Below are 57,671 nucleotides of genomic sequence, written 5' to 3' on the forward strand. Positions count from 1 at the left end.
ACCAATTCATGTTTTCCAGCCTGTAGCAGATAGCGGTAAACGCGGGCCAGATCATCCACAAAGCGTTCAGCTTTTGTGGTATCTTCGCTAATGAGCGTTGATAACGAATTCAGGCTGTTAAACAAAAAATGGGGATTCAGATCACTCTTTAACGTATCGAACTTATGCTGCAGAGCCATCCGTTTCAGCCGATCGTTCTCAACCTGGTTCCGCTCCCACTGCGAATACGTATAATAGACGCTGATGCCAGTGCATAGAAAGACATCAGCAATGTAGCTAATTACCCAGATGGGCTGTACTATCTGCCAGGAGAACGTAACACCTGTTGCTGGAAGTAGGCTATATAACCAAACGTATAGTACAGCCAGAACCGTAGTGATTACGGCCGACAATCCCAGCATAGTTACTGTTCTGAACGTGGCCTGCCGTATTTGCGGGAAATAACCGATCACTTCCAGAGCGATCCCCCGCAGTATAGCCACCAAAACGCCATAAAATACAACGGAAATAAGTGTTCCTATACTAAACAGCGGCCACTCCCGAACGTAACGCAGGCCCATTAAATAGCAATTGCCTGCAAGCAGAAAAACGGGTATTCCAGCCAGATAATAGCGTCTTTCTGGAGCAGGGTCAACAAAAGGGCCGATCAGATAAGCCCTGACCAACGGCATTAAATTCATCTATTTATCGCCAAATCAATTGGCAATTTACTAAATCCCGATCGCACCCTATTACAATTATTGTGTTAAAGGATACTCATTTTCTTCCTCCCCGTCTTTGATTATCTGTATTCGGCCCCGTAACTATGTACCCCTGTTAACACGGTAAGGCTTATTTTTTATCGTAACTTGCGACCTAGTCAGTTTCTACGTGTAATGTTTTATCCAGTTCATCAGTACCTTTCTTCTGTTAGATAGGTTGCTATTGACTAATTTTACGGGCCTATGCAACCTACTTATACGTCAGATCGCTTTTCGTCGCGTCCACCAACCCTGGGCGGTCTGATTATGCTGATCGGCTTTATTCTTCTCGGTGGTGTATTCAGCTCGTTATTGCTATTTGGGCTGCTTATGCTCCTTAAAGGCATGGGCCGGGTTGAAGCACAGGCTTATCTGGTCGAATTGGCATCTCAGCCGCAAGCCATTGCTAATGGATGGAATGAGCTGATGATTTTGCAGGCAGTCAATCACCTCGGTACGTTTCTACTACCATCTCTGGTATACTGGTACATTATTGAACGTCAGTCCTGGAGCCGATTTAACACCCGCCCTATTACGGCCGTAGCAGGCCTTAGTCTCGTAGCCTTGATCGTCATTTCGTTTATGCCATTTGATAGCCTCATTATCGAATGGAATCAGAACCTCCACTTGCCGCAAACGTTGGGACCTTTGGAGGAATGGATACGTAGCAAAGAGAAGCAGGCTGAAGGCGTAACGAAATTCCTGACCACGTTTCATACTCCTTTTCAACTGCTGACAGCGCTTATCGTTATCGCCGTTATACCGGCCTTTGGTGAAGAAGTACTGTTTCGTGGTATTATCCAACGCAGCCTGACGTACTGGACCGCTAATACGCACGTAGCGATCTGGATAGCAGCGGCCCTGTTTAGCGCTATTCATGTTCAGTTCCTGGGCTTTTTCCCACGCATGCTGCTCGGCGCCCTATTTGGGTATCTCTACGTATGGTCGGGTAGTTTGTGGGTGCCCATTCTTGCCCATTTTGTCAACAATGGCTTTACGGTGTTGATGGTTTATCTCCACCAGCAAAAACTGGTGTCTATGGATATTGAAAGTACAGAGTCCGTTCCGATTCTTGGCGCGTTAATTTCGGGGGCTATAACGGCCGGGTTACTATACTATTTCAGGCAACTAAACAGTAACCGGGTCTCAAACTAGCACTATTTACAAACTATACTTTTCCTGATCAATCGATAAACAATGGCTGAGAATTGGGAGTCCATTTACTCAACACCACTACCCCATCGTGCGGAGCTTGCCAAGGCTTTGTTAAGCGAGCATGATATTCCGGCAGTAGTCGTTAACAAACAAAGTAGTAGCTATCCGACCATCGGGTGGGGCAAAAGTGAAGTACACGTATTGGCTAAAGACGCCGTTCTGGCTAAAGTAATCCTGGAGAATGAAGCAACGTTTAGCTAGTATGACCAACCTCCAGCAACGCGTAATTGCTGCCATTGTTGGAGTTCCTTTTATTTTGTTCATGATTTGGTACGAAGCATGGACCTTTGCGCTCCTCTTCTGTATTATCAGCGCCCTTACGCAACGGGAATTTTACCGGTTACTCGGCCTCGATGGGTTTGAACCCTTAACCGCCTACGGAACCGTCGTCGGCACGATGGTGTGCGTACTGGCTTACTTCATCGAAACCGATCAAATCGGTACTGGCAATTACTTTCTGATCTGTCCGGCTTCGTCGATGATCTTTTTGATTAAGCTATATAAAAAGCGGGATATGAAGCCATTCACCAATATTGGCTTTACCTTTCTGGGAATCATATACGTAGCCATGCCGTTCGCCTTACTGATCATTTTGGCGCTACGAGATGGCGGCTTCCACCCCATGATCATTACGGGTTGTCTGCTGCTGCTATGGGCCAGCGACATAGGCGCTTATTTTGCCGGTACGTACTTTGGCCGACGCAAATTATTTGAACGAGTTTCCCCAAAAAAATCCTGGGAAGGGGCTATTGGCGGAGCGGTTGCCGCTGCAACAGTGGCTTTCTTTCTAGCTCTATTTGCGGAAGAATTGCAGCCCTGGCAATGGTATTGCGTCGGGGCCATTATTGTCGTAACAGGTACCTACGGCGACCTCGTCGAATCCTTATTTAAACGTAGCATTGCTATCAAGGATTCAGGGAGCAGCATTCCGGGCCACGGTGGCTTTCTAGATCGCTTCGATGGGCTTCTTTTAGCAGCCCCTTTCATTATTACGTTCCTCAAGCTTTTTGCCTGACCAACTCACTTATTTTTACGCAAGGTTATCCATATGGGTAGCCTTTTTTTGTTACGTCTGCTTACTGGTCACCTGTTTTTTGCTAGGAAACAAAAAAGCCACCCTGAAAATCAGGGAGGCTTTCCGCTATATCCACACCATTTTCAAGATTGACGATCAGGCGACCGCCAATTCATGAGAACTATCCTTAACAGGATTGTCGGTGCAAATTTCGTATTAATTCAATTTCCAGTCAAAGAAATATTTCTATAGACTTTATTCTTCTCTAAAATTTTCGTCGATCTGCGTGTATTGTCCCACAAAAAAGCCCGGCGAAATGACCGGGCTATCAACGAATATGTATATTTTATTGAGTTAACAGGCCTTATGCCAACGTTTACCATTTCTATCGACTGCTTTTTTCGCCGACTCCAGTGACAGCTTTATGCCATAGATAAGGTTAGAAGCCGAATCGATGATTTTATAAGTCTTGCGTGTGCCTAGTGCAATAAATCCATTCATGTTACCATCCCATCGGTATTGAGAGATCTGTTCCGATTTGATCAAAAAACCTCTATAACTCATAACTCACTACTTTGTCTTTATGTATCTGTAACGAAAAAATTACCCAATATGATTTACTAACGTGAATACGGGATAATTTTTCGTCATTTTCTGTCGTTCCTAGCAGCGTTTATAAACAGATGACTGGCGAACGATTCCCATTCGCCAGTCATCTGAGGATTTGCCAACACGTGCAGCCTTTTATCCTACTGCACGTGTGACGAATTAGCGGGGGGTACCGATACGTTGTGGACGTTTGATTTGCTTAATCACAAACGGAATACAAGCATCTGCTGGACAACCACAAACGGTTGTTATCAGGATCACCGTCTGATCAACGTAGCAGCCTGAACGATTATACACGCGTACCGTATACATCTGGGGCGTTGCAGGGTTTCCTAAGGTCGATACTAACACACCATCAGCCGGAATCACTTTCGGAGCCCCCGACAAGGAAGCTGCTGGATTGAACGTACCTCCTGCCGAATACTGATACTGAAGTCCCGGTTTGAAGTTACTCAGTATAATCTGACCGTTGGCCTGCACATTGGTACCCAGACAGGTAGCCGGAATCACACGGGTCTGGAAGGCCGGTAGGCTATCCATCTCCACAATGAATGGGCAACAGCTAAAGTCAGCGCATTGTCCACTCGTATTATCGGGTGCCAAGCTATAGGAACCAGCTTCAGTAATTGTCAGCACATTGGTTGTTTGATCTGTAATCAACACCCCATTGCGATACCAATTGTAACTGGTTCGTCCTGCAGTTGCTGTCAGCACATACTCCTGTCCCATACAAATAGTCACAGATACAGAAGTACATACCTTCGCTGTATCGCCTGGAATAGTAGACGAATTGTAAATAATTCCCGTACTATCTATCCGAACCTGATAGGTCATGCTCAGGCTTTGACCAGCAGAGATGACTGGTATGTTCCACAAGCTCACAGGATTGCCCACCGTAAAGCTGGTACTAGCTGGGAAACTCGCGGAGTTCGCTACGTATGAAGCCCCCGTACCGAGTGAATCGCGGACTGTGGCATTAGCCGATGTAGATCCCGTATTAGAGACAACCAACGTATACGTTAGCAGATCGCCCAGGTTTGCTTTAGAGAGACTCACCAGTTTCTGGAGCGATAGCACTGGAGCGACAACTGTGGTAGACACGAAGCCAGCGTCCAGGTTCGTATTGTTTTCTCCCGGCGCTAACGTAACAGACTGAGTATGACCCGTCATGGGGTTAACATCACTATCTTTAGTGTCATCTCCACCAACGTTGGCTATCGTTGCCGTGTAACCTGTTGGCGCCACAAAGCTCACCGAGTAGGGTACCCCCGGCGTCAGGCCTGTGAAGCTGTAGAGGCCACTGGCGTTAGTCGTCGTGCTGGCAATCGGCGTGTTAGTGCCATCCAACAATACTACCACAACTCCCGGCAGACCCGGTTCGCCGACATCCTGCTGACCGTTCTGGTTCACATCCACCCACACAAAGTCACCCAGACTCGCCGGCCGGTAGTAGCCCATGTCGACGGTGCGATTGAACTCATCGGCCGTCAGACTGTACACCCCCGTTAGGCCCGTCACCGGATTACCATCCGAGTCGGTCAGATCACTGCCCACATTCTGTAGCGTGGCCGAGTAACCCGCTGGCGCCGTGAAGCTCACTGAATACGGTACACCCGGCGTCAAGCCTGTGAACGAATACAACCCACTGGCATTAGTAGTGGTGGTCGCCACCAGCGTGCCCGAAGAGAGTAAGCTCACCGTGACATTGGGGATGCCCGGTTCGCCGACGTCCTGCTGACCGTTGCGGTTGGCATCTTCGAAGACAAAGTCGCCCAGGCTAGCCACCCGCAGAAGGAAGCCCGCATCCAGACTGGTGTTATTCTCACCCGAAGTTAGCGTTACCGGGGCGGTTACTCCACCCACCGGATCCGAGTCGGTCAGATCATTGCCTACATTGGCTAGCGTAGCCGTGTAGTTAGTCGGCGTGGCGAAGCTCACCGAGTAGGGCACCCCCGGTGTCAAGCCGGTGAAGCTGTAAAGACCACTAGCGTTGGTGGTGGTGCTGGCGATCGGCGTGTTGGTGCCATCCAGCAGGGTGACCACGACGCCGGGTAGACCCGGTTCGCCCGCATCCTGCTGACCGTTCTGGTTCACATCCACCCACACAAAGTCACCCAGCGAGGCCGGCCGGTAGTAACCCATATCGACGGTGCGATTGAACTCATTGGCCGTCAGGCTGTATACACCCGTCAAGCCCGTCACCGGATTGCCATCCGAGTCGGTCAGATCACTGCCGATGTTTTGTAGCGTGGCCGAGTAGCCCGCTGGCGCCGTGAAGCTCACCGAATACGGTACCCCCGGTGTTAAGCCGGTGAAACTGTATAACCCGCTGGCATTAGTAGTGGTGGTGGCCACCAGCGTGCCCGAAGAGAGTAAGCTCACCGTGACATTGGGGATGCCCGGTTCGCCGACGTCCTGCTGACCGTTGCGGTTGGCATCTTCGAAGACAAAGTCGCCCAGGCTAGCCACCCGCAGAAGGAAGCCCGCATCCAGACTGGTGTTATTCTCACCCGAAGTTAGCGTTACCGGGGCGGTTACTCCACCCACCGGATCCGAGTCGGTCAGATCATTGCCTACATTGGCTAGCGTAGCCGTGTAGTTAGTCGGCGTGGTGAAGCTCACCGAGTACGGTACCCCAGGCGTCAAGCCGGTAAAGCTGTAGAGACCGCTGGCATTGGTGGTGGTGCTGGCAATCGGCGTGTTGGTGCCATCCAGCAGGGTGACCACCACGCCGGGCAGACCCGGTTCACCCGCATCCTGCTGACCGTTCTGGTTCACATCCACCCACACAAAGTCACCCAGACTCGCTGGCCGGTAGTAACCCATGTCCACCGTCGGATTGAACTCATTGGCCGTCAGGCTGTATACACCCGTCAAGCCCGTCACCGGATTACCATCCGAGTCGGTTAGATCATTGCCGATGTTTTGCAAGGTGGCCGAGTAGCCCGCTGGCGCCGTGAAGCTCACCGAATACGGTACCCCCGGTGTTAAGCCGGTGAAACTGTATAACCCGCTGGCATTAGTAGTGGTGGTGGCCACCAGCGTGCCCGAAGAGAGTAAGCTCACCGTGACCCCTGGGATGCCCAGTTCACCGACGTCCTGCTGGCCGTTGCGGTTGGCGTCCTCCCACACAAAGTCGCCTAAGCTAGCCACCCGCAGAAGGAAGCCCGCATCCAGACTGGTGTTATTCTCCCCTGAAGTCAAGGTCACCGGAGCCGTTACTCCGCCCACCGGATCCGAATCAGTCAGATCATTGCCTACGTTCGATAACGTAGCCGTGTAGTTAGCCGGCGTGGTGAAGCTCACCGAGTACGGTACCCCTGGTGTCAAGCCGGTGAAACTGTAAAGACCGCTCGCATTGGTGGTGGTGCTGGCAATCAGTGTGTTGGTGCCATCCAGCAGGGTGACCACCACGCCGGGCAGACCCGGTTCGCCTATATCCTGCTGACCGTTCTGGTTCACATCCACCCACACAAAGTCACCCAGACTCGCTGGCCGGTAGTAGCCCATGTCCACCGTTGGATTAAACTCATTGGCCGTCAGGCTGTATACACCCGTCAAGCCCGTCACCGGATTACCATCCGAGTCGGTCAGATCACTGCCGATGTTTTGTAGGGTGGCCGAGTAGCCCGCTGGGGCTGTGAAGCTCACCGAATACGGTACACCAGGCGTTAAGCCCGTGAAGCTGTACAACCCGCTGGCATTGGTGGTCGTGGTGGCCACCAGCGTACCCGAGGAGAGTAACGTAACGGTCACCCCGGGAATACCCGGCTCACCGACATCCTGCTGACCATTCCGATTGGCATCTTCGAAGACAAAGTCGCCTAAGCTAGCCACTCGCAGAATGAAGCCCGCATCCACATTAGTGTTGTTCTCACCCGAAGTTAGCGTTACCGGGGCCGTTACCCCACCCACCGGATCAGAGTCGGTCAGATCATTGCCCACATTGGCCAGCGTGGCTGTGTAGTTAGTTGGCGTGGTGAAGCTCACCGAATACGGTACCCCCGGCGTTAAGCCCGTGAAGCTATAGAGACCGCTCGCGTTGGTGGTGGTGCTGGCAATCGGTGTGTTGGTGCCATCCAGCAGGGTGACCACCACCCCGGGCAGACCCGGTTCGCCTATATCCTGCTGACCGTTCTGGTTCACATCCACCCACACAAAGTCACCCAGACTCGCTGGCCGGTAGTAGCCCATGTCCACCGTTGGATTAAACTCATTGGCCGTCAGGCTGTACACCCCCGTCAAGCCCGTCACCGGATTACCATCCGAGTCGGTTACATCACTACCGATGTTTTGTAAGGTAGCCGAGTAACCCGCTGGCGCTGTGAAGCTCACCGAGTACGGCACCCCCGGTGTTAAGCCGGTGAAGCTGTACAACCCACTGGCATTGGTGGTCGTCGTCGCTACTACGGTGCCCGAAGACAGCAAGCTCACCGTGACATTTGAGATGCCCGGTTCACCCGCGTCCTGCTGACCGTTGCGGTTGGCATCTTCCCACACAAAGTCGCCCAGATTACCTCCGGGTATGACAAAACCGAAATCATAGGTATGATTCACACTGCCTGGAGGCCCTGTTGTTAATTGAATGGTAGGCCGACCACCGACAGAGAGTGCATCATTGTTAGTGGTCGTCGAACCTGAGTTAGCGGAGGTAGCTTCGCCGGGCGTCATTGGAGAAACGCTGGATAACGAGAGACCATTGACTACAGTGCTCGTGCCCAGACTAGTGACAACCAGGGCATAATTGGTATTGGGTACCAGAGCAGAGGTAGCTACCGATGACGTTGAGGTGCCCGTCGTCAACGTTGTGGAGGAGAAATAGTACTCGCCAGCCGCATTGGTAGTAACCGAAGCAATGGCTGTCGTTCCTGTTGCATCATATAGCGTAACAACAGCGCCGGGAATAGCTGGCTCGCCAGGGTCCTGAATACCATTACGGTTGTTATCACGCCAGACTCGGTTACCAATCTGGATTGGCGCGGGATCGCATAATGCTTCAATATCTCCTAATCCAGCCGCTTTACCAAAAGTACCTAAATCGTTTCTGGAATATACCCGAAAACTTCGTTGCTTACTACCATTCGTATTGCTGAGGAAAATGACCCCACCCGACGAAAACTGATCTGTTCCTCCTTCATTGACAGGGTCCATACTCGTAACGGCTACTTCTCCCCGACCAGGTATGAGTGCCAGACCTCCTAAGCTGGTTTCTTCATGTGGTACATTAACGACATTACTGAAATTGTCGCCCTGATAAAACTCACCGCCACCAGGCCCTTGATTATTGGTCGTGTTACCAGTTAGCGTACCAGCCACTCCACCGTTTTCCAGCACAAAGTTCCCATTTACCAGGGCAGCCCTCAGAACATCACCCGCATTGACGTGGAAATAAAGCGTATTTCCAGTAGGTCCATAATTTCGCCAACCGCCCTGATGTGCATTCCGGTCGATAAAACCCAAAATCATTGCTCCATCTGTATCAAATTCTATATCGGATAAAATAGGCTGTGGGTAAGAAATAGCGTTATCTTCACAAGGAGCTGGCAACGTAGCTACCCAAGGATACCAACCCGTTTGATTGGGACAGGATGAGATAATAGGTATGCCCTTGGGATAAGTTAGCGGAAAGGTTAGCACACTGGTAAATGAACTTCCATTAAATCTGTAAACGGTGGCCGATAAATTATTTTTCAACTGAGAGGTAGCGGCATCACACACAACCCCTACATATACAGCGCCCCGATAATATTTTACGCCAAAAGGGCGGGGTGATCCACCCGTGCAGCCAGGATTGGGAATAGTATATTTGCCGAGTAAGGCTTTGGTGGCTATGTCAATAACAACGAGTTCCTGCTGATTAAGGCTGACTACATACATTGTCGTATTATCGTCTGACAAATCAATATCACCTAAGCCAACCTGGCCAACCAGCGAGTATGAGGTAGGATCATTGTTGGGAGCACCTGTATTGCTTAAACCACGAGCAGCATCGTTGCCGATGCTACCAACATTAACGCCCAACGTTGTTAGGTCTAACCAAAGGTTATTGACGCTCGTAGCCGGATCGATCTGGTAAATAGCCCCCAAATCACCAAACCCATCTGCGTTGTTATCTAAGAGTCCTGCGTGCCTCTTCAGGAAGGCAGCAGCATAAATTTTTTTCTGATTTCGATCGAAAGCTAGCCCCCAGGTCTGGCCAGATTGGTTTTTAGTGGAAATAGTCGATTTACCCGTTGTTGACGTACCTGAATTGGAATAGGGCCATTTTACGATAACATCATCAATACCCGTTCCCGCTGTTGCCCCGTTAACGTAGCAAGCGGTGATTAGGTCCGGATTAGCCTGGCAGTAGTCACTGGGCTGGTTAACGGCGTAGTTGGCAGTTGTCGTGCCAGCCCCTGCCGTTACAAACTGAACAGAACTTCGATTTGAGCCGGAGGCTGTTGTTGTCACAGGCCCACTATATTCATTGGCAATATTACTACGAAACTCCAGCCGCACCGCCGTACCCGAAGGAATAGTGGCAGCATTAAAGCTATAGGCGCCTGTTGTAGTACTAACAGTCGTCGCTATTGTTCCACTGAAGGTAGCGGTTACGGTTACACTAGCGACTCCTACTTCGAGTGTCTCTCTAGTACCGTTGGCATTAAAGTCTCGAAACACGACACCAGACACCTGTGCCGAAGCCGAAAATGAGCTAACAAACCCCAGGATAAGATAAACTAAAAGTAACCGGGCGACGAGGTAGAGGAAGCGTTGGAGTTGCGTAGATGATGTAGCCATATGTCCTGCTCTGCGCGAATATCACACGCAGGTACATACACAAGAATCAATTTTGTTGCCAAAAATTTTAAAAGAATATAATTATATAACGGCACATCGGTTTTTAGGCCAAAAACGAAACATTTAGTCACAATTATCTTATTTACATATATATTATATTGAACAATCAACATATATCCAAGACTTACCTCAAGGTTTGGCATCTTAATTGTTGATTAATTTTAAACAACCTTTTACTATATTTATTAGTAAACTAATTATAAATGAAAAATTACACTATCTACTTCTAACAATAGTAATCCAGTAGGTTGATCGGACTATATACATACTGGTTATGCGGTAAACTTTTTACCAATCGAATCCTTTGTCATTGTCGAATTTCATAGCGAAAACTTCGTCGCCCCACACTGATAGGCTAAGCAACAATAGCCTAATTCCATCTCCCTCCCCTGCGGCTAAGTCTGTTATTTTACGAGATGGTGAAAACCGTCAGGATGAGGTTTTAGCTCTATCGTTTTAATATGGCAGTATTTTCGAGAATCAGATGTAAATGGGTTTCAAATGGGCCTTTTTCTCCCCCAAGCCCCTAAAGTCGAGTTCAGCTACATGATCCAAAACCCAAATAGGCTTGTCTTTGGCTCATGTATTGTTTAGTATAGATTCATTTAGCGGCCTGTGCGAATTTGGGCCACTAAGAGATCGTATTCGATCCTGCATGGGCCTACACGTAGCGCCTGATTAAGGAAAGAACCACAAATTGATCTACGGACAAAACGGATAAATTGCTAGCGCGAAAACGTAGCCGGGCCAGAATCAGGTAAGCTTGGTTTTTAAGGCAATTACGATCGTCAAACCGTTGCCGTTTAGGGAAACAGGGCGAAAATGTCGTAGATTTGTGCTAGAAGATGAGCAGGAAAAGCCCGATTATGTAAACCAGGTACCTTTACGCACTCAATCGAGCGTCAGTTTCCAACCAGGAAAACCTAACTTTTCTTAAATTATTTGCATAAATAACCACGGCTGGCAAATCATTCGTTATTTTGTATAGTTTACTTTAAAAAGACACTGGCTATTGGTCGTTAACTTCTATTTTGTTCATTAACTTCTAAAAGTCAGCGTTCCTGTGAAGCATGAGGCAATCGCTAATACATCTTGTTCTGGGAGTAAGCCTGATTCTCTTGTCGGGCCTTTTTACATCTACATTTGCTCAGGGGCAAGACCGGCAGGTGACATTTACCGGATTCCTGACTGGCGGGAAAACGAATGAACCGCTACCTGGTGCCTACATTTACATCCCGAAAGCAGGTCGGGGCGTATTGTCGGCTCCTAATGGCTATTTTGCATTACCCGTCTTTCCCGGCGACAGTATCATCTTTAGTTACGTCGGTTACAAAACGCAATATCACATTATTCCAACCCGGCTGGCCGACCTCACGTACTCGGCGGTAGTTGCGCTTCAGGAGGATGTAAAAACACTGGCCGAAGTTAAAGTCTATCCCTATGCCACAGAGGAATTGTTTAAAGAAGCCTTTGTCAATCTAAAGTTACCAGACGAAAAAGAGCGGGAAAACCTGGCCCGAAATACCAGCCCCGAAGCCATTATGCGTCAGGCGGCCACAATGCCAATGGGCGCGCTGGCCAATCACCAGAATTTTGTAAATCAGCAGTTTTTCGGCCGCGAATCGGTCGTGGGCCGCAGTCAGGCCACCACGTTCTCGTTCACGAATCCGTTCGCCTGGGCTAACTTTATCCGATCAGTCAAACGGGGAGAGCTAAGTAATAAAGAATGGCGTAGCGAGGTTAACAAAGCTCCGCGCGAAAACGTATCAAGGAAAGATCTTCTTCAATCGAACGATTAGATGACTGCTACGTTCCAGCTAGCTGGAACGTAGCAGCTTACCCATCTATTGGCCATTTTTTCAGCTGGGTCGTTTCTCCGTCAAATACAGCATACGTTTTTGCCGATACCCATTCGCCTAAATTGATATACCGGCTATTCCTGGAAACAGCCAAATCTAAAGGCAGATGACGGTGGCCAAAAATGTAGAAATCGTGATGTACACGCGCTTCTACTTCACGGCAATATTGCATTAACCACTCCCGATCCTCGCCCAGGAAATTCTCCTCTCCTTTTTCCTGATTGCTAATCCGACTCCGGCGCGACCAGGCCTGCGCTATACCAATACCGAGGTCAGGATGTACAAACCGGAACAGACGCATAGCCAGTTTGCTTTCAAAAACACGCTTTAACTTTTTATAGGTATAATCGCCCGGCCCCAGCCCATCGCCATGACCGATCAAAAAGCGCTTATCACCAATATCGTAAGCGCGCGGGTTTCGATAAACCGGAATTCCCATTTCCTGCGTGAAATACGAATCCATCCACATGTCATGGTTGCCGGTAAACAATACAATGGGCAGACCAGCATCTGTTAATTCAGCTAGTTTTCCCTGCAACCGGATAAACCCTTTTGGAATACTACGTTTGTATTCGAACCAAAAGTCGAAAACATCACCTACCAGAAAAATAATACTGGCATCGTGCCGAACGGTATCGAGCCAATCGACAACGGCCCGTTCGCGCAGACGACTCTGTTCTGGAGAAGGAGTACCTAGATGGAAGTCAGAAGCAAAATAAGCCTTACGGCCAGGAGTAAGCGGAATAATCTCGATATCAGGCATGCATACGTCAATTCGCCCGTAAAACTACATAATCCATACCGTTTGCTCACTCATCAGTTACCGTTCACTCAGTGAACAACGACCAATGTGTTCAAAAAAAGCATCTTTGTTTATAGTGAACCTTAATCTCTACTCGTATGAAAATGCGTTTAATGACCATTGGCCTGTGCTGCAGTAGCGCGTTAAACGTTCAGGCGCAGGTAACCATATCCAATCCCGGCAGAGTTGTGGAACGTAACGTCGAGTATCGGGCCAACAGCAAAATTGATCAGGGAATCAATAAAGGGCTGGATAAGATTGAAGATGGCGTAATGGGTATTTTCAAGAAAAAAGACAAATCCAAAGCGCCCCAAACACCCCAGTCCACTAATCCTCCGACCGACACTCCCAATGATAGTCAAGCCGATAATTCCGGAAATCCAACCGACACGCCAAACCGGGCAGGCGGCAGCACCGATAATCGATCCGACAACGCCAACGCGGCTGTCAGCAAAACACCGGCCTCGCTAAAATCGTACAGCAAATTCGACTTCGTACCGGGCGAAAAAGTGATCGCTATAGAAGACTTTATGCAGGATGCAATAGGCGATTTCCCGGCAAAATGGAATTCCAGCGGCTCCGGCGAGGTAGTTACTATCGACGGCAAACCCGGACATTGGCTGATGCTATCAAAGCAGGGTGAATACCTGCCAGAGTTCATTAACAGCCTTCCAGAAAATTTTACGTTACAATTCGACTTAGCCGCCAACGAAAAGTTCAGCTTCTATTCCACCTATCTTTTTGTAAATATGGTTGCTATGACTAATCCGGCCAAAGAGTTTACGAAATGGGGGCGTTTTCCGCAACCTACCGACGGGGTGCGGGTTGGTCTGCATCCGCAGAATGCCGGAAGTTCTGGTCAGACTGGCATAACGCAATTTATTACGTATACCAAGGGCGATGAACTGATGAAAAACGAAACCGATCAGCGGGCGTTCAATACAACCAATCATAACGTAGTGAAAGTATCGATGTGGCGACAAAAACAGCGACTGCGGGTATATGTCGATGAAAGCAAAATCTGGGACATTCCGCGCGCTTTTCAGCCGGGTGTTACGTACAATGGTGTGGTGCTTTCAACCGCCGATATGCACAACGATCTGGATCGATACTACGTTGGCAATCTCCGGCTGGCCATTGGTGCGCCCGATACCCGTAACAAACTCCTGACAGAAGGCAAATTTGTTACTCACGGCATTTTATTTGACACCAATTCCGACAAAATCAAGCCCGAATCATACGGGGCCCTGAAAGATATTGCGAACGTACTGACGGAGAATGTCGACGTAAAAGTACGTATTGTCGGGCATACCGATTCGGATGGCGACGATGCGTCTAATTTGGCATTATCTCAAAAAAGAGCCCTGGCGGTAAAGACAGAGCTGGTTGCTACGTTCGGTCTTGATGGCAGCCGAATGGAAACCGATGGTAAAGGCGAGTCCCAACCCGCCGAACCCAATACGAGCGCAACCGGTAAGGCCAATAACCGCCGTGTGGAGTTCATCAAGCTGTAAGATTGCCTAAAAACAACGGAACGTTTAACATGGTATGTAAGAAAACGCTAATTTTGGCTTTTCTCACAATAACTCATGAAAATTAAATCACTGATACTGGCATTACCTGTACTGTGTTTCGCTTGCGGTACTGCTACTGACACATCCGATCCTGCTTACCAGGAAAGCGCTAGCCCAATTCTGGCTAAACGAGTAGCAGGGGTACAAACGCTGACCAGCAACGCCATTTACGATAATCCTTGCCATATTCTGGGCGAGGAGTATGTTCGTTCGGCGTTAAATCTAGACGAAAAAACCGAAATTAGTGAAGTGGCTCAGCATGATGGATGCGAGTTCGAGTGGGCTGGCAACAAAGCGCAGGTTTCCTTTAATGGGTATAAACCGTATCCTTCGATTGATTTTGCCAGCTATAATTTCGATAAACTATACCAAAATAAACCAGCGAAAGCAGCCGCTCCTGTTGTTGAGCCTACAGAAGTAGCGCCTGAAACAGAAGGAACAGCCGCAGAAACAGAAGCCCCTGGTAAAGAACACAAAGCCGAGGAGCCAAAACAATCGCACCCGTCGCCGGGCATTACGTCGGCTACCGCTCCTCATACCGAAGCGGCTGTTAGCCAGGGTTCTTTCGAGGCTGTATCTGGTATTGGCGACAAAGCTGTCTGGAACGCAACAACCGGCGCTCTGCACGTTTTGTATATTAATCACATTATCAACGTAACGGTAGAATCGAAAGCCAAAGAAGAGGTTCGTAAAGAACAGGCGCAGAAAATTGCCGAAGTGCTCATCGAGAAAATTGCAGCTAACGAGTATACCCGTCTGCTGTAATTTCGTCTTATTCCATAAAAAAGGCCGTTACGTGAATGTAACGGCCTTTTTTTGTAGTATCCCTTTTCAGCGAATAGACCTACGCTACGTTCAGCCTAACCTATCAGACGGGTTTCGCTTTCATCCATTCACTACAAATACGTGATTACCAAACCAATCGCATAGTATATTTGGGTATACTACGTTAACTGAACCCGACTCAATCTATGCCTGCTCCAATACGTGTACTACTAACAGATGATCACGAAATTATTTTAGACAGCTTATCGCTTTTATTGAGCCGTATTGACGGTGTAGAGGTTGTAGGTACGCTGGTTGACAGTCGGAAGGTCATCGATTTTTTACACGTAAACGACGTCGATATTCTGTTGACAGACATGGATATGCCCGATTTAAACGGCATCAATCTCACCTTACAGGTCCGCCAGCATTGCCCACAAATTAAAGTGCTGATGCTAACCGTTTCGGAAGATGCCAATAGCATTCGGGAAGCTTTTCGGGCTGGTATCTCGGGCTACGTTATGAAAAAAGCCGGAAAGGCGGAACTGGAGAAAGCACTACGTACCATTGCGCGGGGCGACAAATATTTTTCCGAGTCGGTTATGACACAACTCGTTGCCTTACCTATGGAACCAGTTCGGGTTGCCGACGAAGCCCCGGCTCCGCTGGCTCCGTTGACTGATCGGGAACTTGAAATTATTCGGTTAATTGCTCAGGAGCTTTCCACCAACGCGATTGCCGACATGTTATTCATCAGTCCAGGAACCGTAGAAACGCACCGTCATAATATCTTACGTAAACTGGGTGTCAAGAACTCGATTGGCATTATTAAATATGCCCTGCGTCATGGACTAATTTAGTCTTTCAGTAAACAACACCTTCCCTACCCTAATGGCAATCCTCTCTACTATTTCCCGCGAATTGACCTGGTTGCAGAACACGCTTCAGTTCTACAAAAAACATTTTTTAGCGCTACTAAGCCTTGGCCTGGTAGCAGCCTTAGGAAGAGTCATTCAGCTTGGCGCATTCGGCGAAATCACTACGTCGTTTCATATACTTCTGGAAGTAGTAATAGAGTCGGCGCGTCTCCTTTTATTCGTATACGTATTGGGTTTGGCCAACGTAAAAAAAGGTGCTTCCCGTATTAAACACCTATTTACCCAGAAAGAAAATCGAAAGCAGAGTTGGCAGTCAGCTCTCCGCCGATTCCGGCAACAATGGCCTTCAGTTTTATTAAATCTTGCCGTGTTTTCCGGTATTGCCTATTCAATCAATCACCTGATTGATTTAGTAGCTTATGAAACGTGTTTGTTTTTTACCTTGAAACAAGACGGACTTATAGCGAATACGGCATCAGAATGGACAATTTTACTCTTTTTCAAAAATCTATCCGTAATTCCATTTACGTTGACTTTCGAGGCTATTTTTCTGCTTTGGATCACCGATAAACTACAACGTACACCTGCTATCGACTAGCCAGGTTGGGGAATCTGAATATCGACCAACGTACCGCCCTGCTCACGATTCGAAAGATGATACGTCCCGCCTAGTCGCTCAAGCCGGGAATGAATGTTCGTAAACCCGATTCCTGGTTCTGCCTTACCGGCCTGAATCCCCTGGCCATCATCCTCAACGGTCAGCGTTATACAACCGTTCTTCCTCAGCAACGTAATAGCAGCCTGACGGGCTCGGGCGTGTTTAAGTATATTGTTGACCAGTTCCAACGTAATGGCATACAATTCATGAGCGGTTTTACCCCGTACCTCTTCCCCGGATTCATGAACATCGACAATAAACCGGGTTCGATTCTGCACATTCAACGTTTCTGTCAGTTTGATCAACGCAGCCTGCAGCCCCTGCTTTTCCAGTATTTCAGGCATCAGATTATGGGAAATGGCCCGGATATCGTCGTACACCTCGCCCATATGATTCACCAATCGGGTATGCTCTTCCAGCTGATCGCTATCAAACTGAGACGTATCAAAGGCTTCGAATCGCCATTTCAAGGCCGATACCTTGGCAGCCACACTATCGTGGAGTTCGCTGGCTACGCGCTTGCGTTCGATGGTTTGCCCGCGATACAAAGCTGATTCGATTTCTGCATTTTTTTGCGCTAATTCGTCGTTCCGTATCCGCAAACGGCGGTTATTCCAGACAACGAACCCCGCCAGAACAGCCACCAAAACCAACGTAACCAACAGCAGATTACGGGTTTGCGACAGATTATCATTTTCTAAGGATTGAATACGGGCCTGCTGATGAGCCTGTTGTAGTCGGGCAGCCTGCTGTTTTTTTTCAAAATCGTAGGTCATGCTGGCAACCGTTGCTTTTTGCATCGCTTCTTCGTTCAGCATCGTATCGGCCTCGGCCTTGTATCGCTTGAAATAATACAAAGCCCTGGCTGGTTGTTTCAGCTTATCATAAGCTTCAGCCAATTGTCGGAGATACTCGGTGCGTTCAGGGCGCATTTCCCGAATAGGCTCCGTCCAGAGCAATCCGGCCTTCGCATAGGTAATAGTTTGGTTATATTGTTTCAGAGCCAGATAGATTCTGCCAAAATTGGCCTGAGCATTGTGCTCCATAACCGCCTGCGTTTTCTCGACCGTATTACGATACGTCTGGCCCGATAGGCGGGTGTATTCCAGGGCTTTATTGTATTGTTTCAACTGGCTATACATCCGCCCAACCGCCCCGTAAGCTCGCGCCAGACTGGCGGGTACGTACGGATGCTGGTAGGCTTCAACTTGGTCAAGATAAAGCGAAAGCGCCTGTTCATACATTCCTTTCCGCTCAAAAATCTCCCCTTTCTTACCAGCCAGAAAGACCCTAACCATTCTATCATTTAGCCGATCCGCCACTTGTTGCGCTTCGTCGAAACAGGCCATTGCTTCAGCGTAGCGATTGAGTTTTACGTAGGCCGCCCCCAGGTTAGGAAGAGTAGCCCGCAAACTCTTCCAGTCCTGAATCGATTCCTGAATACGCCGGGTACGTAGCCAAAGATTAATGGCATCTACGTATTGCCCCTCTCCCATTTTCAGTATGGCCATCTCATTCAGAACCTGCGCTTCCCACTGCCGGTCCGAAGCCTGACGCATTTTTTGCAAGGCTTTCTCCAGCAGCAATCGGGCTTCGGGCAGTTTGCTCATAATATTCTCATAGAGTTGCGCCCGGCGCAGATAGACCTGCCCTTCCAGCGACCGATTATGACTCGTAAAAGCCAGTTTCAGGGCCGTATCCAGTTGCGCATGAGCGGCTCGGGTATCCGATAAGTAATCGGCTTCAATACGGGCTAAAGCCAATCGAGCTCTGATCTCACCCGCCGGAAAGTTGACCTGACGAGCCGTAATCAATGCTTGCTGAAGCGTTTGCCGCGCCAGCGAATCGTACCCATTCCACCATAGATTGGTAGCCAGCTCATGCATGGTTTTTACCCGATTGCTATCTGGCGGCATCCCCGTCAGTTGCCGACGTAACGAGTCGATCGTTACGTTCTGAGCCAGCGTAACGCTGGCAGTTAGAAAGAGGAGAAGAAGAGAGCGCATTACGTAGTAAATCCAGAGCCTCACATAAACTAGCAAGCCAGAAAACGCTCAAAAGTATAACCATAAAATACTCATAACCAAAGACCTGTATAAAAATACAGGTTTTCCTATAGAGCGAAAATATAGGTTCCCCTACTACAGATTCAGGGCATTCCCCGATTTCCTGCCGACCCGCCACCTGCCAACTTTGTATCAGTCAAAACGACAACAGTTTTCACTCCAATATATACCCTACATCATGGCTACTCTGGTAAACCGCTACGTTATTCGCCACCTAACAGGAGCTAAAGCAAATCAGGTCGAAGAGTTCGACTACAAGAAGTATAACGAATTAACCTTTGGTCGTGCCGCCACCAATTTAGTCCGCTTCGATCCGGAACGCGACTCGGCCGTTTCCCGCGAGCATGGTAAAATTGTTCGTGAGCCGGGCAAATCGTTTCTGTTCACCGTTGTAGACAACAACTCCCGTAACGGAATTTTCGTCAATAAAAACCGGATTGCCGGTGCCGCTCCAGTTCAGCCCGGCGACGAAATCCAATTGGGCCAGGGCGGACCGGTTTTCCAGTTTGACCTGAACCCGCGCCCAGCCGAATTGATGATGAACACGCGGGTAGTCGACATTCCGGTTTCCATCAAACCCACCACCGAACTGAGCCTTACGGAAGCCGTTGGCGACTCCAACGACAGCGATGTGCTGGTTCCCCAAAAAGTAGGCTTAGGCAAACAAACGGTCGAACGCATGATGATGACCGAACGAAAAAAAACCAACAAGTCGGTTCTGTTGTCGGTGGCGGGGGTATTAGTTGTTCTCTCGGGCCTTGCGTATGCGTTTCGGGACGAACTGAACCCCAAACCCCAAACCATTACAGTTCACCACCATGATTCAACAAAAGTGATTGAACCGGTTAAGGATGGTTTAACGCCCGAGCAGATTGCCACCGAAAATACGGGAAAAGTGGTGTTCATTGAATTTGGCTACAAACTTATCCATACGGAATCGGGCGATGATGTTTACCACGAGTATATGCCAATCAAGCTACCAGATGGACGTATCGTGAATAAGGCGCTTTACATTGAAACGTCACCCGGCAAAATTGAACCGCTGCTTGGGTTGAAACAAACAGTCAAAAATGGCAAACCAATTGCCATGGCCGGAGCTAGCGGATCGGGGTTTGTGGTAACGCCACAGGGGCATATTATGACCAACCGGCACGTAGCAGCCGCCTGGAATTCATATTACTCGTTCCCGCCGGATGCCTTTCCTGGTGTTCTGCTCGTCCAGGGCGAGAAAGGCTGGGAAATCAGTCAGCAGCCAGTCCAGGAGTTCCGTTGGGTACCGTCAGAAACGCAGTTCTTTGGCAAGAAACCCATGTCGGGTAAAATCATTACGGGTGTCAATACGTACATGGACGTTACGTTCAACAAAAACGAGCAACGTTTTCCTGCCCAGGAAAAACCGGTTATTTCGGCCAAGCACGACGTAGCCATTCTAAAAATTGATCTGGGTGAATCGCTCCCCGCCGTGAAGCTACTCGATGCCGACAAAACGGTGGCTCCCGGCCAATCGATAACTGTCATGGGCTATCCCGGCATTTCTCCCGATGTGTTCGTCGGTGAATATTCGTCTGACTTCTCGAACCGTAATCCGCAGATTGTTAAAGTCCCTGATGCGACAATCACACCGGGTTTTATCGGGAAAATCCTTCGCGGACAGGCTGCGGGCAAAGCAGCAGCGTATTATAGCGAATTTGGTGATTACTACCAGCTTACTGCCAACGCAACCGGGGCCGGCAATAGTGGTGGGCCGGTATTCGACAAAGACGGTAACGCAATTGGTATTTTCTCCGCCAGCACCAGCCGCGAAGATGCTACCCGGATTACGTTCGCCATCCCCATAAAATACGGTCTGGAATTGCTGGGACGTCGGCAGGTTGTTGACTAATACGTACTGATTCGTAAGGCTTTCCGCTACTATTCACCCAAATAATACAAAAACATGGCACTCTCCCATCCCCTCCTTTACCGCATCGTTGCGGGCTACCGCCTGACCGATTACGTTGGAGCCGGGGGTATGGGCGAGGTCTTCAAAGCGTACCATGCCGAAACGGGTCGCCTGGCAGCCGTAAAAATTCTCTATCGCCCCGAATTCAAAGCCCGTTTTCAGAATGAAGCCATTGTTCAGTCGTCGCTCACCCACCCGAATATTGCCAGGCTGTATGAGTATAGTCAACTCGACGAACGACCCGTTTTGATTATTGAGTGGGTTGATGGCCAATCGCTGGATGAAGTAATTCGGCGGAAGAAGCGACTGACCAATAATGAAGCCAGTCTGATTATCCGGCAAATTATCAGTGCCGTTTCGTACGTACATCAGGCCGGGGTTATTCACCGGGACCTCAAACCGTCCAATGTGCGAATAACCCCGGATGGTCAGGTAAAAATTCTTGATTTTGGAATTGCCAAAGGAAAATACACCCCCCAATTGACCCAGGTCGGCTACGTAGTCGGAACAACCGAATTTATGGCACCTGAGCAATTTCGTGGGCGGGTCGATGCCAAATCCGACATATGGGCTCTGGGTATTTTACTGTATGAAATAACCACGGGTCATTTACCCTTTGATGATAGCAACCCAATGCTGCTACGTCAGCAGATTGAACGAGGCAGCTTTACTCGACCGCACGTACTAAACCCGTCGATTTCGCCCGAATTAGCGTCCATCATCGCTAATTGTCTGCAAACAAATCCATCACAACGGCCTTCGGGAACCGATATTCTACAGAACCTCGATCGGGAAAAGCCCATCGAACGGAATCGATTAGTTGAATCGATCTCTTCGCTGAGCGATTTCTCACTAAAAAAATGGCCTTCGGTTGCTGGCTACTGGCCCTGGCTGATTGTGCTGACCCTGGGTATAGTGGGCGTAAACCTGACCAAACGCAGGTCAGTACAGCCTGAAGAAAAAGTGGTGGCTGTTGTCGACAGCACTCCGCAATACGAAAAAATTCTGGTTGAGGTACTCAATGCCGATTACGATCTGGAGCTGATTTCGCCCGACGGCACCGTTCAGTCTAAAGAGCCCTTTCAGGTTCAGCGGATTCCGGGACAGCCTCTTTCCATTACTATTCGCCATCGAGGTGCCGAACAACAGTTTACTATTGAGCCCGGCGTGAAATCAATGTATCAATGCTATTTCGACCGATAACCGATTACTTACATGAAAAAAATTCTCGATTGGTTATTTGGTCAGAACGATCTGGCCAATCTCCCCGAAACGGGCGAATCGATAGTCGAAGCAGCCGGACCCAATGAATCGGCCGACTCCGCACCAGTCTGTGACATCAACGCGGTTGTTTTGTCGGATTTGGGGAATTTTCGCCAGAACAACGAAGATACTGGCCTGTTTGTCCGACTCGCCGATGACGCAATCCGTCGACAAAAAGGATACTTATTGCTGGTAGCCGACGGCATGGGGGGCCATCTGGCGGGTGAAATTGCCAGTCAGATGGCTGCAGAACTGATCAATAGAGAGTATTTTCAGCATCCGGAAAGTATTGAGAAAAGCTTGTTACGTGCCTTCCACATTGCCAATCGTCAGATATTCGACGAGGCCCGCAGTCACGAAAAATTTCGGGGCATGGGAACAACCTGCACGGCCATTGTTGTGCATGATCAGCAACTCTACTTCGCACATGTTGGCGACAGCCGGGCGTATCTGTTTAAGTCGGGGCAATTAATCCAGTTGACCCAGGATCACACCTACGTTCAGGAGCTACTACGAAACGGAGCGATTTCGGTGACAGAAGCGGCCAGCCATCCCGAACGTAACGTACTGACGCAGGCCATGGGCACCAAAGCCACTGTGCGCGTCGATCTGGGGCGTTGCGTATTGCCTTTCGATCTAGGCGACCGACTGCTGCTCTGCTCGGATGGTCTCTACGAATACTGCCTTGAAACGGATATCACGCAACTACTTCGTTACGACAATTTGGCTGATGCAGCCGAAGCCTTAATCGATCTGGCCAAAAGCCGGGGTGGTCACGACAACATTACGGTCGTACTGGCCGAACGAATCACCAGCGATCAGGCGACTACGTCGAAAGAAACGCGGGAAATCAATCTGCCCTTCACCCGAGACATTGACTTACACCAATGATTTCCTCTATGCAACCAATCATGAAAGGCCGACAAATCCACCATTACCGAATTGAGTCGCTCCTGGGCGAGGGTGGTATGGGCACTGTGTACCAGGCGGTAGACATCCATCTGGAGCGGTCTGTTGCCATTAAAATGCTGCATCCGCATCTGGTGAACCAGACCTCCTTTATGGAACGGTTTCGGAACGAAGCCATGATTCTGGCCCGGCTCAACCATCCGAATATTGCGGTGGTCTATAATTTCATACAGGATGGAGCAGACTATTGCATGGCGATGGAATACGTTGAAGGTAATAGTCTGGAAACACTTATCCATAAAGCGGGGGCTATTCCTCCGGCAACAGCAGCCGAAATAACGCGCCAGGGGCTTGAAGGCTTAGCGCATGCCCATCGAAAAGGGGTTTTGCACCGCGACATTAAACCCGCCAATTTGATGCTAACCCCCGAAGGAACGGTGAAACTGATGGATTTCGGTATTGCCCGAGTTGTTGGCAATCAACGATTAACGCAGGTCAATCGGGTGGTTGGTACACTTGAGTATATGGCTCCTGAGCTTATTCAGGGCGAGGCCCCATCGCCCGCTTCTGATATTTACGCTATGGGCATTCTGCTGTATGAGCTTTTGTCGGGGAAACTGCCTTTTGCCAGCCGTACAGATTACGAGCTCATGCAAACCATCATCCGCGACAAGCCCATCGCCCTTCGGAAAGTAAACGCCCACATACCTAAGGAATTGGAAACGATTGTTCTGAAAGCGCTGGACAAAAAACCGGCAAAACGGTTTGCGGATGCCAGGGAATTTCAAAAAGCCCTGCAACCCTTTTTCTCGCAGGCCCCGCAACTAAACCCCAGTCAGCTTATTGTGTCTCAAACGACCCGCGACATTTTGGCCATGCAACCCGCACGGCCAACTACGCTCGCGGCCACGCGAATTGAAAAGGGCGTTACCAATCCGGCCGGGCATTCGATTAAAACCTGGCTAGCCGAAAACTGGCAAATTGGCCTGGCCGGTGCATTAACCGCCATAGCAGTGGCCTTTATCAGCCTGATTCTACTGGACAAATCGCCTAATAACGTATCAGTCAAACCTAAGCAGGTAACCCCAAATCAGCCGAACGTTGTTGACAATCAACCAAAACAGCCCGTCCAGGAAAAAATAAAACCAGCGTCGTTAGCTACTGGCACCGTCGTTTCACGAAAACCATACGAAGCCCAACCTACGCCCGTTGAAAGCAAACCCACACCAACAGACACATATACAGAGCCCGTTGTTAAGCCCAGAGCATCGGGTACGAAGCCTCCGGCTGGCAAAAAAAATACGCCTGTTACACCGGCCCCAGTAACCCCCGTAACAACTCCTCAGGAAGAGGTTGTTACGCCACCCGTGGCCACTCTAAAACCTGAACCAGTTCCCGAACCAACTGTCCCTAAAACAACGCTACGTCGGTCGGTGACCATTCGACGGCTTCGTGTGACCCTTGCGTTATCAGACAATATTTCGTCGGATGCGGCTCAGAAAGGCCAGTCTGTTCGATTCCGGGTAACGGAGCCAGTAACAACCAACGGTCAGGTAATTATTCAGGCGGGTGCAACGGCCTATGGTGAGGTAAGCGACGTAAAAAAGGCCGACGGCGACGTATTCCGCAAAAAAAGCCTTCTGGAGTTTCGTATCCACTCCGTAGAAGCCGTGAATGGCAGACGGATATCACTACGGTCTGCTACGTTCAGCGATGAAGCCAAAGGCCAGCCCGTGTCCTTTCGTTCCGGCCAAACGTTCGACGTACGCACCGGCGACGAAACAATTGACCTTTAACCTATTTCTTATCTCACTCAAACGACACAGAATCATGCGCATTATTGTATACACGCTGGCAGTGGCCCTTTCAGTTTTCTCGATTCCGTTACAGGCACAAAGCATTCGTCAACGATCCACAACGGAAGGATTTAACCTAAGCCTGCAAGGGCATTATATGGGCTGGTCATCGGATTATTTTCAGTTCTTAGACGAACGGGCAGGCAGTGGTGGCGGTTTTAGTGGCCGGGCGGGCTTCGGTTTTAACCAGCGTTATGAAGCCTTCTTACAATACAATTACAGCGCCATCAGTGCCACCGACATCGCCGGAGAATCGTTTCGTTATACCCATTTGACACCGGGAATACGCGTCAATTTTTCAGCAACAACCCGAGCGTTACGTCCATTTGCCGAATTGGGCTACGTCTATCAAACCGGCAAAGTCGATCAGGTTCTTAATCAGGACGGCTTCCGCGACAATCTGCTTTTCAAGGGGGGCGCGGCACACATTGGGGCTGGTTTGTCTTATTTTCTTTCTCTGCCAATTGCCATAACACTGAATGGCTCAGTGCAGGCAGCCGGTAAAGCGGATGTTCAAATTAATGGACAGAATACAGGCGAACGAGCTGACCTTACGTCCTTTAGAATCTCAGCCGGACTCGTCCTGTATCTAAGCGAATTGTAATTACAACGGCTTATTCAGTTAGGCCAAGCTCCTGCTTTACCGCATCATAGTTTGTCCAGTCGACCTGCTTGGCGGCCTCTTTCGGAACAACCACCCACCGAAAGTCACCATCGATCGTTTCACCGGCTTTCTGCTGAAAACTGATAATACCCTTATCGTTCATGGCATAATAGGTGAACGATATGGACTGCTTGCCAAAACTGATTGGTAAGGCATACACGGCTTCGCCAGACGAATGGCGGTAAAAAGCGACTACAAGTCCACTTTCAACTACTGAATTTGTCACACAGCTATCCACAAATCCAGCCATGTGCAATTGAGGTGCCTTAGGACTTGCCGCCCATACGCTGGCATCGATAGTGACCCAGTCAGAAACAGTTACTTTAGGGTTCGTTGCTACGGCTTGACTCGGTAAAACAATCTCTGAATCTGGCTGACAGGCAATCATGATCAGCTGACTGGCTACCAAAACAATAGTCAAAAGAAATTTCATACGTACAGTACTCATTCTATCCACGTATATGATTCAACGACCACCGTCCTTTTATTCGTACGTAAGGCTTCACCTTTGACAAAGTTCCGAAGGCTATCAACGATGTGGCACGCTAAAAAAAATACGCGCCACGGCATCCAGTCGTGGCACGTATCGGGTAAATTTTAATGTATAAGCAAGCCAGTTCTTACAGGGCAGCCATTGGAATCTGCTCAAAAACAACGCTCGGCTGATCGCCATTCTTGAACGCTTTTCGTGGCCGAATATTCAGCGTCTGGAATAACTGCTGGTCAGCGTCTTCGTCGGGGTTGGGTGTTGTCAGGAGTTTATCGCCCGCAAAGATGGAGTTAGCTCCGGCCAGGAAACACAACGCCTGTTCTTCGGTATTCATGCGAACCCGACCCGCCGACAGACGTACCATTGTTTTTGGCATGATGATTCGGGCCGTTGCAATCATACGTACCATTTCCCAGACCGATACTCTAGGCTGATCTTCAAGTGGCGTTCCCTCAACGGGAACCAGCGCGTTAACGGGTACAGACTCCGGGTGTTCAGGCAACGTAGCCAGCGTATGCAGCATACCAATGCGATCCTGATGAGTTTCGCCCATGCCAATAATACCACCCGAGCAAACCGAAATTCCGGCTTTCCGTGCATGGCCGATGGTATCCAGCCGATCATCGTACGTACGGGTTGAAATTATATCGCCGTAGTATTCTTCGCTGGTATCGAGATTGTGGTTGTAAGCGTACAAGCCAGCATTTTTCAACTTTTCGGCCTGGCTTTCAGTCAGCATGCCTAGGGTGCAGCAAACTTCAAGACCCATTTCATTAACGCCCTGTACCATTTCCAGCACTTTGTCAAAATCGCGGTTATCGCGCACTTCGCGCCAGGCCGCCCCCATGCAAAAACGCGTACTGCCTGTGTCTTTTGCCCGCTGAGCGGCCGTCAGTACCTCATCCACTTCCATCAGCTTGTGAACTTTCACATTCGTGTGATAACGAGCGGCCTGCGGGCAATAAGCACAGTCTTCGGGACAACCGCCCGTTTTCACCGACAATAAGGTACAGACTTGCACTTCCTGCGGATCGTGGTGTTGGCGGTGAACGGTAGCGGCCCAGTAAATCAGATCCAGAACGGGCGAATTATATATCTCGGTAATTTCTGCACGAGTCCAGTCGGTGCGAAGCATAGATGTACAATTTTTAAATGACGAAACGAACCCAATACGGCACGCTCTACCCTCATAGCGATGAGTTCAGATGATCAAAAATCGTAAACCAACGCGCTTAAATCAATACCAACCGCGTTTATTTCATACCAAACAGTAAACGTAGTGCTTTAACAGGTCGGATCACGAGTAAACAAAGCCCAGCACAAACCACTAATGATGAGAGGCTTACCACTAAAAAACCGTCATAAACGCCCAGATTCGTCCGAGTCAGAACGTAGTAGCCAATCATAACGATTACGGTCTGATGAAGGATGTAGAATGGGTAAACAGCCTCATTTAGCTTCGGTAAAATCGGTTTATTGCTGTTCAGATAACGGTATCCGTAGGCAATTGTCATCAAGACCGAAAACCAGGTCAGGCCAATCCGGTTAAAACTAAATAACGTTCGGATCAATACGGTGTCATGGTCTGGATCGAGTCCGAAAAGCGGGCGGGCTGCATACAGAATGATCGTACAGATCAGGGTTGCTGCCAGAAAATACCTTCGCTGGTCGGTAAGGATCGACCAGAACTCCCGTCGGCTGATCAGTATATAACCCAGCCAGAACAGGATCAGATTCTTCATAAAATAAGCCCAGTCGTTAATAAGCGCATGGGTTTCCTGGGGAAAGAAACCGCCCAGCACCAGATCGTTAAGCAACAGAAAGCCGACTAACCACAGGGCTCCGCCCGGCTTTTCGATGAGCCCGCCAATACGGTCAACAAACCGCTGGCCGCTATCGCTTTTCAACCAGCGAAACACGGGTATGCTAACCAGTGAATACAGAAACAGATAGGCTACAAACCAAAGGTGATGCCAGCTAAAAGCGCCACCTTCGCCACCATCCTGATACGGCTGAAAACCGAATACGTTCGGATAAAACTCGCTATAGCTACCAGAAAATCGTCCACGAAACAACCATTCGAAATAAATCTGTGGTGGAACAATAACGAACATGCCGAACACGAGCGGCACAAACAATCGCTGAACTCGCTCGCCCGCATAAGCGCTAAAAGAACGCTTACGGAGCGCGAAGAATGTTCCGGCGCCTGAGATAAAGAACAGTAGCGGCATACGCCAATTGTGCAGCCATCGCATGATTAGTTCAAACGGGTAGCTGGTGGCCTTGCTTTGCACGTGCCATCCCCACGATACGTAGATCATACCCGTATGATAGAACAGCAACGTAATAATGGCAATGATACGTAACCAATCGAGGTCGTAGCGTCGGGAGGTAGACGTAGCAACGGGCTCACTAGCATCCATCGGGGTGGCTTTTGCAAGTTGTTTCGTAGGAATCATTCGATTAAAGGCGTTTGTGATCAATAGGCCAAAATTCAGCCCTAAAAAGCCCAAAAACCCTCTCCCCCGATAACCATGAAGTTCGCGCCGACCGGGACGAAGTCTTTTCCTACTCTACAAAGCCCGTTGACGAATATTCGGAGCTGCTACGTATCCGGCTTATATCAAATCGAAAAATGAGAGATTTTCTGGTTTTTCGATGCGATAGGCTTTGAGCCATTTTTTCAATACGCTGAGATCCGTGAACGCTTTCAAATCGGCTTTAATCTGTTTGATGTCGCGCTTGATTTGGCTGATATCACTATTGAGGCTAAATTCCAGTGCAATGGGCGAGTTAATTAGATAGGCTGGTCTTCCCGTCATCCCCGACAGTTGGCTCTGCAACGTAAATAACTCATCATCAATCTCCTGCGCCTGTTGTTTCAGAATTTTATTGTAGTATTTGAGCTGCTCTTCTGCCAGATTTTCAAGGTGTTGCTGATCGATACGTTCAAATTCGAGCTGTAATCGCAGCAACGCCAGCAGATCGCCTTTTTCATACGCTTCCGTTACGCGGTGCATGATGTCGGTCTTCCGCTGTTTTTCGGTTTCGTCGGGCTCGCGGTCGGGATGAAAGGTTTTCACCAAATCCATGTATAACGTCCGAACCGCCTTGGTGATGCTACGTTCTTCCGCTAGTTTTTTGGCTTCCCGTTCCTGCTGTTTTTCTGTTTTCGGCTTTTTAGCGCGTTTTTCCTGAGCCTGCTGCCGCCTTTCCGTTTCAGCGGCTTCCCGTTGAGCGATTTGTTCCTGCACATACGCCGTCATCTTCTGAGGATCGCTAACATCTGCGTTCTCATCGAACTGAATGCCAAACATACTGCTCATCATTTCCTTCATCAGGTCGGCCGTCAACTCATCCGATTCGGCATTGGTTTGATCGAAACCCTGGTCATCGTATTTATCATAAATGACTTTGAGGTCTGATAGTCCATACGTATCGATCAGTTCAAAAGCCATCTCCTGAATCAGATGAGCCAGCTTTTTCTTTTCCGTTTTTGTTAGCTTGCTTTCTTCATAAGCGCGGTCGAACATACGTACCATATCGGCCCGAAAGTTGGCGTACTGCTCCACCAACGGGCGATAATCTCTCTGAACACGTTGCTGGATTTTCTCGGCTGCGTTACGGAGGTCGGTTAGTTCAGCACTTACCTTTTCTATTTTACGAATCAGTCGATTAAATTCTTTCTGCGATTTCGATAAAATAGCCTTTTCTTTTGCGGTTCCGATTTGAACAAGTTGCTGTTGTCCCGACATGAGCGAATGGTTGTTCGATTACTGATGACTTATGCATAATCAGCTGCTACGTATCTATCCAAACGTAACAGCTGATTATAAAAGTAATCAATCGACCCACAATCATCCAGCCCTAAGGCTACATTTAATCATTCCCAATTCGCTACGGCAATTTATAAGCGACTACGTAGTCACCGAGTTTTGTGCCTAGTTTGCCGTGGCCACCGGCGGCAATCACTACGTATTGTTGCCCATTCATCTGGTACGTCATGGGCGTAGCCTGCCCGCCCGCCGGTAAGGCTGCCTCCCACAACAAGCTACCAGTCTGGCGATTAAAAGCACGAAGATGGCCGTCTAAACTGGCGGCAACAAACACTAGTCCGCCCGCAGTAACCGTTGCTCCCCCAAAATTCAGCGAGCCCCATTCTTTAGCCTGCGGGTATTTGGATAAGTCCATCATGTAGCCCAGTGGCACTTCCCAGGCTAATGACCCTTTCGTCAAATCAACTGCTACCAGCGTTCCCCAGGGCGGTGGCGTCTGCATCGTAATGCCTTCTTTGCCAATTTTAAACAGGTAGCTCCGTTTCATTACGTATGGTGTTCCGGCTTGCATACCGGTTTCAGCCCGCAGGAGTTCTTCGTTGTTTTTTACAGAAGCCGCCAACTTTTCTCTGGGGAGCAGTTGGATGATAGCCGCCATTCGGTTGACATTCGTAATCAATAGACCGGATACAGGATCATAACACATCCCCCCCCAATGCACCCCACCAACATTGCCTGGCGCCATGATAGTCCCCTGCAGAGAAGGAGGTGTAAATGGGCCTTCATAACGTAGTCCACTAATCCGCTGATCGGCAACCGCCTTTTCAGCGGGCGTTACACCCCATGTCTCAAACTTTTGTAAACCCAGCAGTGGCAACGTAGTGGGAAACGGCTGAGTAGCGTGAGCGATTTCGCCCGGAACTGTCGATTTTGGCACTGGCCGTTCGTCAACGGGCAGCAGTGGAGCGCCTGTTTCCCGGTGCAGGATAAACAGGTGTCCCATTTTAGTACCTACCGCAACGGCAGGTATTTTCTTTCCGGTTTTTATGAACGTAAACCGTAAGGGCTGAGCAGCATTATCGTAATCCCACAAATCGTGATGAACCGTTTGGTAATGCCAGACAACCTTGCCCGTCGAAGCCCGAATCGCCACGATCGAACTGGCGCATAGATTTTGTCCTAACCGTTCCCCTCCGTAATAATCAGGGCTGGGGCTGGTGGTCGGAATAAACACCAGGTCGCGTTCCGGATCAGCCGATATGATCGACCAGGCATTGGCGGCTCCCGTCTGGTGGGCATTTTCTCCTTTCCAGGTATCGAATCCGACATCTCCTTTTGTCCGGGGAATTGGGTCCCAGCTCCAACGTAACGCGCCAGAAATTGCATCGTAGGCCCGCACGACACCCCGTTCATAGTTGAACCGCTGATTGTCGCCCATCGACGAACCCACCACAATCATATTGCCAATAACGGCTGGTGGCGACGTAACGCTGATATTACCTAACCCTTGGCGCAAATCGACGCTTCCTTCTTTTCCGAACGACGTAACAGGCTTACCAGTGGAAGCTTCCAGCGCAATCAGCCGACCATCGAGTGTGGCGACAAAAATACGCTTCCCCATCGCAGCCGAAGCACGCTTATCAGTAGTTGCTGGCCAGATCGATACCCCGCGCGACGTAATTTCGGATAAATCCTGACGCAGATAGACGTCAGGATCGTACGCCCATTTTTTCTGTCCAGTCGCGGCATCAATGGCAAAAACCCGAGAGGTGGGCGTACTAAAAAACAACGTACCGTCTACCATAATTGGCGTGGCCTCGAAGGCCGCCTTTTCTTCAGCATACGTGCCTTTATAAAGCTCCAGCTCGCCCGTCCGAAATGTCCAGGCGACGGCCAGTTTCTTTACGTTGGACGTATCAATCTGTTTCAGCGGGGAAAACCGCATACCGCCAGCATCGTTGCCATAAGCGGGCCATTCAACGTTATTAGTCGGTTGTGCGCCAACCAGTCTGTAAGCCAAAAGTAAGATAAGAGAAACCAGACCTCTCCACCGGTACGTCGTCGTAAGAAGGGCTAATTCGTTGCATGTGTGCATAAGCGAGATTCTTTTCATTTGATGCTCAAATGTCCGCTACAACATGCAAAAGCTACTAGTTGCCGATAAATACGAAGTTCGTGCCGACCGGGACGAAGTTAACCAGCACGTCTTCGCCAGGAATTAGGTAGATCGGGAGGTGGTGATTTGGTTCCGAAACTGAGCTGGCGTCTGGCCCGTTAACCGCTTGAAGGCCGTATGAAATGCCGAGGTCGAATTATAGCCGACCCGCTCGGCGATTTCGTCAATTTTCAGATTAGCGGTCGATGTATCGTTCAATAATCGTTGTGCCTCTGCAATTCGATACGTAGCCAGCCAGTCAAAGAACGTAACGCCAAGCCGGTCGTTCAGCAGTTGCGACAAATGATGCGGTGACGTATTAACTCGTTCGGCCAGTTTTGGCAACGATAAATCGCTCTCCAGGTAAGGCTTTTCGGCGTCAATCAGTCGATTCAATCGGGCTAACACAGCCTCTTCCAGTTCTTCGGACAGAGACGATTTTTCGTATTTCCTTTTTGGCTCTACAAGCGGTAGCGGTTCAGTCTCTATGGCTGAAGGCTCCGGCTCTGGCTGACTCCGAAAGAAATTCGAACCACGCATGACCAGATAGCTGGTTGTATAGATCGTGAGGGAGACATACGTAGCCAGCAAGAAATCGCCTACATCCCGGTAAAACTGGGGCTTAATGATCACGATTAATATAGGAACCAGGGCAAATAACCAGCTAAGCAAACGTAGTGAGCTCAGACCAGGATAGAGTACGTTCAATCGGTTTGCTCTGCGAATAGTGATCAAAGCCAGGACGGCGTAGATCAGGCAACTCAATAACGTCATCTCATTAATGAGGTGGCGCAGGCCCGTAAAGTCTTCTTCAATATATAGATCCGCATGAATAGGCTGCAAGTCAGGATGCTGCGAATCGATGTAGGAGTTATACTTAAATTCTATGGGCTGATAAAACCAGGTAATGGCATTCACCAACCAGATCGCGAAAGGAATCAGATGCAGATACCAGCGACGAGGCAGCCGCTGCCATATACGGCTGAATACGTAGAAAAAGAACAAAGGGCCCAGTACAAAATTGAAAGGCTCGGCAAAATCGCCTATCCACAATACCCGAAACGTGTAGTTCGTGTAGTTCAGAAAAATTTCACCAACGATTGCCGCCAACGCCAGATTAAACAAGCCCAGACAACGGTTTGCCACACTACGTACCCGTTCGCCGGTCAGGAAGAATATTCCCAGGAAGATACCCTGTGCTACGCCCAACAGGATAATCAAGGCAAACAGGTCGAGGTGAATTGGCAGAACCTTCATTGAGTCGATTTTACGTAATGCAAGGTAAAAAAAAGACCTAAAAGGTTAGAGAAACCTCTTAGGTCTACTTGAGCAAAAGCTCCGTTTTCTTAGTGAATAGTTATCTCAAACGGCAAGCGCATCTGAGTGCCCTCCATCGTTTTTAGTTTTTTCAGGTATTTCACATAGGGTGCCAGTTCTCCTAACTGAGCCTGAATTTTGCTTTCTTCGTCTCCACCAAATGAACTCATCAGTTGCTCGATGAAAGGTTTCTTACGGGGCTGATATTTAAGGCGATAGTCACCTTCCTTCAGCTTAGCCGACTGGGCCGCCAGTTTGATGGCATCATCCAGGCCACCGAGCTGATCGACCAGTCCGATCGCTTTCCCTTGTGAGCCGGTCCACACGCGTCCACCAGCAATCGCCCGGAGACTATCAACAGGCAGTTTACGACCAGCGGCTGCTTTGCTGGTAAAATCAGCGTAAATCCGTTCCGTAGCCCGTTGCAGGGTTTGCTTCTGGAAAGGCGTCATTTCGTGCGTTACAGCCGGAAAATCGGCATTTTCGTTGGATTTAACCCGATCATACGTAACGCCTAGTTTATCTTTGAAGAAGGTTTCGGTGTTAAACAGCAGGGAGAAAACCCCGATTGATCCTGTGATGGTGTTCGGCTGAGCCACAATTTTATCGCAACCCATCAGCATATAATACCCACCCGAGGCCGCATAGTCCGACATGGAGCCGATAACCGGTTTTACTTTACGGGCCAGCTGAACCTCCCGATACATCACATCCGATGCCAGCGCGCTTCCTCCACCTGAGTTCACTCGCAAGACAATGGCTTTTACTTTGTCGTCCAGACGAGCTTTCCGAATCTCATCAACAATGGTTTCCGAACCAATACTATTATCGTCGCCTTTACCCGTATGTATATCACCCGTCGCTACAATGACAGCGATTCGATTGCTGCCTGTTCCTCCGGCATTATCACTGGTTGATTCAGCATTTTCATATTTGCTGAGCGTTACGTAGTTGATTTTCTTCTTTTCCTCAACATTCAGCTTTTTACGAATCACCGCTTCCAGCTCGTCCTGATAGCCCACGTCCGTAATCAATTTGGTACGTAAGGCATCCGCTGGCTTCTGAATAGTCAACTGGTCGGCGTACCGTTTGAGCGAATCGACACGAAGACCCCGGCTCTGAGCGACCCGAACCAGCATGTGATCATTAATGGAGTTGATAAACGAGGTCACCTGACGTTTGTTCGGCTCACTCATGTTTTCGCGAATAAATGGTTCAATGGCACTTTTGAACTCACCCACCCGGAAGATTTCGGGCTTGATACCCAGTTTATCCAGCGTTCCTTTGAAGAAAGTCAGTTCGGCATCCAGGCCGTTCCATTCCAGATCACCAGCGGGATTGAGGTAAATTTTATCCGCTACCGAAGCTATGTAGTAGCCTTTCTCATTCATTGTTTCGGCATACGCATAAATGAATTTCTTAGACTGTTTGAAATCAATCAATGCATTACGTATCTCTTCAACCGAGGCCCAACCTGCGCCTGGACTCTCCGATTGCAGGTAGATCCCCTCTATATTTTCATCGTCTTTAGCATCTTTCAGTGCCTGCTTGAGCTCAACAAGGCCGATGGCATCACCCGATGACTGAATGGGGCCGATGCCGCTAAATGGATTCTCGGAGCTACGCTCCTCAATGGGTTTGTCCAGGTTAATTTTTAATACCGAATTTTCTTTCACTACCACTTTCTGGTCGGAGGAGCTTGATAGGGCCATGCCTACTCCTAACAACAGCAAAAAGCCAACGAAGGAAAATAGCAGTAAGCCAACAATAGTGGCTAAAACATACTTAAGAAACTGTCGCATGAATTATGAATGAGTTGTGTGTCATTACACATAATAAACAAATTTACACGCCATTGTTGCCATTTGTTGTTGGAAAATGTTGAGTGCGCAAATCAACGGATAAATGGTTAATTCGCTCAATAGAATAAATTGACGAGAGCTGAAGGCCATAAAAATAAGATTGGGTAATTAAGGAACATACTTTTTTTTCCTTAATTACCCAATCTTTCGAATACCCAATCCAATTATTAGGCAGGCATATTTTTGTAATCGTCCATCGACGCCTGAATCACTTCCAACGCTTCATCGCGGCCGTATACAGAAGCCAGCTCCATAACAGCCGGCTCGTCAGGCAATGTTTTGTAGGTCAGGAAGTAATGTTGCAGACGTTTTACGACGGCAATCGGTAACTCACTCAGATCATGATACTGCCCATACATCGAATCTCCTTTCAGAACGGCGATAATTTTATCATCCGCTTCTCCCTTGTCGATCAGCCGAAAACCGCCAATAGGAATAGCCTGTAATAAAATATCACCATGCGTAATTTCCCGCTCCGTTAGTACGCAAATGTCAAGCGGATCGCCATCACCCAGTTCAATAGTACGTCCCGACCGTTCGGACGCTAGCTGGGCAACTCCATCTCCGCAATAGGTTTGCGGAACAAACCCGTACAAAGCAGGAATAATATTCGAATATTGTTGTGGCCGATCAATTTTCAGATAACCCGACTCTTTATCGATTTCGTACTTAACAGTATCCGTTGGAACGATTTCGATGAATGCAGTAATAATCTCAGGCGCTTTATCGCCGGGTGAAATACCATGCCAGGGATGAGCTTTAGCGGGAGTTTTTGCCATAGTGTCAAATTGTGTCGGCTCTAAAAATGCTTGCATACGATTTAAAGAAAAAACTGGAATAATCAATGTTTGTCGGGTTACAGAAACAAACATTCCGGCCGCTTTTTGTCAATTTTCAGCCGATTGGCTTGACAAAAAGCGGCCGGAATGGCCGGAATGCCTACAAAAATACAAAGGAAAACCACATGGCGCCGTTTTCCTTTTAAACGGTTGCCCATACTGCGGTTTTCAGTTTAGGCCCATTTTACTGTCTACAACCCTATTTTGGCTAGACAGCTATCCGGTCAATAAACCCTACGCGCTCAGCAATCTGAGAATCAGCAGACTTGCCCAATGACTGTCGAACCAGCATTTCGCCCAGAAAGCCCGCTAGGAATAGCTGAACGCCGAGAATAATGGCAACCAATCCAAAATAAAACAGTGGATTATCGGTCGCATTTCGAAATTTCACTCCCTGCGATATATTGATCAGCTTTTCAACGATCAGCCAGATGGCCAATAACGATCCTACCAAAAACGATAACGTACCGAACGTACCAAAAAAGTGCATGGGCCGTTTGCTGAAGCGATGCACAAACGCAATAACCAGTACGTCCAGAAATCCATTCACAAAGCGTTCAAGCCCAAACTTGGTTGAGCCATATTTCCGGGCCCGATGCTGAACTACCTTCTCGCCTATTCGACTGAATCCGTTCCAGTTAGCAACAATGGGCAGGTTTCGGTGCATATCGCCATATAACGTTGGCGCAATAGATTTGACGACTTTCTGACGGTACGACTTTAGACCACAATTAAAATCGTGCAATTGTACGCCCGAAATCCAGCGCGAAACCGCATTAAACAGCTTCGTGGGCAGCGTTTTCGTAATCGGATCGTACCGTTTCTGTTTCCATCCCGAAACCAGATCGTATTTATCCTCAACAATCATTCGATAGAGCTCAGGGATTTCGTCAGGGCTATCCTGCAAATCAGCGTCCATCGTGATCACAACCTGACCACGAGCGGCCTGAAAACCAACCTGCAAAGCCGCTGTTTTACCATAATTACGATTAAACCGAACGCCACGAACATGTGCATTCACGCTCGATAATCGTTCTATAATCGACCATGACTCATCCGTGCTACCATCGTCGATAAAGAGTATTTCGTATGTATAATGATGCTCCGTCATCACCCGCACAATCCAGTCGTGCAGTTCAGGCAACGACTCCTCTTCATTGTACAGGGGAATCAGGATAGTTAGTTGAAGCAATTCAGTCATTTACGTAGAACCGTTAGTTCTTTCCTCATGAACATAACTTTGACCACAAAGTGCTCAAACAGCCAGGAAGTTCACAAAGGTATTCAGAATATCAGGTAAAAATCACGGAGGAGATCGCGAAAAGCGGTTGTATACGTTCGCCCATCCGTTTCGTAGATGTCTAACGTTTCTTCCGACAAACTATTTTTTTGATACGAGAAACCCGTTATAAAACGAAACACCGGCTTATTGGCGTGATGCTTTAGTGCCAACTGCTGAAAGGGATAGAGTGATGCTTTTTGTGCCATCTCGGTCAGTTTAAGCGTTTCATAGGGCGGCAGCAGAACCCACCACTGGCCGTCGGGCTGTAGTAAACGGGAAACAGCAGTGATCAGCTTTTCAACAGGCAGTTCATCCGTATGTAAGGCGCGGTTGACCGCTACGTCAGGCGACCGCAGGTGGTTGGTATAAAATGGCGGATTGGTCAAAATTCGGTCAAACAACGTACCGTTGCCTGAAAATTCCTGAATTCGTCCTTTCCAGAGCTGAACACGATCCGCAAACGGGCTCGCTGTTACGTTCCCGGTTGCCTGCTCAAACGCATTAGCGTCGATCTCTACGGCATCGATGCTGGCCTCGGCATTACGCTGAGCGGCCATCAGCGCCAATAGGCCAGTTCCCGTTCCGATATCCAGAATACGATCTCCCGCTACGTTGGCATACGCGCCCAGTACGCACGCATCGGTGCACACTTTCATGGCCGTACGGTCCTGGTGAATGGTAAACTGTTTGAACGAGAACACGGGACTAGTTTTATTTTATGTATGATGTAAGATATATGACCTATCTACGCTTACACCATACGTACTACATCATATATATCATCTCCCTTCACTTTCTTCCGAAATCAGCTGGATTTTCGCCCCAGACGGTTGTTTCCCACTTTAGAACGGGATTGGCATACACGTGACTTTTGAGCCAGTTTTCGGCCCGGTCGAGCAGGTCGAAGAGTTCGGCATTACGGGAGGTTTCTTCCAGCTTGGTGTTCGCCTTCTTCTTTTTGACCCAACCAATGGCGGTTACAGAATCCGAATAGACGGGTATGTTGCTTCCTTTCTGGTGCAGAAGTGCCAGCGCATGAACAATGGCCAGAAACTCACCGATGTTGTTGGTGCCATCGGGATAAGGACCTTTTAAAAATAGCTTCTGTTTGGTGGCCAAATATATTCCCTGATATTCCATATCGCCGGTAGCCGTGTTCCAGGCCGCATCAACGACCAGACTATCCTGAATGGGAGGCCCGATCAGTCCCGGAATTTTCTGACTGGCTGTTTTTTTCTCCTGGCCAATGTGCAGGTGTGGCTTGTCTTTGAAGGCTTTCAGGGCAGCGGCCTTCGTATCAAATGACTTGAACAATGGTTTTGCAAAACCATCGGTCTGTACTTTAGCTTCGTCCCAACTATCGTAAACACCGGGCTTTCGACCTTGCCAGACGACATAAAATTTTGGCTTTTTCTGAGCCATACATCACTTCCTTTTTCACAAAAGTACAAAGCCCCGCTAACTTTTGAGTAGTAGCGGGGCTTTGGAACAGGCAACTATTCGTTAAGGTATTAAAACTACTGTACGCTCGTTACCGTCAAGCTATTTCAGTATACTACCTTATACAGTTAAACGACCTGGAGCTATTTACTGCTTTTTCAGATCACTGAACTTGCCATATACAGACAGCGTGTATTTACCAACTCCGCTGGCAGCAGAACCGGGTTTGACTTCAATTTTGTAGACCCCTTTATTGACTGAGTTAATTAAATAACTATAGTTGCTTGCAACCACAGTATAGTCCACACGAGTTCCGCTCGGATTGATCAGAGTTACGCCCCCTACAATATCAGGAGATCGTAGGCTGATATCCATCGCCATATTATCTTCTGTCACATTCAGTGTATAGGTTATAACCCCGTTTTTCCCGATATAACTATCCGTTAGAATGGCAGAATTATACTCCCTTTGTTTCAGATTCTGTACCTTACCAATAACTTCCAGACTATATGTACCTATGTCGTCGCGCGCACCTGTACCAATATACAGACCATAGGTACCCTTGTTTAGGCTTTTTATTATATAGCGGGGCGTACCAACCGGCATCAGGCCAAATGTGTACGATTCCTCAGCTCCAGAAGGATTACGCAAATTCAGCCAAAAGCTTAGGTTTGCAGAGGAGACATTGATATCAACAGGCGTATTATCTTCTGTTACCTCAAAGGTATAGTAATGATTTCGGGGCGAAATCGGCAAGCGATTACCAATACCCCCACCCCCACCTTCTGAACCAAAACTAACATTGGCAGCCTGTGCGCGATTGGCTGGCTGCAACGTAAAGTCAGACGAAATGCCTAGCCCCGTAAGCCGAAAGGCTCCCACATCATACCGTTGACCAGTATAGACCATTACGCTGTATGTACCCGCTTTAGCGGTATTGTCTATGACTATTGAGCGACCAGTTCCTCTATTGGCAATACGAGTACCCTGAGGATCGTACAGCGCTAGACCTACGTTGATATCTGACGAAGTAAGTGTTAATGAAACTGGCTTGTTATCAGTGGCTACTTCAAATGAATAAAACTTGTTGCGGGACGTATAATCAGTACCTCCACTGGTACCATCGGCTGATGTCCAGCTTCCGGTTACACTACGGGTAGGTGGTGCACTAGCTGTAACTGTCACATCCTGAGACACAGAAGGCCAAATACCATCAGAAACAGTCAAACTCAGGACATACGTACCAGCAACATCGGCCGTCAACCCAGCCGTGGCTGACTGAGCATTGGACAAGGTAGCGTTACTACCCGTAGGCTTGGTCTTAATAGTCCACGCGTAAGTCAGCTTATCGCCATCGGGATCACTGGATTTGCTACCATCAATGGACGTTTCCTTTCCTGTTTCTACTGATAGAGAACTCGCCAAGCTAATGACTGGGGGCTTTCCGGGCAAGGATACATTGATCGTTATTTCAGCCGTTTCTTTCTTGCCGTTCTCATCTGTAACTGTCAGACTAATAATATACGTACCTGGCTTGTCGGGTGTCAGTTCTGGATTTAATGTGGTTGCATTGAGCAGAACAGCTTTACTATCAGTTGGGGCTGATTTAATCACCCAGGCATAGGTCAGCGTTCCCTGTCCACCTGTAGCTGAAGCACTTATTGTTGTTTTGTTGTTTACCGTTCCGCTCACGAGAGCGTTAGATACGGTAATTTCGGGTGCGGGGTCTGAGTTCTTTTTGTTACTACAGCCCAGAAAGGCAAGACTTGACAGGGCAAGCCAAAACAAAAGACATGTTCGCCCCAAAGCCCTCTGAAGAGAATGAATAGTCATATAAGTAATGGTGTTGATCAGTTTCGTACTAGCAGATAGAATTGACTACGTATCATAGGCTTGGATTAGCCCGGACATCCAGACTAATCCAACCAAGCTACTTTTTCAATAAAAAATAACCGACACCGATACCAAACGAATGGTTTTTAATAACTTCTCCTCCTGATGAATTAACATCGGCTAGCCCATAGTTATAGAATACATTCATAGTCAGGCCCGAGGAAAGATCACCCCATACCGAAAGACGTAGCCCAGCATCGGATGAGCTCGTTTCGTTCTTAATATCTGTTGTTCCAGCTTTTGCACTTAGAAGTCTTCCCCAATAAAATCCCCCACCTACTAAAATCCCTCCGTTGGCTATTGGTATTTTGTATAACAGATCAAAGGGGACTTCGAGATAATCAAGCTTTACGTTAGCATTGCCTTTCGTCGAAAATAAGGCTTGTGTACGTACTGTTAGTGCTCTGCCGATACGATTATCAACCATGAGTCCGCCCCGAAAACCGCCAAGTCCTTCAACATCTAGGACCTCTCCATCAACAGTAACCGCCGAGCTTTGGACACCGGCCAAAACGCCTAAACGCCACTTAAATGGCTCAGTGGATTGCGGATTCTGGTAAGCAGGAGCGGGAGACGATGTGGAGGTCTTCTGTACAGGCGAAGCCGCTACGGGGGCGGGTTGCGAAGCTACCGACTGAACAGGTTCAGGTTGGGGAGCGACTTGCTGGGATACGGTTTCAAACCGTTCTACCTCGCCATTACTACCGTACTTGATAGAGCTAAAATCGGCTTTCTGTACGCGAAAACTAGGCCCGTTAGGATTATTGAATCGTTTGTAAACAATCTCATTATCCGTGATTTCAGTGACCAGCACTTCCAGGGGTGTCCCATCTAGCCGGACTAATAAGTCTGGCTTTGGCGTAGCAGCAGCAGGTGACGCTTTTACTGCGGGCTTTTTAATTGGCTGGCGCGGCCGAGGTTGAGCATACGTAACGGTTTGGGCAATCAGCAACAAACCGACGAGAGAAATAAAGTATTTATAGTGGTGCATGACAATATGAGATAGCTAAAAAAGAGTTCTTCTAATTCAGTCAACATCAGAAATGGGCTCCTTTACCCCTGGACCAACTGCTTATTGCTTTTGAAATACCAGTGAATCATCATACTTAAACGTCATCGTACGAGATTGGCTAAAGGCCGTAAACCGGAGCGTTAGTTTATCTCCCGTTACACTTCCGCTCAGATTCTGTAAATAAAGTTCCGATACGCTGTTATCGGGGTGCTGATACGGTTGGCCAGTGGCTAGGTTTTTGTTGTCGGCCTGAAACCCTGACCCGCTCACAGTAGCCTTAATCGACGTTATCAGGAAATCACTTAGCAGTAATGTGTTTCCCGATTTACTGACAGTTACCCCGTTAGATGGGTTTAGTTGACCGTTGGGCAACACTTGGGTCCAGGAACCGACATATTGGTCAAGTGGGTCCGGTTCGGATTTCTTGCTACAGGATGATACTAACAGGGCGAACGTGCATAGCACCAGCAGGGTGCAGATTGAGTTAGTGTAACTTTTTTTCATAAAAGCGAATAGAAGAAAGATGTGTAAAAAAATGATCGACGTTTGCAAAATGCCAGCAGTAACCCCTAAAAGAAGAAAGACGTAGCACGACGCGTAACGTATTAAAAATGGTGTGGATAGTAGTAATTTATTGAACCGTCAGGCGGGGTTTGGCTCTCCAGATGCTGTAGTCTTTACCGACACTACAGGAGAAATAAAGCATCCCATCGGGACCCCAGGCCGGATCGGCCTCATCGGTTGTGCCTTGCGTAATCTGCTTGATATCCGTTCCGTCGGCACGCATTACGTATAAATGGTGTTTAGCCAACTTCGGATTTTCACGATTACTGACGAACGCTACGTATTTACCGTCGCGCGTGTAGGCCGCATCTTTGTTGTTGTAATCACCCGAGGTAAGTTGAGACTTCTGCCCGGATTGCAAATCGAGTGTAAAAATCTGAGCCCGACCATTTACCCGCAGATTGTAAACAATTTTCCCTTCGTTGTTTGGCAGGAAAATAGGCTTGTATCCCTCGGTAATTACCGTAAAATCACCACCGCGCGCACTCATGGAGCAAATCATTCGCCGACCGCCAATGAGCGTAGTAAAGATGATTTTGCTTCCATTCCGGTTAATAACTGGCTGCGCATCATCGTCGCCCATTTCGCCCTGCGATATGTAATTGATCCCTACTCCTTCAGAAGAAGTATAGGCGATGACCGATTTGGCAGGCAGTACGTAGGTAAACAGAATGTTTCCGTTCGGCATTAACGTAGCATCAGCGGCATTATCTTTCAGTGGGTTCGTGGTTGGATTTCCCAGCTGCTTCCGCACTATCTTGCTCTTTTTATTTGTCCGAACGGTTGGGTTGAACATATTTCCACCAAGGCTGATACTGGTTTCTACTACGTTGTAGTACATAAACCGACCGTCGGGGCTAATACGGGGATAAAATTCGTTGGATGGATCATTCGTTTCACGAGTCAGGCTTTCAGCATTGCCCGTGGCCGTAGGTGCCGTGATAACAACGGGTGTAGTTTTAGGTGAACAGCCGTCCAGAAAGGCCATGCCAGCAACAAGTAAACATGACGAAAAACGTACCATTTTCTGCATAAAAGTGAGTATTTGATTATTCTGTTTTTTTGAAAGAAGAGAAACGGCCAAACACGTTGAGCGTATAGGTACCGTACTGGCCTTTGGCCGAAGCCGACGTACGGGCAATGATCTTATATTTCCCTTTGACCAGGCTTGAGGGAACCACTTTAAACATCTTGTTCTGGGAAGACGACTGATTGCTATACGAAACGTATGACCCATTATTCGACTGCAGGTAGAGTTCGACGAACGTATCGGCCGAGGTGATTTCTACATCAAGCGGATTTGGCCCGTCGTCGGTAAGCTCCAGCGTGTATTCGTCATACGCGAGTTTCATCTGATCAACCTTGCTACTGGCCGACCACTGGCCGGTTACCACCATCGACTGCGATTCTACGCGAGTCAACTTGTCGACCTGCCCCGTTACACGCAAATCGTAGCTGCCCATACTACCTCTCTCAGCGGTAGTTACCATGAAGAGTTGGGGCCCCGTATTCGTGGTACTCTTTATTTCATAGGAGTATTTTCCTTTGCGAGTCGATGAAAACTGGGCGTTTGTGGGACCGTAAGGATTGTACGTATAGACCATCAGCTCCGTATCCGTCGACTGCACTTCAATATCGTAACTGGAAAATGGCTCGGTTACATCGACCGTATAAAAATGGTTTTTAAACGAGACGCTTTGCCCCCCGCCCCCCAATGAACCGAACGTATCGCTGGCCTGCAACGTGGTTGAAGGAAGCAACGTAGCACCCTGTTTTGTTCCTTTTAAAACCAGCGCAAACCGGCCCGTAGCCTGGCGGTCGGCCATAACGACTAGTCTATACGTTCCGGCATCGAGCGTATAGTCGTTGCTGATTTTTTGACTGATCGACGATTTTTCAATTGGCAAATTATAGTCATCGATCAGAACATACTGTAGGCTAATATCGGGTGAACTCAGCTGAATCGATACCGTTTGGTCGTTAGTAGCAACCTCGAACGTGTATTGAAAATTTTTATAGGATTCGTAATTATCAAAACCACCGGCCCCGCCTTTTTCCTTCGTCCATTCGCCAGCCGGATTCACCGATGGCGCAAAAGGATCAATGGATTTCTTACCACACCCCCAAAACAAAATCTGTAGTAGTAAAAAAAGTAGTACGTTTTTCATAACAGATTGATTAAGGATAAGAAGGTTTCTAAGAATAGTTTATTTGCCCCTATCAGCTTTCGTACGTAGAATAGGTAGCCGACTGATAAGTGCTTCACGATACTGCTTGCCAATCAAAATCTCGGTGTCCCACACAAAGAGCAAACCGCCCTGAATGGCACTAATGTGATTAAGGTTAATAATATGTTTGCGCGAAACCCGGCAAAAGATTTCGTCATCCAGCTGGGATTCCAGTTGACCGAGGTTTGTCGACAGTCGATAGGTTTTTTCCATCGTTACAATATCGACCCAACTCCCCTCGGCCTGGACGTACAGAATGTCGTGCTTAGCAATCTTCTGGTATCGTTGATTGGTGGTTACGACAAACACACTATTAAGCAAGAGAACAGGTGTGGACATAAGCGGAAGCCAGGCATGTATCTGTGGGTTAATGACTGACCGTAGCAGACGTAACCATCTTTTCAACTATTTTTTTTAAACTAGTTCCGGAATCGGATAGGGAAAGTCGGTAATGCCTACAGGCACAGAAAAGCAGTAATTCGTCAAGCATGATCAAGAGGTTTTAGCAACAAAAAAGCGGCATTTCTATTTTTTAATTCTCTGAATCAACCAATACCAGATTCCTTTTGATAAAGTGGCCTTTTGTACCAATGGGCTGATTCCTGACTGATGCAAGATTCGGCAAAAAATACGGGTCAGCCCATACGGGAAACCCGTATATCTAATCAATTCAGCTACGTGAATCACGTATGCGTGTGTACTTTTTTGTTAGCTTCGTGCCTCTTCTTTCAATCCGACCACAAAGCGATTCAATTATGTTACCGCCATTGACAAATGATGAGTTAGTCAACCGTGAGCTAACGTTCTTCAAGTCAACCCTGACAACTACTTTTCCTGCTCACGAACCTCCGGGTGTTCCATGCGTTTCTGCCGAAGAACAAGCGCTTGAATTAAGGCTTCTGACCGATACGTTACCCAAAGGCAATTTCTTCTTTGTAGTTGACTACCAAACTGGGCAGATTAGCCATACTCACGGGCTCAGGCAATGGCTAGGATGGGATGATGCGGGCTTTCAGCTGGCTCATTATTTCCATATTATTCTACCCAGCCATTTGCCGAGTTTAACCATTATGGCCGCCAATGCCCTACGTATTGTACAAGCCAGTAATATCCCGGTTGGGTTTATGTCCAACAAACTCGTTGTTCAGATTCCACTGCAACACGCTGATGGTACTTATTGGCTTTGTAAACGTACTGTAAGTCCCTGGCAATACGCCAGCAATCGACGGGTACTTTCCTTGATCAATGAATATACGCTCGTAAAACCCTACGAGGGCGAACCCCTTAGCCCACACGTCATTGCGGCCAATGGACTACGTTCCGAAGCGCTGGAAACCTTGCTACGTACCTATAATTTCGATAGCGTACAAACGGCGCAAACCCGCCCCTTCACCATCGCCGAATTACGGATTGCCCGCAAACTCGCCTATAATCCCGGCGTATCAGTACGTGAACTGGGCGAAGCATTTAAAAGCTCCGCCCGCACGGTTGAAACGCATTTACGTCATATTCGAATCAAGGCAGCAGAGCATTTTATGATTCCCTTCGCTACATCACATGAAGCAGCCCGGTATATACGGGGACAGGGCCTGGTGTAATCACTGACAATGGTTATTGTACAGAATGTTCATTCTGGTTTACCCGATACGTAGAAACTGACTTTACAGTCGACCGCAGCTGTTTAACGACATCTTTGAACAGGAACTGACTCAGCACCGATAACACCTCGTGCCGAAAGACATAATAAACTTCCAGTTCCATCATATGCACCTGACCATCGGGTCGGGTAATCGGCAACGTAGTAGTGTAGAGCGTATGGCGCATCAACTGTTTTTGTACCCGACGTATGGCGGGAATGAACGAACCACCCATAATCACTGATTTCCGCGACAACAACAGATCGAAAGCCATACGGGCATATAGCCATTGTCGTTGCGACCGCCTGATTTTGGGGCCAAAAACAATACCCGTAATTTCACTCAACTCACTTAAAACCAAACCTCTGTCCGCCAACGCCTGCTGCGCCTTCTCAGGGTCAAAACCAATGTAACGAAAGGCCGTTTGTCCTGTGTTGACGCAGAAACCGCCAACAACTTCATTTTGAGCATTCATCAACACGCGCACGCGCACCGCGTTGGCATAATCCGGCGGAATAGAAAACCCACTTTCCCGAGTGTATAAATGACGATATTGACGTAGTAGAGATAATTGGTCAGCTAAAAAATTACGAACGGTTTTTACATGCAACCATTTGGATTTCATAGAACTAGAGGATAAACAGGTAAAACGCACACTCAACATCGAGCAACTACATGCCCGACCACACGTTTTGGGAGAATTGCCCAGACCTCCCGAATCTGGGACAATAGCGCATCGTTCGTCCAACTTCTATGGGTTAATGACAGCATCAACTCAACGTAACCACATCCGGAGAAATAAATCTTCTTTTATATCTGTCTTATACGAATTCTTGTAGGCTTACTAGAGGATATACGTATCAAATTCCGGTACATCGAGAAAAAATTACAGGTAAAAAATCAAGCTTAAGAATCGAACGAACCTGCTATTTCTACCAACAAAACCCTATATCAAACCAACAAATAGAACATCACCTACACTTACTCAGTAGTTAGTGAAACTGATTTTTAATTGCTTGTATTAACAACATATGGTACTTTCAGGCAGCTAATTGCCTGCTACTATTCGAATGAGTTTACCGAACCCGTTTACGAACCAACAACAGCTTTACGAATCACTACGAGACGGTCAGGAAGCTGCTTTCGAATACTTATACCGGCTTCTTTACCAGCGTATTTCCAGTTACATATTTGCTTCGGGAGGGAATCGGGCCGATACAAAAAATGTCGTCCATGAAAGTATTATTACGTTCCTGTTCAATCTGCATCACGAGAAATACCAGTGGCGGGAAGAAGCCGAGCTAACGACCTATGTCATTAAAATTGCCCGCCATAAATGGAGTGAGATGGTACGAGCAAAAAAGCAGCCTATCTCGCTTGATTTAGCCACCCTATCCTCTGACGCTGAACCGGCTTCGTCCTCAGACGGCGATGAGCTGGATTTCGAAGACCGGCGGATACTGGTAGAGAAAAACATGATGCTATTGGGTGATAAATGCCGCCAGTGCATCGACCTGTTCTACTTCCAGAAAAAGACAATGCAGGAAATAGCAGCCAGGTTAGGCTGGGCAAACGAAGACGTAGCGAAAAAGGAGAAATATCGATGCCTGAAAAAGCTGCGACAACTTATTGGGCTTCGCCCCTGGAACGATTAATCGACCACTTCCATGACCTACGACAACTTCGACTTATTTGAAGCCTATACAAACCAAACCCTGTCGGATAAAGAACGGCAGGAGCTGGAAAACAGACTCCATTCTGATGTTCGTCTTCAGTCCGATTTTCGGGAGTACCAGCAATTTAGGCATAGCATCGAGGCCGTAAAGCTGAAGGAGCAGCTCGAACGCATACACAAGCGGCTGGAAAAAAGGGGAGAAATCGATACAACCGATCGACCACCTCAGCCATTGAAGTCTGCATTTGGCCGTAGACAAACCATTGTTTTGACAGTAATCGTAGTGCTACTACTGGTTGGCGGACTATACCGGTTCAGCCGTCCTTCTCGTGCAGAACAAACATATGTGGCTTATTATCAACCAGAACCAGTTTCCCGTGGAGCAGCTACGTGTTCGCCCAGTCTTATGCCCGGCATACAGGCTTACCGGTCCGGTCAATATAAACAAGCCCTTCAGGAGTTTAGCCAGCTTCCGGCTCAACAGCTCTGCGTTAGCTACTACGTCGGTTTAACACAATTAGCACTTAATCAGGAAAAGGAAGCGATTACTTCGCTTAAAGCCGCTTCTGCCGATACCCTAAACGAACCTGCTTTGGTACGTCAGAAAGCCGAGTGGTACTTAGCGCTGGCGTACCTGAAAGCAGGCCAGATAACCGAAGCAAAACAGCAACTAACGATTGTTGTTCAGCAACCTGATCAACCCTTTCGACAAGTCGCGACCAAGGCGCTAGCCACATTAGAAGATGACTAAGTCAGCCATATTGATAGTCGTTTTTTTTCTGCTTACAAGCTGTACGCTAAAACCAGGCAATGGCTCCACCATTGGCAATGACGTAATAACACCGCTTTGGGAAGAAAACAACTATAGTGCTGGCCAGATAGATGCTCCGCGATGTACAAACGTAGTAGCCTTATTGATTGGCATCGGTCAGTATGATCCCGCCAAAGGCTGGGAGCCCATCCAGGCTCAGAATGACGTAACAGCCATGACCGAAACGCTCCGCAAGCAAGGCGTTCCTGCGTCAAACATTCATCAGCTCATTGATCAGCAGGCTACCCGCATGGGTATCACGCAGGCATTACAGAAACTGGCCGATACGTTACGGAACGGAACCCATCTGATTATCCTATACGGAGGTCATGCCCGTCAGCTACAGGACGACAATAATGACGAAGCCGATGGCTACGACGAGGCCATTGTGCCGTTCGATGCACCCTCCGTTAATGAATCCAACCTCGACGGCTATCTCCGGGATGACGTACTGAATCAATACTTTACGAAAATCCGGGCAAAGCTTGGAGCTACCGGTATGCTCTGGCTTTTATTCGATTCCTGTCATTCTCAAACGCTAAATCGCAACCCAACCACCCGCCAGCGCGGTGGAGTTGTGCCATTAGGCTCGACGAAACGATTAACAAATCGGCCAGCAAAAAACCAGACGGCTACATCTGGCTGGCACGAAGCACCAGTCAGACAGGCTAATTTAGCTCCCTATGTCCTGTTTGCTGCCACCACCGATGGGGCACCTAGTTTTGAAACGACTACGGCACAAGGGCGATCGCTGGGGCCGTTAACCAGGGCCGTTGGTGAAGCCTGGCGTAACGTCAACCCGAAGGATACGTATCGAACGTTCTTTAATCGGGTAGCTGTTGCCATGACGCAGTTCGCTCCTTATCAGCAACCAACCCTGGAAGGCGATACCGACAGGCACTTTGGGAACTGCAACCCGCAGCCCGTAACGCCTTCACACTTCTACACTCGGGGAGAAGCACTACGTATCAGCTGGCCTCCTACCGATACGTATCTGACGAAAGCATTTGCCGTTCTTCCGTTTGTTCAACCTGCAGCCACTCGGCCAGACCTGCGAATTGAACATCGCGGACGGGGGTATGCGCTATTTCTGGCAATCAACAATCAATTATTAACAAAAAAACCGATTGCTGCTGACGAATGTATTGAGCATATCCGGCAGTATTTCGCCCGGAACGTGCTGATGAATCTGCACCAAACCAGTCCTGATTTTCAAATTCAGACAAGTATGAAACGGCTGGCGGTACGTAGCGAAAACGGGCAAACTGTAGTTACTGATACGTTGCCCAGCTCAGCTACATCAAGTGTACCAACCTTTCGTATTTCAGCCAACGAACGCATGGAACTCACCTTGACGAACACTGGCCCTAAACCGTTTTTCGTTACCATGATCGATTTGCTTTCCGATGGCCGAATGCACGTACTACTTCCCGAAATCGACCACGTAGAATCGGAATACCGGATAAAACCCGGCGAATCATTACGTCGGCGAATACGTCTGACAGCACCTACTGGTGCCGAAGTATATAAGCTACTACTAACGCCTACGCCCATCGATTTACGGTCGGTTCTGCAAATACGGGGCAGTAACCAGCCCAATCACCCCTACGAACGCATTTTCCAACGCATATACGCTACGCGCGGCCAATCCCAACTATCGTCTGCCAATCTCACTATCGACACAGGAGCTACGTCCGACGTAGCGTTTTGGGTAACACATAAATAAATCCTGCCAATTATCGCTTAGTTATAATATATGCCCACACTAGCCTACTTCCGCTTTTTTACCCTTATTATTCTGTTTCTGTTAACCATTGATACACATGCTCAGAATTGGAAGCAGCAGATAGACCATATCGATTCTCTTTATAGTAGTGGGCAAACGAAACAGGCTTACGAGCTTTCCAAACTAAGCCAATTACAGGCCGAGCGGGAATATGGCACTACACACACTAATTATGGAGTCAATTTGTGTTTTACAGGGCAGTTACTTCAGGAACTGGGCGATTTGACGCAAGCGGAGCCACTCATAAAGCAAGGTATTCAGGTAATCAAACAAAGCAGCAAGCCCGATGGAGAAGATTATTCTTATGCGATCACTGTAATTGGTAGGCTGTATGGAGCCATGAATAAAATCACGGAATCCTTGTTTTACCTCAATGAGGCCTTACAGGTCAGGAGACGGTTATATGGGATTGAGAGTAACGAATATGCAGAGATACTAGGCGTTTTATCACTCACCCATTCGTCCATGGGCCAGTACGAGCAGGCCATTGCCGAAATGCAGCAAGTTCTGAGTATACGATCAAAACTGTATGGTCAACAACATCCTTTGTACGGTGAATCTGCCAGTACGTTAGGCTCAATGTATATAGATCTTGATGATTATGTAAAAGCGGAACCACTCCTCGAAGACGCTCTACGCATCCGGGGAGCCGCTTTCGGTACAGATAATATTAACTATTGGTTTACCGCCAATAATCTTGCGGCATTGAAGAGTCGAATGGGAGACTACGCAAAGGCTATCTCCATTGAACAGGACCTTCTCAACCGAATGAAAGTTGAACATCAGCAAACAGCTGTTTATCTCAGTACCCTCAACTTGCTTGCAGGCGACTATTTCCATATCAAACAGTACCAGAAGTCCGATTCCGTATACGCAGTTGCACAAACTTTAGTAGAAAAAGTAGTTGGCAAAAATCATCTTAGATACAGTGAAAACCTGGAAGGCCAAACGCTCCTGCACGAACAATTAGGCGAACTTGAAGAAGCCGAAAGGCTATGTCGTGAAGCTGTTGATGTTTGTCAACGTAGTATCGGAATCCAGAATGACCCTTATTTGAGCAAGGCTAATCGATTAGCCAGAATCTATGTCAGGCAGGGACAGTATATTAAAGCCGACTCTATATATGCTGCCTTGATTCCCTTAAGTGACCAGGTGATAGGACATTATTCCGTTTCGTCCGCAAAGATACGTAGTGATCAGTTAGCAAGTTACCATGCGCAACAACGAGCAGACAAAGCAGTACCTATGCTGATTGAAGCCAGTTTACTCAATGAAGCTACTCTAAAACAACAAATGCCTTACTGGACATCCATCCAGCAAGAACGTTATTTACTCAAACATATGCCTGCTTATTGGAGTAATTTATCAGCGGCTGTCGATGTTCAAAAAGCGAAGGACGTATCAGCCATTATATACCAGCAAAGTCTATTCTTCAAAAACCTATTATTGACTCAACAAACTAACTCTCTATCTGCTATTCTCTCCGCCAATAATCCAGCCTGGCTAACTACTTATCGAACTGTTCAGGATATAAAAAGTACGCTGGCAACACAATATACCCTCCCCATTTCGCAGCGTAAAAACCTCGATTCGCTCGAAACCCGGGCTGAAACGCTGGAGAAAGAACTCGCCCGGCAGTCCGCTCCATTTCGGCAGGCCCAGAAGGATTTACAAGTACGTTGGGAAGATATACGTAACGCGCTCAAACCTACCGAAGCTGCGGTTGAATTTGTGAGTTTCCCGTATCATAATGGCCACCAGCAAACCGATACGATTCGATACCTGGCACTGGTAGTACGTCCGGGCGATACGTCTCCACAACTTGTGCCGCTGCTGGCTGATGAGATGCCCCTTCGTCAACTGCTGGCCCGCCGAAAAGGGGCAACACTGTATGCCACGCGTGGCTCCGAAATTGATAATGAGCAGCTATCGCAGGGCGACTCGCTCTATAGGCTTATCTGGCAACCCATTGAGCATTTACTGACCAATACCAAAACGGTATATGTATCGCCTTCGGGCCTACTCCACCAGGTAGCCTTTGCGGCACTTCCCTACCCGAAGAAATCCGGCAAAACGCCCCAATACCTGATTGACCGCTACCAGTTGAAGCAGGTCAGTAGTACGCGGCAAGTAGCGACTCAAGCTACCGACTTTAACTATGAAAACATCCATTCGGCTCAATTATATGGCGGTATTCAATACGATTCAGCAGGGACCGCCACTAGCGGATCATGGGCTTTCTTGCCAGGGACTCAGCATGAAGTGGAGCAGATCAGTCAATTTATTGGCGCTAAAGCAACCCTGATGACGGGCTCTAATGCCACCGAAACAAGCATAAAACGGGCCTCTGGCCAGTCGCCAACCGTATTGCATCTGGCAACTCACGGTTTCTCTTTCCCTAACCCAAGCGTATTATCTGGGGATACCAGCTCGATAAACAACCGGTTTCAACGTATCGCCAACCCACTTTTCAGAACGGGATTATTAATGGCGGGCGCTAATCCGGTTTGGCAGGGCGGTCAGATTCCTCTGGGTAAAGACGACGGTATTTTAACGGCTTATGAGGTAGCTAACCTGAATCTTTCTTCGACCAAACTGGTCGTATTATCGGCCTGCGAAACGGCATTGGGCGACATCCAGGGCAGCGAAGGTGTTTTTGGCCTACAACGGGCATTTAAAATGGCAGGAACCCAGTATTTACTGATGAGTTTGTGGCCCGTCTCGGACCAGGCCACCAGCAGCCTGATGACCCAATTTTACCGTAACTGGAAGAAATACAAAACCGTTCGGCAGGCTTTTCAGCAAACTCAGAAGCAGATGCGGCAAAAATTTCCGCTTACCGTCTGGGCCTCTTTCGTCCTGGTGGAATAAGGACTCAAAGACGGCCCCTTTTATAGTAGAAGAGCCCACTTTTGAGTGGGCTCTTCTACTATGCCTAATCATGTTTAGATGGCCAAAATGCATAGGCGGCCAGCCCTATCAGCATCCCCAAACCGATGGCACGAGCCACATGGAAAGAAACCGGGGCTGGCATCTCAACAATTCCGCTCTCGTCAGTTATAGCCGGTTGTTTTACGTATCGTCCTTCCGATGGAATCGACATCTCGTCAAAATGGTGAGCCAGACGATTAAGTCCCAGTTCGAGGTCGAGCCCCCGAACGGCTATACCATGACCAGTGCCCGCTGCCATTGGATTCAGACTATTTAATTTTTGAACTGACTTTTGCGCTTCATTCCAGTCGCAGGTAAAGTAAGCGGGCGGCCCATGAAATTCTTCGCGCTGGGTAGCCACCGCAATGCCCGAATTCTGATCCGTTGTTACGAAAGCGTCGCCAGCCAGGAGCGTGCGATCTCTATCCCGAAAGAGCGAAATATGGCCCGGCGAATGCCCTGGCGTATGGATGGCCCGCCAATCTGGCAGTTCGGGAATTACGCCATCGGCTGGAATTGGCTGAATACGTTCGCCAAAATCCGAAGGACCAATGGGGAATATCCAGGACATATAGGCCATGGCTCCTCCGCCAATGGCCGGATCAGGTGGTGGGTAACTCGAAACGCCTTGCAGGTAAGGTAATTCTAATGGATGCGCATAAACCGGAACATCCCACTCGTTAAGCAGTGATTTTAGCGTTCCTACATGGTCTGCGTGGCCATGCGTCAATACGATAGCCTCAGGTTTTGTACCGGCTCCAAATAGCTGTTCGGCCTTCTTTTTGATCTGGCTGGCATAGCCCATGAATCCGGCATCGACCAGCACCCAGGGATTACCAACACCAGCCTCACCGACGAAGTATACGTTGACAAATAAGGTTTTCAGACCAAAGACATCGCCAGCGACATCATAAGGGGATTGGGAATCCGTAATGGTTGGTCCATTCAGTTCAATTGCTCTTTCCATAGACGTTGAGTTATCTTACTCGATCAACCTACCAATTCTATAGATTGTTTTGTAAGATAACGCAACGGCCTTATTAACTACGTTCCTCCCAAACCTGTGCTACGTTCACGATCACGTCAACAGCCTTCTGCATATCCTGGACCGAAACCCACTCCAGGCGCGAATGAAAGGCATGTTCACCGGCAAAAATATTCGGACAGGGCAATCCCATAAAGGATAATCGCGACCCATCAGTCCCCCCCCGAATGCTACGTCGCTCGGCAGTTAGACCCGCCCGACGAATGGCTTCGAGTGCATTCTCAACAACAGCCGGGTGCTGATCCAGTACTTCTTTCATGTTCCGGTACTGCTGCTTCACAGTTAACTGGGCCGATGAGCCCGGATAATTGACCAGAATGTCATTGAGTTTGTTTTGCAGATACGTTTCTTTTTCCTGCAATCCCACTTCAGTAAAATCCCGGATGATAAACTCCAGAACAGCCTGATCCTGATTACCCTCAAAATGTGTCGGATGGATAAAGCCTTCCTTCCCATCCGTTGTTTCCGGCGATAGACTTTTTTTAGGAAGCGTAGCCAGCAAATCGGCCGCTATCTTCAGGGCATTTTCCAGTTTCCCTTTGGCAAAACCGGGATGTGTGCTAACCCCCTGAATGCTGATTTTTACGCCATCGGCCGAGAATGTCTCATCTTCGAGCGTACCCAGCGCTTCGCCATCGATGGTATAACCGAAATCAGCGCCAAGCTTCGTCATATCCACTTTTTCGGTCCCACGACCTACTTCTTCATCCGGCGTAAACAACAGGCGAATACGTCCATGTTTTACGTCAGGATGCGTTATAAAAAAATGAGCGGCATCCATAATTTCGGCCACCCCCGCTTTATTATCCGCCCCCAGCAACGTAGTGCCGCTGGCCGTAATGATGTCATTGCCGATTTGTTGCGAGAGATCAGGATGGTCGCTCACCCGAATAACCTGAGCCCGATCATCAGGCAGGCTAATATCGGCACCATCCCAATGACGATGAATAATAGGCTTCACGCCCGCCCCTGTTACGTCGGGAGACGTATCAACGTGTGAACAGAAACAGATGGTCGGCACGGCTGCTTTCTCGGTAGTGGCCGGGATAGTCGCATAGACGTATCCCCACTCATCAAGCTCGGCATCGGTTATGCCCATCTCCTGCAATTCCTGTACGAGCAACCGGCTCAAGTCTTTCTGCTTTTCGGTACTCGGATTGGTCGTTGACTGTGGATCTGACTGCGTATCGATCTGTACATACCGTAGGAATCGGTCAACAGCCGTGTATTGATACGTGGCAAGAGATGTATGTTGCATAATCTTGGATAAACAGTTTATAATAACCCGACTAACTACTGATTGTTACGCTTCAGGACGGGTCAGGTAAAAAATTACGTTTGTGTACGGCTAATCCCTCAAATCAAATGCCAATAAGCCTTAAAACAGACAACAGTACTGTCTATTTTAAGGCTTATTGCTACGTTACGTTTTGAGTATCTATTTGACAGTAGCCAGCACTTTCTGCATTTGCTCGGCTACGAATTGATTCCCGGCATCGTTCAGGTGAACCCGGTCTGTTGTCAGGATTCCTTTTTCTTTATTCTCTGGGTTATTTTTGAGGTTGTAATCCAGAAACGCTTTCCGTAAATCGACCAAAGGTAGGTTATGCCGTTTGGCAAGATCACGAATAAACTGGCTGTACTGGTTTAGATCGCCATCCTGCTGATTGGTCATATCCGTCTTTTCACCGATAGCAGCAGGCGTACACAAGACAACCTTTGCGTTAGCAGCCTGTAGTTTCTTTATGACAGCTTCGTAAAAACGGACGAACTTATCAGGGTCGGTTCCTGTGCCGGACGATGCCTTGTGCCATACATCATTGACACCCACCCATACAATTACTACGTCGGGTTTCTGAGCCAGTACGTCATCATCCATGCGCAGAAACAGATCATATATTTTGTTCCCACCAATACCGGCCCCAATCAGCTCGAACTGATCGGCAGGTAGTAATGACTTCAGCCGATCAATATAACCGCCGGGTTTAACCCCAGCCTGCGTAATGGAGTCGCCAAAAAAGACAACGCGTTTGGGTTTGGCGGCTGTCATGGCCAGTAAACCAGCAATGACAAAGAAAGATGCAAAGCGAATTAAGGTAGTCATATTCATTACGTGCAACGAATCCGATAAAGGGACCCTATCTATTATGTTAAGCGTATTTACAGAAGAATTGAAGATAACGAACTACGTAGCTATTAGACGACAAGATTAAGCGCCAGAACGCCCAGCAGGCCAACAATCGACACAATTGTTTCCATCAACGACCAGGTTCGGATGGTTTGACCAATAGTCAGGTTAAAGTATTCCTTGAATAACCAGAAGCCTCCATCGTTAATGTGGGAAAACATCAAACTACCGGAACCGATTGCCAGCACCATCAACTCCGGCTTGATGGTCTGACTCTGAATCAGGGGCGCAATGATTCCTGTGGTTGTTAAACCGGCTACGGTAGCCGATCCTACACATACTCGAATAAAGGCGGCAATTCCCCAGGCCAATACCAGGGGCGGAATCGAGACATCAGCCAACAGGGTACCGATGTATTTGCTGGTACCGCTGTCGGTAAAAATCTGTTTCAATGCCCCTGCTCCGGCTATGACCAGTAAAATAGGCGCAACCGCTTTCACCGCTTCTTCCAGATCTTTCGTAATGGCCTTCATCGACAGCCCGCGCCGAATACCTAATGTATACATAGCGACCAATACCGACAAAAGCATCCCGATATACGGTTCTGCCAGCAGCACGACAACTGTTTTTAGAGCCGACCCGTCTGGCAAAGCCCCTTTTAGTGGGCCGAAGGTTGTTAACAGGAGTACGGGCAGCAGCGCAACAAAAAAACTCACGCCCGCACTGGGCAAATCAGAGTCAGGTACTTCCCGGACATCAAACAAATCCTTGTCTGGCGTCACTTTCATGTTCACCAACGTTTTACCAAACAAAGGTCCAGCAATCACAATAGCCGGAATGGCAACAACAATACCGTATAATAGCGTTTGTCCAATATTCGCATCTAACTGACCAGCTACAGCCGCTGGCGATGGATGCGGAGGCAAATAACCGTGAGCAACCGACAGCGCCGATAACATCGGTACGGCCACCGATAGTAAGGGGAGTCGAGACGAAGCAGCAATCGTAAAGATTAAAGGAACAACAATGATAAAACCGGCATTGTAGAACAACGGAATACCAACTACAAACCCGGCTAATGCCAAACCCCAACGGATATTTTTAAGGCCGAATAGACGTATCAATACGTTGGTAATCTGACG

General features: G+C 48.3%; 45 protein-coding genes (2 of these 45 running past the window's edge). 18 read left to right on the forward strand and 27 right to left on the reverse strand.

The window, feature by feature from the left end:
* Positions 1-680, reverse strand: partial view of a sensor histidine kinase gene (locus GK108_RS17310; RefSeq protein WP_163951233.1) — the 5' portion only. The gene continues 400 nt to the left of window position 1, outside the view; 680 of the gene's 1,080 nt are visible here — the first part of the coding sequence; its start codon is at positions 678-680; its stop codon lies beyond the left edge, outside the window.
* Between the two features lie 264 nt (positions 681-944).
* Here GK108_RS17310 and GK108_RS17315 point away from each other — a divergent pair, with 264 nt between their 5' ends.
* Genes GK108_RS17315 through GK108_RS17325 form a run of 3 tightly spaced genes read left to right on the forward strand, consistent with a single transcriptional unit; the run spans position 945 to position 2,970 of the window.
* A complete protein-coding gene (locus GK108_RS17315; protein ID WP_317166543.1) occupies positions 945-1,895 on the forward strand; it encodes a CPBP family intramembrane glutamic endopeptidase in 951 nt (316 codons plus the stop codon).
* A 42-nt stretch (positions 1,896-1,937) separates the two neighbouring features.
* Positions 1,938-2,156 carry a putative signal transducing protein gene (locus GK108_RS17320; protein WP_163951236.1) on the forward strand — a complete coding sequence of 73 codons (219 nt, stop codon included), beginning with the start codon at positions 1,938-1,940 and terminating at the stop codon, positions 2,154-2,156.
* Positions 2,137-2,970 carry a phosphatidate cytidylyltransferase gene (locus GK108_RS17325; protein ID WP_163951239.1) on the forward strand — a complete coding sequence of 278 codons (834 nt, stop codon included), beginning with the start codon at positions 2,137-2,139 and terminating at the stop codon, positions 2,968-2,970. Before GK108_RS17320 ends, GK108_RS17325 begins: the two co-directional genes overlap by 20 nt.
* A 768-nt stretch (positions 2,971-3,738) precedes the next feature.
* Here GK108_RS17325 and GK108_RS17330 read toward each other — a convergent pair.
* Positions 3,739-10,362, reverse strand: coding sequence for an SdrD B-like domain-containing protein (locus GK108_RS17330; protein WP_163951243.1), 6,624 nt, complete (start codon positions 10,360-10,362; stop codon positions 3,739-3,741).
* Positions 10,363-11,492: 1,130 nt separating this feature from the next.
* On the opposite strand from GK108_RS17330, the gene GK108_RS17335 reads away from it, so the two are divergent.
* The gene (locus GK108_RS17335; protein WP_163951246.1) at positions 11,493-12,221 is read left to right on the forward strand and encodes a carboxypeptidase-like regulatory domain-containing protein; all 729 of its coding nucleotides are present in this window, start codon (positions 11,493-11,495) and stop codon (positions 12,219-12,221) included.
* A gap of 37 nt (positions 12,222-12,258) precedes the next feature.
* On the opposite strand, the gene GK108_RS17340 is transcribed toward GK108_RS17335, so the two are convergent.
* The gene (locus GK108_RS17340) at positions 12,259-13,044 is read right to left on the reverse strand and encodes a UDP-2,3-diacylglucosamine diphosphatase (protein WP_163951248.1); all 786 of its coding nucleotides are present in this window, start codon (positions 13,042-13,044) and stop codon (positions 12,259-12,261) included.
* A gap of 137 nt (positions 13,045-13,181) precedes the next feature.
* Here GK108_RS17340 and GK108_RS17345 point away from each other — a divergent pair, with 137 nt between their 5' ends.
* The 4 genes from GK108_RS17345 (at position 13,182) to GK108_RS17360 (ending at position 16,898) form a co-directional block, all read left to right on the forward strand.
* A complete protein-coding gene (locus tag GK108_RS17345) occupies positions 13,182-14,597 on the forward strand; it encodes an OmpA family protein (RefSeq protein WP_246224943.1) in 1,416 nt (471 codons plus the stop codon).
* A gap of 75 nt (positions 14,598-14,672) precedes the next feature.
* The gene (locus GK108_RS17350) at positions 14,673-15,422 is read left to right on the forward strand and encodes a hypothetical protein (protein ID WP_163951251.1); all 750 of its coding nucleotides are present in this window, start codon (positions 14,673-14,675) and stop codon (positions 15,420-15,422) included.
* Between the two features lie 206 nt (positions 15,423-15,628).
* Positions 15,629-16,282: a response regulator gene (locus tag GK108_RS17355; RefSeq protein ID WP_163951254.1), complete on the forward strand. Its 654-nt coding sequence runs from the start codon at positions 15,629-15,631 to the stop codon at positions 16,280-16,282.
* A 31-nt stretch (positions 16,283-16,313) separates the two neighbouring features.
* The gene (locus tag GK108_RS17360) at positions 16,314-16,898 is read left to right on the forward strand and encodes a hypothetical protein (protein ID WP_163951257.1); all 585 of its coding nucleotides are present in this window, start codon (positions 16,314-16,316) and stop codon (positions 16,896-16,898) included.
* Here the strand turns inward: GK108_RS17360 and GK108_RS17365 are convergent.
* A complete protein-coding gene (locus GK108_RS17365) occupies positions 16,895-18,964 on the reverse strand; it encodes a tetratricopeptide repeat-containing sensor histidine kinase (RefSeq protein WP_163951260.1) in 2,070 nt (689 codons plus the stop codon). The genes GK108_RS17360 and GK108_RS17365 overlap by 4 nt on opposite strands.
* Positions 18,965-19,202: 238 nt before the next feature.
* Between GK108_RS17365 and GK108_RS17370 the strand changes: the two genes are divergently transcribed.
* Genes GK108_RS17370 through GK108_RS17390 form a run of 5 tightly spaced genes read left to right on the forward strand, consistent with a single transcriptional unit; the run spans position 19,203 to position 25,598 of the window.
* Positions 19,203-20,906 (forward strand): trypsin-like peptidase domain-containing protein, encoded by a 1,704-nt coding sequence (locus GK108_RS17370; protein WP_163951265.1) that lies wholly within the window; start codon positions 19,203-19,205, stop codon positions 20,904-20,906.
* A 54-nt stretch (positions 20,907-20,960) separates the two neighbouring features.
* Entirely contained in the window at positions 20,961-22,169 is a 1,209-nt protein-coding gene (locus GK108_RS17375) for a serine/threonine-protein kinase (protein WP_163951267.1), read from the forward strand.
* A gap of 12 nt (positions 22,170-22,181) precedes the next feature.
* Positions 22,182-23,120, forward strand: a complete 939-nt coding sequence (locus GK108_RS17380; protein WP_163951270.1) for a Stp1/IreP family PP2C-type Ser/Thr phosphatase — start codon at positions 22,182-22,184, stop codon at positions 23,118-23,120.
* A gap of 8 nt (positions 23,121-23,128) precedes the next feature.
* Positions 23,129-24,934, forward strand: coding sequence for a serine/threonine protein kinase (locus GK108_RS17385; protein WP_163951273.1), 1,806 nt, complete (start codon positions 23,129-23,131; stop codon positions 24,932-24,934).
* Between the two features lie 34 nt (positions 24,935-24,968).
* Positions 24,969-25,598 carry an outer membrane beta-barrel protein gene (locus GK108_RS17390; RefSeq protein ID WP_163951275.1) on the forward strand — a complete coding sequence of 210 codons (630 nt, stop codon included), beginning with the start codon at positions 24,969-24,971 and terminating at the stop codon, positions 25,596-25,598.
* A 10-nt stretch (positions 25,599-25,608) separates the two neighbouring features.
* On the opposite strand, the gene GK108_RS17395 is transcribed toward GK108_RS17390, so the two are convergent.
* From GK108_RS17395 to GK108_RS17480, 18 genes are all read right to left on the reverse strand, one after another.
* On the reverse strand, positions 25,609-26,091 hold the full coding sequence (locus GK108_RS17395; RefSeq protein ID WP_163951278.1) for a hypothetical protein: 483 nt from the start codon (positions 26,089-26,091) through the stop codon (positions 25,609-25,611).
* 187 nt (positions 26,092-26,278) lie between these two features.
* The gene (gene bioB, locus GK108_RS17400) at positions 26,279-27,283 is read right to left on the reverse strand and encodes a biotin synthase BioB (protein ID WP_163951281.1); all 1,005 of its coding nucleotides are present in this window, start codon (positions 27,281-27,283) and stop codon (positions 26,279-26,281) included.
* Positions 27,284-27,401: 118 nt separating this feature from the next.
* On the reverse strand, positions 27,402-28,607 hold the full coding sequence (locus GK108_RS17405) for an acyltransferase family protein (protein WP_317166544.1): 1,206 nt from the start codon (positions 28,605-28,607) through the stop codon (positions 27,402-27,404).
* Between the two features lie 159 nt (positions 28,608-28,766).
* Entirely contained in the window at positions 28,767-29,903 is a 1,137-nt protein-coding gene (locus GK108_RS17410) for a hypothetical protein (RefSeq protein WP_163951284.1), read from the reverse strand.
* Between the two features lie 142 nt (positions 29,904-30,045).
* Positions 30,046-31,944 (reverse strand): pyrroloquinoline quinone-dependent dehydrogenase, encoded by a 1,899-nt coding sequence (locus GK108_RS17415; protein WP_246224944.1) that lies wholly within the window; start codon positions 31,942-31,944, stop codon positions 30,046-30,048.
* 198 nt (positions 31,945-32,142) lie between these two features.
* Positions 32,143-33,336: a helix-turn-helix domain-containing protein gene (locus GK108_RS17420; protein ID WP_163951290.1), complete on the reverse strand. Its 1,194-nt coding sequence runs from the start codon at positions 33,334-33,336 to the stop codon at positions 32,143-32,145.
* Between the two features lie 89 nt (positions 33,337-33,425).
* Positions 33,426-35,198, reverse strand: coding sequence for a signal peptide peptidase SppA (sppA, locus tag GK108_RS17425; RefSeq protein ID WP_163951293.1), 1,773 nt, complete (start codon positions 35,196-35,198; stop codon positions 33,426-33,428).
* 227 nt (positions 35,199-35,425) lie between these two features.
* Positions 35,426-36,037, reverse strand: a complete 612-nt coding sequence (locus GK108_RS17430) for an inorganic pyrophosphatase (RefSeq protein WP_163951296.1) — start codon at positions 36,035-36,037, stop codon at positions 35,426-35,428.
* 77 nt (positions 36,038-36,114) lie between these two features.
* Positions 36,115-36,255, reverse strand: a complete 141-nt coding sequence (locus GK108_RS17435) for a hypothetical protein (protein ID WP_163951299.1) — start codon at positions 36,253-36,255, stop codon at positions 36,115-36,117.
* A 50-nt stretch (positions 36,256-36,305) separates the two neighbouring features.
* Positions 36,306-37,298, reverse strand: a complete 993-nt coding sequence (locus GK108_RS17440) for a glycosyltransferase family 2 protein (protein ID WP_163951302.1) — start codon at positions 37,296-37,298, stop codon at positions 36,306-36,308.
* Positions 37,299-37,381: 83 nt separating this feature from the next.
* Complete coding sequence (locus tag GK108_RS17445) at positions 37,382-38,035, reverse strand: tRNA1(Val) (adenine(37)-N6)-methyltransferase (RefSeq protein WP_163951435.1); 654 nt, start codon at positions 38,033-38,035, stop codon at positions 37,382-37,384.
* A 133-nt stretch (positions 38,036-38,168) separates the two neighbouring features.
* Entirely contained in the window at positions 38,169-38,801 is a 633-nt protein-coding gene (locus GK108_RS17450; RefSeq protein WP_163951305.1) for a ribonuclease H1 domain-containing protein, read from the reverse strand.
* Between the two features lie 165 nt (positions 38,802-38,966).
* Positions 38,967-40,652, reverse strand: coding sequence for a PKD domain-containing protein (locus tag GK108_RS17455; RefSeq protein ID WP_163951308.1), 1,686 nt, complete (start codon positions 40,650-40,652; stop codon positions 38,967-38,969).
* 97 nt (positions 40,653-40,749) lie between these two features.
* Positions 40,750-41,703, reverse strand: coding sequence for an outer membrane beta-barrel protein (locus tag GK108_RS17460; protein ID WP_163951312.1), 954 nt, complete (start codon positions 41,701-41,703; stop codon positions 40,750-40,752).
* Between the two features lie 81 nt (positions 41,704-41,784).
* Entirely contained in the window at positions 41,785-42,228 is a 444-nt protein-coding gene (locus tag GK108_RS17465; RefSeq protein ID WP_163951314.1) for a hypothetical protein, read from the reverse strand.
* 127 nt (positions 42,229-42,355) lie between these two features.
* The gene (locus GK108_RS17470) at positions 42,356-43,321 is read right to left on the reverse strand and encodes a DPP IV N-terminal domain-containing protein (protein WP_163951317.1); all 966 of its coding nucleotides are present in this window, start codon (positions 43,319-43,321) and stop codon (positions 42,356-42,358) included.
* A 16-nt stretch (positions 43,322-43,337) separates the two neighbouring features.
* Positions 43,338-44,456 carry a hypothetical protein gene (locus tag GK108_RS17475; protein ID WP_163951320.1) on the reverse strand — a complete coding sequence of 373 codons (1,119 nt, stop codon included), beginning with the start codon at positions 44,454-44,456 and terminating at the stop codon, positions 43,338-43,340.
* Between the two features lie 39 nt (positions 44,457-44,495).
* Entirely contained in the window at positions 44,496-44,855 is a 360-nt protein-coding gene (locus GK108_RS17480; RefSeq protein WP_163951323.1) for a LytR/AlgR family response regulator transcription factor, read from the reverse strand.
* A gap of 416 nt (positions 44,856-45,271) precedes the next feature.
* Here GK108_RS17480 and GK108_RS17485 point away from each other — a divergent pair, with 416 nt between their 5' ends.
* Positions 45,272-46,114 carry a helix-turn-helix transcriptional regulator gene (locus GK108_RS17485; RefSeq protein WP_163951329.1) on the forward strand — a complete coding sequence of 281 codons (843 nt, stop codon included), beginning with the start codon at positions 45,272-45,274 and terminating at the stop codon, positions 46,112-46,114.
* Between the two features lie 13 nt (positions 46,115-46,127).
* Here GK108_RS17485 and GK108_RS17490 read toward each other — a convergent pair whose 3' ends face one another.
* Complete coding sequence (locus GK108_RS17490) at positions 46,128-46,778, reverse strand: hypothetical protein (protein WP_163951332.1); 651 nt, start codon at positions 46,776-46,778, stop codon at positions 46,128-46,130.
* Positions 46,779-47,223: 445 nt separating this feature from the next.
* On the opposite strand from GK108_RS17490, the gene GK108_RS17495 reads away from it, so the two are divergent.
* The 4 genes from GK108_RS17495 to GK108_RS17510 are packed head-to-tail and all read left to right on the forward strand — an operon-like array spanning position 47,224 to position 53,296.
* Entirely contained in the window at positions 47,224-47,808 is a 585-nt protein-coding gene (locus GK108_RS17495) for an RNA polymerase sigma factor (RefSeq protein ID WP_163951335.1), read from the forward strand.
* A 12-nt stretch (positions 47,809-47,820) separates the two neighbouring features.
* Positions 47,821-48,579 (forward strand): tetratricopeptide repeat protein, encoded by a 759-nt coding sequence (locus GK108_RS17500; RefSeq protein WP_163951338.1) that lies wholly within the window; start codon positions 47,821-47,823, stop codon positions 48,577-48,579.
* Complete coding sequence (locus GK108_RS17505) at positions 48,572-50,365, forward strand: caspase family protein (protein WP_163951341.1); 1,794 nt, start codon at positions 48,572-48,574, stop codon at positions 50,363-50,365. The genes GK108_RS17500 and GK108_RS17505 overlap by 8 nt, the downstream gene beginning before the upstream one ends.
* 30 nt (positions 50,366-50,395) lie before the next feature.
* Entirely contained in the window at positions 50,396-53,296 is a 2,901-nt protein-coding gene (locus GK108_RS17510) for a CHAT domain-containing protein (RefSeq protein ID WP_163951344.1), read from the forward strand.
* A gap of 64 nt (positions 53,297-53,360) precedes the next feature.
* Here GK108_RS17510 and GK108_RS17515 read toward each other — a convergent pair whose 3' ends face one another.
* The 4 genes from GK108_RS17515 to GK108_RS17530 all read right to left on the reverse strand — a co-directional run.
* Positions 53,361-54,323 carry an MBL fold metallo-hydrolase gene (locus GK108_RS17515; protein WP_163951347.1) on the reverse strand — a complete coding sequence of 321 codons (963 nt, stop codon included), beginning with the start codon at positions 54,321-54,323 and terminating at the stop codon, positions 53,361-53,363.
* A gap of 73 nt (positions 54,324-54,396) precedes the next feature.
* Positions 54,397-55,659, reverse strand: coding sequence for a peptidase T (pepT, locus tag GK108_RS17520; RefSeq protein WP_163951350.1), 1,263 nt, complete (start codon positions 55,657-55,659; stop codon positions 54,397-54,399).
* A 180-nt stretch (positions 55,660-55,839) separates the two neighbouring features.
* Entirely contained in the window at positions 55,840-56,505 is a 666-nt protein-coding gene (locus tag GK108_RS17525) for an SGNH/GDSL hydrolase family protein (protein ID WP_163951353.1), read from the reverse strand.
* Positions 56,506-56,597: 92 nt separating this feature from the next.
* Positions 56,598-57,671, reverse strand: the 3' portion of a protein-coding gene (locus GK108_RS17530; protein ID WP_163951356.1) for a gluconate:H+ symporter. It continues 243 nt past the right edge of the window; only the last 1,074 of its 1,317 coding nucleotides appear in the window; its start codon lies off the right edge, out of view; it ends in the stop codon at positions 56,598-56,600.

The organism is Spirosoma terrae (assembly GCF_010435915.1).
GTDB classification, from domain to species: domain Bacteria; phylum Bacteroidota; class Bacteroidia; order Cytophagales; family Spirosomataceae; genus Spirosoma; species Spirosoma terrae.

Excerpts from the sequence above, each read along its gene's own strand:
- GK108_RS17335 (WP_163951246.1), top strand. The coding sequence starts at position 11,493 with ATGAGGCAATCGCTAATACATCTTGTTCTGGGAGTAAGCCTGATTCTC.
- GK108_RS17360 (WP_163951257.1), top strand. The coding sequence starts at position 16,314 with ATGGCAATCCTCTCTACTATTTCCCGCGAATTGACCTGGTTGCAGAAC.
- bioB (WP_163951281.1), bottom strand. The coding sequence starts at position 27,283 with ATGCTTCGCACCGACTGGACTCGTGCAGAAATTACCGAGATATATAAT.
- GK108_RS17395 (WP_163951278.1), bottom strand. The coding sequence starts at position 26,091 with ATGAAATTTCTTTTGACTATTGTTTTGGTAGCCAGTCAGCTGATCATG.
- GK108_RS17410 (WP_163951284.1), bottom strand. The coding sequence starts at position 29,903 with ATGTCGGGACAACAGCAACTTGTTCAAATCGGAACCGCAAAAGAAAAG.
- GK108_RS17370 (WP_163951265.1), top strand. The coding sequence starts at position 19,203 with ATGGCTACTCTGGTAAACCGCTACGTTATTCGCCACCTAACAGGAGCT.
- GK108_RS17525 (WP_163951353.1), bottom strand. The coding sequence starts at position 56,505 with ATGACTACCTTAATTCGCTTTGCATCTTTCTTTGTCATTGCTGGTTTA.
- GK108_RS17380 (WP_163951270.1), top strand. The coding sequence starts at position 22,182 with ATGAAAAAAATTCTCGATTGGTTATTTGGTCAGAACGATCTGGCCAAT.
- GK108_RS17355 (WP_163951254.1), top strand. The coding sequence starts at position 15,629 with ATGCCTGCTCCAATACGTGTACTACTAACAGATGATCACGAAATTATT.
- GK108_RS17435 (WP_163951299.1), bottom strand. The coding sequence starts at position 36,255 with ATGGGCAACCGTTTAAAAGGAAAACGGCGCCATGTGGTTTTCCTTTGT.
- GK108_RS17485 (WP_163951329.1), top strand. The coding sequence starts at position 45,272 with ATGTTACCGCCATTGACAAATGATGAGTTAGTCAACCGTGAGCTAACG.
- GK108_RS17480 (WP_163951323.1), bottom strand. The coding sequence starts at position 44,855 with ATGTCCACACCTGTTCTCTTGCTTAATAGTGTGTTTGTCGTAACCACC.
- GK108_RS17375 (WP_163951267.1), top strand. The coding sequence starts at position 20,961 with ATGGCACTCTCCCATCCCCTCCTTTACCGCATCGTTGCGGGCTACCGC.
- GK108_RS17510 (WP_163951344.1), top strand. The coding sequence starts at position 50,396 with ATGCCCACACTAGCCTACTTCCGCTTTTTTACCCTTATTATTCTGTTT.
- pepT (WP_163951350.1), bottom strand. The coding sequence starts at position 55,659 with ATGCAACATACATCTCTTGCCACGTATCAATACACGGCTGTTGACCGA.
- GK108_RS17505 (WP_163951341.1), top strand. The coding sequence starts at position 48,572 with ATGACTAAGTCAGCCATATTGATAGTCGTTTTTTTTCTGCTTACAAGC.
- GK108_RS17500 (WP_163951338.1), top strand. The coding sequence starts at position 47,821 with ATGACCTACGACAACTTCGACTTATTTGAAGCCTATACAAACCAAACC.
- sppA (WP_163951293.1), bottom strand. The coding sequence starts at position 35,198 with ATGCGACAGTTTCTTAAGTATGTTTTAGCCACTATTGTTGGCTTACTG.
- GK108_RS17350 (WP_163951251.1), top strand. The coding sequence starts at position 14,673 with ATGAAAATTAAATCACTGATACTGGCATTACCTGTACTGTGTTTCGCT.
- GK108_RS17420 (WP_163951290.1), bottom strand. The coding sequence starts at position 33,336 with ATGAAGGTTCTGCCAATTCACCTCGACCTGTTTGCCTTGATTATCCTG.
- GK108_RS17475 (WP_163951320.1), bottom strand. The coding sequence starts at position 44,456 with ATGAAAAACGTACTACTTTTTTTACTACTACAGATTTTGTTTTGGGGG.
- GK108_RS17345 (WP_246224943.1), top strand. The coding sequence starts at position 13,182 with ATGAAAATGCGTTTAATGACCATTGGCCTGTGCTGCAGTAGCGCGTTA.
- GK108_RS17325 (WP_163951239.1), top strand. The coding sequence starts at position 2,137 with ATGAAGCAACGTTTAGCTAGTATGACCAACCTCCAGCAACGCGTAATT.
- GK108_RS17465 (WP_163951314.1), bottom strand. The coding sequence starts at position 42,228 with ATGAAAAAAAGTTACACTAACTCAATCTGCACCCTGCTGGTGCTATGC.
- GK108_RS17495 (WP_163951335.1), top strand. The coding sequence starts at position 47,224 with ATGAGTTTACCGAACCCGTTTACGAACCAACAACAGCTTTACGAATCA.
- GK108_RS17365 (WP_163951260.1), bottom strand. The coding sequence starts at position 18,964 with ATGCGCTCTCTTCTTCTCCTCTTTCTAACTGCCAGCGTTACGCTGGCT.
- GK108_RS17470 (WP_163951317.1), bottom strand. The coding sequence starts at position 43,321 with ATGCAGAAAATGGTACGTTTTTCGTCATGTTTACTTGTTGCTGGCATG.
- GK108_RS17445 (WP_163951435.1), bottom strand. The coding sequence starts at position 38,035 with ATGAAAGTGTGCACCGATGCGTGCGTACTGGGCGCGTATGCCAACGTA.
- GK108_RS17315 (WP_317166543.1), top strand. The coding sequence starts at position 945 with ATGCAACCTACTTATACGTCAGATCGCTTTTCGTCGCGTCCACCAACC.
- GK108_RS17460 (WP_163951312.1), bottom strand. The coding sequence starts at position 41,703 with ATGCACCACTATAAATACTTTATTTCTCTCGTCGGTTTGTTGCTGATT.
- GK108_RS17490 (WP_163951332.1), bottom strand. The coding sequence starts at position 46,778 with ATGAAATCCAAATGGTTGCATGTAAAAACCGTTCGTAATTTTTTAGCT.
- GK108_RS17330 (WP_163951243.1), bottom strand. The coding sequence starts at position 10,362 with ATGGCTACATCATCTACGCAACTCCAACGCTTCCTCTACCTCGTCGCC.
- GK108_RS17320 (WP_163951236.1), top strand. The coding sequence starts at position 1,938 with ATGGCTGAGAATTGGGAGTCCATTTACTCAACACCACTACCCCATCGT.
- GK108_RS17405 (WP_317166544.1), bottom strand. The coding sequence starts at position 28,607 with ATGATTCCTACGAAACAACTTGCAAAAGCCACCCCGATGGATGCTAGT.
- GK108_RS17440 (WP_163951302.1), bottom strand. The coding sequence starts at position 37,298 with ATGACTGAATTGCTTCAACTAACTATCCTGATTCCCCTGTACAATGAA.
- GK108_RS17430 (WP_163951296.1), bottom strand. The coding sequence starts at position 36,037 with ATGGCAAAAACTCCCGCTAAAGCTCATCCCTGGCATGGTATTTCACCC.
- GK108_RS17515 (WP_163951347.1), bottom strand. The coding sequence starts at position 54,323 with ATGGAAAGAGCAATTGAACTGAATGGACCAACCATTACGGATTCCCAA.
- GK108_RS17390 (WP_163951275.1), top strand. The coding sequence starts at position 24,969 with ATGCGCATTATTGTATACACGCTGGCAGTGGCCCTTTCAGTTTTCTCG.
- GK108_RS17340 (WP_163951248.1), bottom strand. The coding sequence starts at position 13,044 with ATGCCTGATATCGAGATTATTCCGCTTACTCCTGGCCGTAAGGCTTAT.
- GK108_RS17385 (WP_163951273.1), top strand. The coding sequence starts at position 23,129 with ATGCAACCAATCATGAAAGGCCGACAAATCCACCATTACCGAATTGAG.
- GK108_RS17455 (WP_163951308.1), bottom strand. The coding sequence starts at position 40,652 with ATGACTATTCATTCTCTTCAGAGGGCTTTGGGGCGAACATGTCTTTTG.
- GK108_RS17450 (WP_163951305.1), bottom strand. The coding sequence starts at position 38,801 with ATGGCTCAGAAAAAGCCAAAATTTTATGTCGTCTGGCAAGGTCGAAAG.